Source organism: Terribacillus aidingensis, from assembly GCF_900215625.1.
In the GTDB taxonomy this organism is placed as follows: Bacteria; Bacillota; Bacilli; order Bacillales; family Amphibacillaceae; genus Terribacillus; species Terribacillus aidingensis.
This window is the reverse complement of the sequence record NZ_OBEK01000004.1, coordinates 1-57671: the sequence shown is the minus strand read 5'-3', so window position 1 is coordinate 57671 and position 57671 is coordinate 1. Positions and strand designations below refer to the sequence as shown.

The 57671-nt window shown below is 41.8% G+C and carries 59 protein-coding genes, 10 tRNA genes, 1 rRNA gene and 2 riboswitches (1 of these 72 running past the window's edge); of the genes, 13 read left to right on the top strand and 57 right to left on the bottom strand.

Annotated features, from left to right (window positions below):
• The 4 genes from CRO17_RS12840 to groES all read right to left on the bottom strand — a co-directional run.
• Nucleotides 1-931 carry the 5' end (the start) of an MMPL family transporter gene (locus CRO17_RS12840; RefSeq protein ID WP_097042832.1) on the bottom strand. The gene continues 1217 nt to the left of window position 1, outside the view, so the window shows 931 of its 2148 coding nt (coding positions 1-931); it begins with the start codon at nt 929-931; the stop codon falls past the left edge of the window.
• 133 nt (nt 932-1064) lie between these two features.
• The gene (locus tag CRO17_RS12835; protein WP_143596025.1) at nt 1065-1547 is read right to left on the bottom strand and encodes an RNA polymerase sigma factor; all 483 of its coding nucleotides are present in this window, start codon (nt 1545-1547) and stop codon (nt 1065-1067) included.
• A 591-nt stretch (nt 1548-2138) separates the two neighbouring features.
• Entirely contained in the window at nt 2139-3773 is a 1635-nt protein-coding gene (gene groL / locus CRO17_RS12830) for a chaperonin GroEL (RefSeq protein WP_097042828.1), read from the bottom strand.
• A gap of 52 nt (nt 3774-3825) precedes the next feature.
• The gene (gene groES / locus CRO17_RS12825; RefSeq protein ID WP_097042826.1) at nt 3826-4110 is read right to left on the bottom strand and encodes a co-chaperone GroES; all 285 of its coding nucleotides are present in this window, start codon (nt 4108-4110) and stop codon (nt 3826-3828) included.
• A 267-nt stretch (nt 4111-4377) separates the two neighbouring features.
• On the opposite strand from groES, the gene CRO17_RS12820 reads away from it, so the two are divergent.
• Complete coding sequence (locus tag CRO17_RS12820) at nt 4378-5103, top strand: CPBP family intramembrane glutamic endopeptidase (RefSeq protein ID WP_097042824.1); 726 nt, start codon at nt 4378-4380, stop codon at nt 5101-5103.
• Complete coding sequence (locus CRO17_RS12815) at nt 5100-5306, top strand: DUF4305 domain-containing protein (protein WP_097042822.1); 207 nt, start codon at nt 5100-5102, stop codon at nt 5304-5306. The genes CRO17_RS12820 and CRO17_RS12815 overlap by 4 nt, the downstream gene beginning before the upstream one ends.
• 65 nt (nt 5307-5371) lie before the next feature.
• Here CRO17_RS12815 and CRO17_RS12810 read toward each other — a convergent pair whose 3' ends face one another.
• A complete protein-coding gene (locus CRO17_RS12810) occupies nt 5372-6028 on the bottom strand; it encodes a FusB/FusC family EF-G-binding protein (RefSeq protein WP_097042819.1) in 657 nt (218 codons plus the stop codon).
• A 527-nt stretch (nt 6029-6555) separates the two neighbouring features.
• On the opposite strand from CRO17_RS12810, the gene CRO17_RS12805 reads away from it, so the two are divergent.
• Nucleotides 6556-7593 (top strand): tetratricopeptide repeat protein, encoded by a 1038-nt coding sequence (locus CRO17_RS12805; RefSeq protein WP_179637047.1) that lies wholly within the window; start codon nt 6556-6558, stop codon nt 7591-7593.
• 13 nt (nt 7594-7606) lie between these two features.
• The gene (locus CRO17_RS17600) at nt 7607-7747 is read left to right on the top strand and encodes a hypothetical protein (RefSeq protein WP_179637045.1); all 141 of its coding nucleotides are present in this window, start codon (nt 7607-7609) and stop codon (nt 7745-7747) included.
• A gap of 253 nt (nt 7748-8000) precedes the next feature.
• Here the strand turns inward: CRO17_RS17600 and CRO17_RS12800 are convergent, their stop codons facing one another.
• From CRO17_RS12800 to CRO17_RS12770, 7 genes are all read right to left on the bottom strand, one after another.
• A complete protein-coding gene (locus tag CRO17_RS12800) occupies nt 8001-8288 on the bottom strand; it encodes a hypothetical protein (RefSeq protein WP_097042816.1) in 288 nt (95 codons plus the stop codon).
• 358 nt (nt 8289-8646) lie between these two features.
• Entirely contained in the window at nt 8647-8865 is a 219-nt protein-coding gene (locus CRO17_RS12795) for a hypothetical protein (protein WP_097042814.1), read from the bottom strand.
• A gap of 24 nt (nt 8866-8889) precedes the next feature.
• Nucleotides 8890-9396 (bottom strand): hypothetical protein, encoded by a 507-nt coding sequence (locus tag CRO17_RS12790; protein ID WP_097042812.1) that lies wholly within the window; start codon nt 9394-9396, stop codon nt 8890-8892.
• A gap of 337 nt (nt 9397-9733) precedes the next feature.
• The gene (locus CRO17_RS12785; RefSeq protein ID WP_097042810.1) at nt 9734-10249 is read right to left on the bottom strand and encodes a DoxX family protein; all 516 of its coding nucleotides are present in this window, start codon (nt 10247-10249) and stop codon (nt 9734-9736) included.
• A 265-nt stretch (nt 10250-10514) separates the two neighbouring features.
• Nucleotides 10515-11927, bottom strand: a complete 1413-nt coding sequence (locus tag CRO17_RS12780; protein WP_097043164.1) for an alanine/glycine:cation symporter family protein — start codon at nt 11925-11927, stop codon at nt 10515-10517.
• 298 nt (nt 11928-12225) lie between these two features.
• Complete coding sequence (locus CRO17_RS12775) at nt 12226-12783, bottom strand: isochorismatase family protein (protein ID WP_097042808.1); 558 nt, start codon at nt 12781-12783, stop codon at nt 12226-12228.
• A 142-nt stretch (nt 12784-12925) separates the two neighbouring features.
• Nucleotides 12926-13891, bottom strand: a complete 966-nt coding sequence (locus tag CRO17_RS12770; protein WP_179637043.1) for a hypothetical protein — start codon at nt 13889-13891, stop codon at nt 12926-12928.
• A gap of 82 nt (nt 13892-13973) precedes the next feature.
• Nucleotides 13974-14079: riboswitch (SAM riboswitch) on the bottom strand.
• Nucleotides 14080-14259: 180 nt separating this feature from the next.
• On the opposite strand from CRO17_RS12770, the gene CRO17_RS12765 reads away from it, so the two are divergent.
• Together CRO17_RS12765 and CRO17_RS12760 are read left to right on the top strand one after the other, a co-directional pair.
• Nucleotides 14260-14670: an Lrp/AsnC family transcriptional regulator gene (locus CRO17_RS12765; protein WP_097042805.1), complete on the top strand. Its 411-nt coding sequence runs from the start codon at nt 14260-14262 to the stop codon at nt 14668-14670.
• A gap of 125 nt (nt 14671-14795) precedes the next feature.
• A complete protein-coding gene (locus CRO17_RS12760; protein ID WP_097042802.1) occupies nt 14796-15557 on the top strand; it encodes an MBL fold metallo-hydrolase in 762 nt (253 codons plus the stop codon).
• A 60-nt stretch (nt 15558-15617) separates the two neighbouring features.
• Here CRO17_RS12760 and CRO17_RS12755 read toward each other — a convergent pair whose 3' ends face one another.
• From CRO17_RS12755 to hpaB, 10 genes are all read right to left on the bottom strand, one after another.
• Nucleotides 15618-16472, bottom strand: a complete 855-nt coding sequence (locus CRO17_RS12755; RefSeq protein WP_097042800.1) for a DegV family protein — start codon at nt 16470-16472, stop codon at nt 15618-15620.
• 115 nt (nt 16473-16587) lie between these two features.
• Nucleotides 16588-18081: an amino acid permease gene (locus tag CRO17_RS12750; RefSeq protein WP_097042798.1), complete on the bottom strand. Its 1494-nt coding sequence runs from the start codon at nt 18079-18081 to the stop codon at nt 16588-16590.
• An 83-nt stretch (nt 18082-18164) separates the two neighbouring features.
• A riboswitch (Lysine riboswitch) is annotated at nt 18165-18350 on the bottom strand.
• Nucleotides 18351-18588: 238 nt separating this feature from the next.
• Nucleotides 18589-19641 (bottom strand): tetratricopeptide repeat protein, encoded by a 1053-nt coding sequence (locus CRO17_RS12745; RefSeq protein ID WP_097042796.1) that lies wholly within the window; start codon nt 19639-19641, stop codon nt 18589-18591.
• A gap of 140 nt (nt 19642-19781) precedes the next feature.
• Entirely contained in the window at nt 19782-20360 is a 579-nt protein-coding gene (locus tag CRO17_RS12740) for a 5' nucleotidase, NT5C type (RefSeq protein WP_097042794.1), read from the bottom strand.
• Nucleotides 20357-21466, bottom strand: coding sequence for a bifunctional diaminohydroxyphosphoribosylaminopyrimidine deaminase/5-amino-6-(5-phosphoribosylamino)uracil reductase RibD (gene ribD / locus CRO17_RS12735; protein WP_097042793.1), 1110 nt, complete (start codon nt 21464-21466; stop codon nt 20357-20359). Before ribD ends, CRO17_RS12740 begins: the two co-directional genes overlap by 4 nt.
• Complete coding sequence (locus CRO17_RS12730; RefSeq protein ID WP_097042791.1) at nt 21459-22214, bottom strand: GTP cyclohydrolase II; 756 nt, start codon at nt 22212-22214, stop codon at nt 21459-21461. The genes ribD and CRO17_RS12730 overlap by 8 nt, the downstream gene beginning before the upstream one ends.
• 220 nt (nt 22215-22434) lie before the next feature.
• The gene (ybaK, locus tag CRO17_RS12725) at nt 22435-22908 is read right to left on the bottom strand and encodes a Cys-tRNA(Pro) deacylase (RefSeq protein ID WP_097042788.1); all 474 of its coding nucleotides are present in this window, start codon (nt 22906-22908) and stop codon (nt 22435-22437) included.
• 56 nt (nt 22909-22964) lie between these two features.
• Nucleotides 22965-23480 carry a DNA topology modulation protein gene (locus tag CRO17_RS12720; RefSeq protein ID WP_097042786.1) on the bottom strand — a complete coding sequence of 172 codons (516 nt, stop codon included), beginning with the start codon at nt 23478-23480 and terminating at the stop codon, nt 22965-22967.
• The gene (locus CRO17_RS12715) at nt 23477-23965 is read right to left on the bottom strand and encodes a 2-thiouracil desulfurase family protein (protein WP_097042784.1); all 489 of its coding nucleotides are present in this window, start codon (nt 23963-23965) and stop codon (nt 23477-23479) included. The genes CRO17_RS12720 and CRO17_RS12715 overlap by 4 nt, the downstream gene beginning before the upstream one ends.
• 168 nt (nt 23966-24133) lie before the next feature.
• Nucleotides 24134-25564 carry a 4-hydroxyphenylacetate 3-monooxygenase, oxygenase component gene (gene hpaB, locus CRO17_RS12710; protein ID WP_097042782.1) on the bottom strand — a complete coding sequence of 477 codons (1431 nt, stop codon included), beginning with the start codon at nt 25562-25564 and terminating at the stop codon, nt 24134-24136.
• Between the two features lie 297 nt (nt 25565-25861).
• Between hpaB and CRO17_RS12705 the strand changes: the two genes are divergently transcribed.
• Complete coding sequence (locus tag CRO17_RS12705; RefSeq protein ID WP_097042780.1) at nt 25862-26815, top strand: L-lactate dehydrogenase; 954 nt, start codon at nt 25862-25864, stop codon at nt 26813-26815.
• Nucleotides 26816-26846: 31 nt separating this feature from the next.
• The gene (locus CRO17_RS12700; protein ID WP_097042778.1) at nt 26847-28469 is read left to right on the top strand and encodes an L-lactate permease; all 1623 of its coding nucleotides are present in this window, start codon (nt 26847-26849) and stop codon (nt 28467-28469) included.
• Nucleotides 28470-28499: 30 nt separating this feature from the next.
• Here CRO17_RS12700 and CRO17_RS12695 read toward each other — a convergent pair whose 3' ends face one another.
• From CRO17_RS12695 to abnA, 9 genes are all read right to left on the bottom strand, one after another.
• Nucleotides 28500-29279: a hypothetical protein gene (locus tag CRO17_RS12695; protein ID WP_097042776.1), complete on the bottom strand. Its 780-nt coding sequence runs from the start codon at nt 29277-29279 to the stop codon at nt 28500-28502.
• Between the two features lie 134 nt (nt 29280-29413).
• The gene (locus CRO17_RS17900; RefSeq protein WP_281253827.1) at nt 29414-29548 is read right to left on the bottom strand and encodes a hypothetical protein; all 135 of its coding nucleotides are present in this window, start codon (nt 29546-29548) and stop codon (nt 29414-29416) included.
• 508 nt (nt 29549-30056) lie between these two features.
• Entirely contained in the window at nt 30057-30863 is an 807-nt protein-coding gene (locus tag CRO17_RS12690) for a hypothetical protein (RefSeq protein ID WP_143596023.1), read from the bottom strand.
• A gap of 22 nt (nt 30864-30885) precedes the next feature.
• Nucleotides 30886-31122 (bottom strand): hypothetical protein, encoded by a 237-nt coding sequence (locus CRO17_RS12685; RefSeq protein WP_097042772.1) that lies wholly within the window; start codon nt 31120-31122, stop codon nt 30886-30888.
• A 531-nt stretch (nt 31123-31653) separates the two neighbouring features.
• Entirely contained in the window at nt 31654-31824 is a 171-nt protein-coding gene (locus CRO17_RS17595; RefSeq protein WP_179637041.1) for a hypothetical protein, read from the bottom strand.
• 54 nt (nt 31825-31878) lie between these two features.
• Complete coding sequence (locus CRO17_RS17895; RefSeq protein WP_281253826.1) at nt 31879-32001, bottom strand: hypothetical protein; 123 nt, start codon at nt 31999-32001, stop codon at nt 31879-31881.
• Between the two features lie 828 nt (nt 32002-32829).
• The gene (locus CRO17_RS12680) at nt 32830-33507 is read right to left on the bottom strand and encodes a DUF554 domain-containing protein (RefSeq protein WP_097042771.1); all 678 of its coding nucleotides are present in this window, start codon (nt 33505-33507) and stop codon (nt 32830-32832) included.
• A gap of 225 nt (nt 33508-33732) precedes the next feature.
• Complete coding sequence (locus CRO17_RS12675) at nt 33733-34503, bottom strand: TSUP family transporter (protein ID WP_097042769.1); 771 nt, start codon at nt 34501-34503, stop codon at nt 33733-33735.
• A gap of 104 nt (nt 34504-34607) precedes the next feature.
• Complete coding sequence (abnA, locus tag CRO17_RS12670) at nt 34608-35576, bottom strand: arabinan endo-1,5-alpha-L-arabinosidase AbnA (RefSeq protein WP_097042767.1); 969 nt, start codon at nt 35574-35576, stop codon at nt 34608-34610.
• 265 nt (nt 35577-35841) lie between these two features.
• Between abnA and CRO17_RS12665 the strand changes: the two genes are divergently transcribed.
• Nucleotides 35842-36756, top strand: coding sequence for an ABC transporter substrate-binding protein (locus tag CRO17_RS12665; RefSeq protein WP_097042766.1), 915 nt, complete (start codon nt 35842-35844; stop codon nt 36754-36756).
• A gap of 102 nt (nt 36757-36858) precedes the next feature.
• On the opposite strand, the gene CRO17_RS12660 is transcribed toward CRO17_RS12665, so the two are convergent.
• The 3 genes from CRO17_RS12660 to CRO17_RS12650 are packed head-to-tail and all read right to left on the bottom strand — an operon-like array spanning nt 36859 to nt 39406.
• Nucleotides 36859-37521: a haloacid dehalogenase type II gene (locus CRO17_RS12660; RefSeq protein WP_097042764.1), complete on the bottom strand. Its 663-nt coding sequence runs from the start codon at nt 37519-37521 to the stop codon at nt 36859-36861.
• Complete coding sequence (locus CRO17_RS12655) at nt 37493-38941, bottom strand: MDR family MFS transporter (protein WP_425444450.1); 1449 nt, start codon at nt 38939-38941, stop codon at nt 37493-37495. The genes CRO17_RS12660 and CRO17_RS12655 overlap by 29 nt, the downstream gene beginning before the upstream one ends.
• A gap of 42 nt (nt 38942-38983) precedes the next feature.
• Nucleotides 38984-39406, bottom strand: a complete 423-nt coding sequence (locus CRO17_RS12650) for a universal stress protein (protein ID WP_097042760.1) — start codon at nt 39404-39406, stop codon at nt 38984-38986.
• 171 nt (nt 39407-39577) lie between these two features.
• Between CRO17_RS12650 and CRO17_RS12645 the strand changes: the two genes are divergently transcribed.
• Complete coding sequence (locus CRO17_RS12645) at nt 39578-39958, top strand: hypothetical protein (protein ID WP_143596022.1); 381 nt, start codon at nt 39578-39580, stop codon at nt 39956-39958.
• Between the two features lie 70 nt (nt 39959-40028).
• Here the strand turns inward: CRO17_RS12645 and CRO17_RS12640 are convergent, their stop codons facing one another.
• The 3 genes from CRO17_RS12640 to CRO17_RS12630 all read right to left on the bottom strand — a co-directional run bounded on the left by CRO17_RS12640 (nt 40029) and on the right by CRO17_RS12630 (nt 42223).
• Nucleotides 40029-40775, bottom strand: a complete 747-nt coding sequence (locus tag CRO17_RS12640; protein WP_097042757.1) for an ABC transporter permease — start codon at nt 40773-40775, stop codon at nt 40029-40031.
• Complete coding sequence (locus tag CRO17_RS12635) at nt 40772-41500, bottom strand: ABC transporter ATP-binding protein (protein WP_097042755.1); 729 nt, start codon at nt 41498-41500, stop codon at nt 40772-40774. The genes CRO17_RS12640 and CRO17_RS12635 overlap by 4 nt, the downstream gene beginning before the upstream one ends.
• Nucleotides 41501-41596: 96 nt before the next feature.
• Nucleotides 41597-42223, bottom strand: coding sequence for a redox-sensing transcriptional repressor Rex (locus CRO17_RS12630; protein WP_097042753.1), 627 nt, complete (start codon nt 42221-42223; stop codon nt 41597-41599).
• 452 nt (nt 42224-42675) lie between these two features.
• Between CRO17_RS12630 and CRO17_RS12625 the strand changes: the two genes are divergently transcribed.
• Nucleotides 42676-44628, top strand: coding sequence for an ABC-F family ATP-binding cassette domain-containing protein (locus CRO17_RS12625; RefSeq protein WP_097042752.1), 1953 nt, complete (start codon nt 42676-42678; stop codon nt 44626-44628).
• A 196-nt stretch (nt 44629-44824) separates the two neighbouring features.
• On the opposite strand, the gene tsaD is transcribed toward CRO17_RS12625, so the two are convergent.
• Genes tsaD through tsaE form a run of 4 tightly spaced genes read right to left on the bottom strand, consistent with a single transcriptional unit; the run spans nt 44825 to nt 47422 of the window.
• On the bottom strand, nt 44825-45832 hold the full coding sequence (gene tsaD, locus CRO17_RS12620) for a tRNA (adenosine(37)-N6)-threonylcarbamoyltransferase complex transferase subunit TsaD (protein ID WP_179637039.1): 1008 nt from the start codon (nt 45830-45832) through the stop codon (nt 44825-44827).
• The gene (gene rimI / locus CRO17_RS12615) at nt 45829-46278 is read right to left on the bottom strand and encodes a ribosomal protein S18-alanine N-acetyltransferase (protein ID WP_425444449.1); all 450 of its coding nucleotides are present in this window, start codon (nt 46276-46278) and stop codon (nt 45829-45831) included. Before rimI ends, tsaD begins: the two co-directional genes overlap by 4 nt.
• Nucleotides 46275-46973 carry a tRNA (adenosine(37)-N6)-threonylcarbamoyltransferase complex dimerization subunit type 1 TsaB gene (gene tsaB / locus CRO17_RS12610; protein WP_097042748.1) on the bottom strand — a complete coding sequence of 233 codons (699 nt, stop codon included), beginning with the start codon at nt 46971-46973 and terminating at the stop codon, nt 46275-46277. The genes rimI and tsaB overlap by 4 nt, the downstream gene beginning before the upstream one ends.
• Nucleotides 46970-47422: a tRNA (adenosine(37)-N6)-threonylcarbamoyltransferase complex ATPase subunit type 1 TsaE gene (gene tsaE, locus CRO17_RS12605; protein WP_097042746.1), complete on the bottom strand. Its 453-nt coding sequence runs from the start codon at nt 47420-47422 to the stop codon at nt 46970-46972. Before tsaE ends, tsaB begins: the two co-directional genes overlap by 4 nt.
• 144 nt (nt 47423-47566) lie before the next feature.
• On the opposite strand from tsaE, the gene CRO17_RS12600 reads away from it, so the two are divergent.
• Nucleotides 47567-48349: a PP2C family serine/threonine-protein phosphatase gene (locus CRO17_RS12600; protein WP_097042744.1), complete on the top strand. Its 783-nt coding sequence runs from the start codon at nt 47567-47569 to the stop codon at nt 48347-48349.
• 45 nt (nt 48350-48394) lie between these two features.
• Here the strand turns inward: CRO17_RS12600 and CRO17_RS12595 are convergent.
• The 8 genes from CRO17_RS12595 to CRO17_RS12560 form a co-directional block, all read right to left on the bottom strand.
• Nucleotides 48395-48471 (bottom strand) — tRNA-Asp (locus CRO17_RS12595).
• Between the two features lie 92 nt (nt 48472-48563).
• Nucleotides 48564-48638 (bottom strand) — tRNA-Met (locus tag CRO17_RS12590).
• A 26-nt stretch (nt 48639-48664) separates the two neighbouring features.
• A 5S ribosomal RNA gene (gene rrf / locus CRO17_RS12585) occupies nt 48665-48777 on the bottom strand.
• Nucleotides 48778-49214: 437 nt separating this feature from the next.
• The gene (locus CRO17_RS12580; RefSeq protein WP_097042743.1) at nt 49215-51104 is read right to left on the bottom strand and encodes an ABC transporter permease; all 1890 of its coding nucleotides are present in this window, start codon (nt 51102-51104) and stop codon (nt 49215-49217) included.
• The gene (locus CRO17_RS12575) at nt 51079-51843 is read right to left on the bottom strand and encodes an ABC transporter ATP-binding protein (RefSeq protein WP_097042741.1); all 765 of its coding nucleotides are present in this window, start codon (nt 51841-51843) and stop codon (nt 51079-51081) included. The genes CRO17_RS12580 and CRO17_RS12575 overlap by 26 nt, the downstream gene beginning before the upstream one ends.
• 79 nt (nt 51844-51922) lie before the next feature.
• Nucleotides 51923-52924, bottom strand: coding sequence for a sensor histidine kinase (locus tag CRO17_RS12570; RefSeq protein ID WP_097042739.1), 1002 nt, complete (start codon nt 52922-52924; stop codon nt 51923-51925).
• Nucleotides 52921-53625 carry a response regulator transcription factor gene (locus CRO17_RS12565; RefSeq protein WP_097042737.1) on the bottom strand — a complete coding sequence of 235 codons (705 nt, stop codon included), beginning with the start codon at nt 53623-53625 and terminating at the stop codon, nt 52921-52923. The genes CRO17_RS12570 and CRO17_RS12565 overlap by 4 nt, the downstream gene beginning before the upstream one ends.
• Nucleotides 53626-53978: 353 nt before the next feature.
• Entirely contained in the window at nt 53979-54914 is a 936-nt protein-coding gene (locus CRO17_RS12560) for an NADP-dependent oxidoreductase (protein WP_097042736.1), read from the bottom strand.
• Nucleotides 54915-55276: 362 nt separating this feature from the next.
• Between CRO17_RS12560 and CRO17_RS12555 the strand changes: the two genes are divergently transcribed.
• Nucleotides 55277-56737, top strand: coding sequence for a carbon starvation CstA family protein (locus tag CRO17_RS12555; protein WP_097042734.1), 1461 nt, complete (start codon nt 55277-55279; stop codon nt 56735-56737).
• A gap of 168 nt (nt 56738-56905) precedes the next feature.
• On the opposite strand, the gene CRO17_RS12550 is transcribed toward CRO17_RS12555, so the two are convergent.
• The 8 genes from CRO17_RS12550 to CRO17_RS12515 all read right to left on the bottom strand — a co-directional run bounded on the left by CRO17_RS12550 (nt 56906) and on the right by CRO17_RS12515 (nt 57665).
• A tRNA-Leu gene (locus CRO17_RS12550) sits at nt 56906-56987 on the bottom strand.
• Between the two features lie 15 nt (nt 56988-57002).
• Nucleotides 57003-57076, bottom strand: a tRNA-Cys gene (locus CRO17_RS12545).
• Nucleotides 57077-57080: 4 nt separating this feature from the next.
• Nucleotides 57081-57155 (bottom strand) — tRNA-Gly (locus tag CRO17_RS12540).
• A 73-nt stretch (nt 57156-57228) separates the two neighbouring features.
• Nucleotides 57229-57301: transfer RNA gene (locus CRO17_RS12535), tRNA-His, on the bottom strand.
• 18 nt (nt 57302-57319) lie between these two features.
• Nucleotides 57320-57393: transfer RNA gene (locus tag CRO17_RS12530), tRNA-Trp, on the bottom strand.
• A 1-nt stretch (nt 57394) separates the two neighbouring features.
• Nucleotides 57395-57480: transfer RNA gene (locus tag CRO17_RS12525), tRNA-Tyr, on the bottom strand.
• An 8-nt stretch (nt 57481-57488) separates the two neighbouring features.
• Nucleotides 57489-57561 (bottom strand) — tRNA-Phe (locus CRO17_RS12520).
• A gap of 27 nt (nt 57562-57588) precedes the next feature.
• Nucleotides 57589-57665 (bottom strand) — tRNA-Asp (locus CRO17_RS12515).
• Nucleotides 57666-57671: the final 6 nt, after the last annotated feature.

Here is a 57671-nt window from a genome sequence, read left to right as displayed (position 1 = left end):
ACAAAACGCTGATTGCTGCTGTGATTCCCATTACAGACAAGAACGGTATACCTACTACCATTAAACCACATAGAGCAACAATTACAGTAAGTCCTGCAAATACTACAGCACTTCCGGCAGTTCCATTTGCTCTGCCTATGGCCTCATATTTCTCCATACCTGATCTTAAGAATTCTCTGTATTTCATAAAAATGAACAATGCGTAATCAATTCCAACTGCCAATCCTATCATACCGGCCATGGATAGACTTGTAGACGCAAGATCGAAGAATTGTGTTCCTATCAATGTTACAGAAGTACTCACACCAAGACCGATAATCGCAGTGAGAATAGGTAACCCCGCAATGATTAACGAACCAAATGTTACAGCGAGAATTACAAAAGCAATAATGACACCGATAACTTCGGAGGTACCACCAATTTCTAGTGATGATAGTGTAATATCGCCACTAAGCTCTGTTTGCACTCCATCCTTATCAGCCGCCTTTAGACTATCCTTCAAATGATTGATGGAGGATTCCGATACATCGTCAGCTCCCTGCTTGTACGTGACATCAGCATATGCTACTAATCCATCCTCAGAAACTGTTCCTCTCTCAAATGGTTCTGCAATACTTTCTACGTTTTTGTCCTGCTTAATCTCATTCAGCGTATCCGAAACAATCTTTTGACCTGTTTCAGAAGTTAACGTATCTTCATCTCCAAATATCACGCGAATCTTTGCCCTGTCAGGACCAGAAGAAAATTCCTCCCCGATCACATCCATGGCTTTCTCAGAAGGTGTATTTGGTATAGTCATATCTTGTGTAAAAGTTGGTTTTAGAATAACTCCGAGTGCTCCTAACGCAACTAGAAGCAGAACCCATATACTGACTACTTTTTTCTTATTTAAAGCTGACCATTTACCAAGTGAATATAAAAACTTTGACATAATAATCTCCCTTCTTTTCATGTTACTATATCTATAATAAAGGGTTTAGAAAAAAATAAACGTACATTTGGACATGTACGTTTGGGCAATTTCAAATAATTTTATTATATAATTCTATTTTGAAATCGATTTATTAATATAACTCGACATAGTATTCATCTTCTATTAATTGCTTTTGCAGAAAACGCAAAGCTCTGTATAATGTGACTTTTACTTTAGTTTCCGACCAATTTAATAACTCTCCCGTTTCTTTGATGGAATACCCCTGTATTTTACGCAGCAGAATCACTTGTTTATAAGAACTTTCTAATTTATTTAAAGATCCATACAGTCCGTTTTTGTTCTCACTTATTCTAATATCCCATAATCCCTCAAACCAAGTATGATTCTTTATATATTTATCTTTCCATTCAACAAATGATTTTTGCTTCCTAAAGAGATCCATCGTTGCATTATGGGCAATACTGTATAACCACGTTCTCACACTAGATCTGCCATTATACGTGTCCGCTTTTAAATAAGCCTTCACAAAAGTATCCTGCATTAAATCCTCAGCCATACTGCGTTCCGATACAAGCGAATATATATATTTGCAAACATCATCTCGATATTTCATATACCAACTCTCAACACTCGATTGCTCTAATAGCAAAGTTACAAACACCCCTTCTTAAAACTAGTCCTGATCGAAATTTTCTACGTTTTTTCTTTTCACAGACTTTTTTCATTACGTTTTTTTATTCTATATCTTCTCTCCACAAAAAATAAAATTACACTGGCTAAAAAAGAACCTATATACACAATTCCGCAAATTGCTTTGTTTTTCATTGTCATTATCCTCCTTATAAATCTATACTTCCTGTTATAAAAGAGCATTAAATAGGAACAGAAAGTACATAGCGCTCAGTTCTTTAAAACTAAAATTTATGCTGTATCTTTTTTTCACTTGTCTCTTGGATATAACTTGTTTTTTTCTATGTACTAAAAATTATAAGACTTTCAAAAATAAAAAAGCGTACAAAGGGGTATGCACTTTAGGGCAGAATTCAAATTTCATGTTGATGAAGCTGGTTTGATATCTAATATAAGATGCATATCGAGCTTATACTTCTCTTTCTCCATTTTCTTTTAAGTGAAAGTACTATTATTCCATACAAAAAAAACGCCAAACCCTAAGGTTTGGCGCTTTTTCTATAAAGAGACGGTCTTACATCATACCGCCCATACCACCCATGCCACCCATGTCAGGCATGCCTGCGCCGCCAGCGTTTTCTTCTGGCTTGTCAGCTACTACTGCTTCAGTAGTTAGGAACATTGCTGCTACGGATGCTGCGTTTTGGAGTGCGGAGCGTGTTACTTTTGTTGGGTCAACGATACCTGTGTCTAACATGTTTACCCATTCGCCTGTTGCTGCGTTGAAGCCGATGCCGACTTCTTCTTTTTTCAGGCGTTCAATGATGACAGAACCTTCAAGGCCTGCGTTGTGTGCGATTTGGCGAACTGGTTCTTCGATTGCACGAAGGACGATTTTCGCTCCAGTTGCTTCGTCGCCAGTAAGGTCAAGATCTGCAACGTTGTTGTAGATGCTTACTAGTGCTGTACCACCACCGGCTACGATACCTTCTTCTACTGCTGCGCGTGTAGAGTTAAGGGCGTCTTCGATGCGTAGTTTGCGTTCTTTCAATTCTGTTTCAGTAGCAGCACCGACTTTGATTACTGCAACACCGCCAGCTAGTTTTGCTAGGCGCTCTTGTAGTTTTTCTTTGTCGAATTCAGAAGTAGTTTCTTCTGCTTGTGCACGGATTTGTGCGACACGGGAAGAAATGTTTTCTGGGTTGCCGTTACCTTCAACGATTGTTGTGTTTTCTTTTGTAACAACCACTTTAGAAGCGCGGCCAAGCTGTGTGATTTGTGTGTTCTTCAGATCAAGACCTAGATCTTCTGTAATCACTTCACCACCAGTTAGTGTTGCGATATCTTCTAGCATTGCTTTACGGCGGTCACCGAAGCCTGGTGCTTTAACAGCAACAGCGTTGAATGTACCGCGCAGTTTGTTCACAACAAGTGTTGCAAGTGCTTCGCCTTCTACGTCTTCGGCGATCATCAATAGCGGCTTGCCTTGCTGTACAACTTGCTCAAGTACAGGAAGTACTTCCTGGATGCTTGTGATTTTCTTATCTGTGATTAGAATGTATGGATCTTCAAGTACTGCTTCCATTTTATCCTGGTCGGATACCATGTATGGAGAAGCATAACCGCGATCGAATTGCATACCTTCTACAACTTCAAGCTCTGTGTTGAAGCCGCGGGATTCTTCGATTGTAATAACGCCGTCATTACCAACGCGCTCCATTGCTTCTGCGATTAGTTTACCAACTTCTTCGTCAGCCGCAGAAATTGCCGCTACTTGTGCGATAGACTCTTTGCCTTCAATTGGTTTAGAGATTTCTTTAAGCTGAGAAACAGCTACTTCAACCGCTTTTTCGATACCGCGGCGTACGCCTACTGGGTTCGCACCAGAAGCAACGTTTTTCAGACCTTCACGGATCATTGCTTGCGCAAGAACAGTCGCTGTAGTTGTACCGTCACCAGCGATTTCGTTTGTTTTAGAAGCAACTTCAGATACAAGCTGTGCACCCATGTTTTCGAATGCGTCTTCTAGTTCGATTTCTTTTGCGATTGTCACACCATCATTCGTGATTAGCGGAGAACCGAATTTTTTATCCAATACAACGTTACGACCTTTTGGTCCAAGCGTTACTTTCACTGCATCAGCAAGTGTGTCGACACCGCGAAGCATCGCGCGGCGAGCGTCTTCAGAGAACTTAATATCTTTAGCCATGAATAATAACCTCCTATAATATCTTCTATGTTATATAAGTCTGTTCTTCGGATTATCCTACTACTGCAAGAATGTCGTTTTCGCGAAGAATTAAGTAATCTTTTCCTTCGTATTTCACTTCAGTACCAGAGTATTTGGAGAAGATGATAAGATCGCCTTCTGCAACTTCTAGTGCAACTCTTTCATTATTATCGGTTACACGACCGCTACCGACGGCAACAACTTTACCTTCTTGCGGTTTTTCCTTTGCAGATTCAGGGAGTACAATACCGCTTGCTGTTTTCTCCTCCTGCTCTACAAGTTCAATTACGACACGATCGCCTAGTGGCTTCAACATGTGAGAAACCCTCCTTAAATAATCGATAATTTGATTTTTAGCACTCGAATAAGTTGAGTGCTAATACAGTTATTATAATAATCAAAACGTAAACGGATTGCAAGTATGACACTCTGATAGTTGTTCGACGATTTATGGCTTTCTCCTGCCAGCTTCATACGAATTAACAGAGCAAATACAATACACGCCGCTACATACTTCCCCCTTACTTATGTTAAAATACGTTAGATGCCAACTACATAAGGTAAGGTGGAAGGAGTCGTTACATTGCTATTACGCTATAGCTTTATCATTTTGACATATATTTTGATGCAGCTTTCTTCACTCTTGCTATTACCATTTGTTCCATGGATGCGAGATAAGGGTTGGGAATTGACGACCGTATCCTATTGGTGGAGTGTGGTCAGCTTTCTACTAGCTGTCATTATTACGCTTATCCTGCTGCGTAAAGAAAAAAGCGGACTAGCAGATCGAAGTGCAACTGGTTTTGGTATGACAGTTCTATGGATTATAATTGGATTTTTCGGTGCATATTTTGGACAAATTATAGCTGGTATGATTGAGATTTATGTATTGAATATCAGGCAAGGATCACAGAATACAGCAAATATATTGGATGCTATTCAATCAGTTCCAGCATTTGTGGTGATAGTAGTTGTATTCGCACCTATTTTAGAGGAAATTATTTTCCGTAAGATTATTTTCGGAGAAATCTACAAGCGGACGAATTTCTTTGTGGCAGTACTCATTTCAGCGCTTCTATTTGGCATTGTACATGGCGACTTGCTGCACCTTTTACAGTACTTCGTGATGGGTATAATCTTTGCAACACTTTATGTACAGACTAAACGGATTATTGTACCGATTATCACACACGGCTTAATGAATTTGATGGTCGTCATTATTCAGCTTAACTTGACGCCTGAAAAAATCGAACAGATGCAAAAACAACTAGAAAACATGCAAACAATCATCTTTGGAGGAATTTTATGATACGTACGCCACTACCCGCAGCGATATTGAATCTGGTTTTAGGGGTTCTTTTCGTGTATTGGGCTTATAGCCATGTTCAGGCAGATAACGGCTGGGGATTCTTTTCTATTCTTTTATCAGCACTAGCTGCTTACGATTTATATATGTCGTTCCGCTATTTCAGCCTGCATTTCAAGATCAAAAAAATGAATAAGAAGAAATAAGAAAAAACCAGCCGATTTAATTTGGCTGGTTTTTTCCTTTTGTATGCTGCTGCCTCTATACTTCCTTATGAAAACAAATGATCTAAGAAAACTTCCACTCTCCCTAGATTTGTAAGCTTCTCATTACAAGTCTGACTGTCTTTACAAATATAGTTTCCGCGGTTCACGTACATCTCTTTTCCGCTTCTGACTCTAGTCACAAACAAGCCAACTTCTTCAAGCCTGTTACATAATGTACAAATGCCCTGCGTACCGCTGTTATCGAAAACGCCGGAAATGCCCTTCAGCTTGCCTTGGTACTCTACGATTAAGTGCTGTTTTTGGGCGCGCGTATCAAACCAGCCGATATAGGAAATCTTTTGAAAATCCAATTTATCCAGGTCTGGCAGCTGCAGTTTTTTTGCTTTCGGAAATAGTTTCTCTACTGTCTTCTTCGATACACGCCGAAATGGGATAACATACTCCCTCAGTTTGACAAGAAACGCTTCTGCTTCCTTTTCATCTTCTAGTTCAAGAATGTCTTCAAGCAGACGAAGCTGCGTTTCGGTCAAATCTGGCAGTATCTCTTCCACTTTCGAAAACGCATGAAGCTTTACTCCATCCAAGGTATCTTTATGATTCACCGTTGCGTGGGCATTGATGATATGAGACACCTGCCGTGCAATGAAGTTATATTGGTCGTTTCGAATAAATGCTTGTTCTGTCGTTTTCCGTTTATCCATATTCTGTTCGCTCCCTTATCATGATAAATTGCATTGATAAGTGCAAAGCCTAGACAGAAACGGATACATTGGCGATTAGATAACTGACTCCTCACACAAAGTATCGCCTTTCCTTATAGGCTTTGCGTGAGCTGCTGCCAATTCTGACGCATGAGCATTTCCCTCAATTGCCATCAGGTATCACCTCCAACTAAAGCATACCCAAAAGCGAAATCTTCCGCAACATACAGCCATAAGAATAACCTACGAAAGTAAAAACTTTTTCTCCTTGAACACTGGCTTTGCGAACCATACCATCCTGAAGGCAAAAAACATTGGAGGAAAAAGATGAGCGTTATGATGTCAAGTCGAACAGTCGAGATAGAGCGAAAATTGCGGTCTTTTGTATTTTCTTCACCAGACAAGAAACCATGTGATGAAAAGAGACATTTTAACCAGCATTTCACTACAAATATTCCCAATATTTCTATTGTTGAAATAAGGTAGAGTAGTCTTATAGATAATTATTGATGGGAGAGCTTTGTACTATGGAAAGTCTTGATATGATAGGTCATCTGGATAATTGGTCTGTGAGTATTCAGCTTGATAAAAAAGAAGCTGCTCGCAGCATCCATGAAGAGTTGAATAAGCACACTGACCATTTTGATACACAAACACTTATCTCATATTTCTTATTGGAAAGTCGGTATTATACGATTACTGGAGAACTCCAAGAAAGTAAGCGCTCGTTAGCAAGAGCTAGGCAATATGAAGATAACTTCACAGAAGTACATAGATATCAACATTCTTTTGCTGAAGGGATTATCTACTATTACGAAGAACAATTCGAGGAAGCGTTAATGAGCTTTGAGAAAGCTGAGCAACGTATAAACTCAGTAGTTGATCCAGCAGGGTTAGGAGAGTTTCATCTCATCAAAGCCATGACCTACTACTTTCTGGATATCTTAACTTTATCTGCTCTTCATGCAGCGAAGGCTGTCGAGAACCTTAATTCTGTAGAAGCGCTAAATTTCCTACTGGCACGTTCAGAGCTAGTCCAAGGAATGAACTACATGGAACTTTCTGATTATGAAACCGCTGAAAAGTATCTTCACAGAGCTCTAGCCACTTGTAAGAAAATCGAAAATGAAAGTCTGTTAGCATCCACGAATCTGAACCTGGGCCTCCTATACGTAACACGCGAATTGCCGGCAGTCGCAATTCGTTATTTGGAAGAGGCATTAGAGAAAAAACAGGAACGTATCGAATTAAAAACGCTGTATTTATTAGCAGACTCCTATTGGAAGACCAACCAAACTGCGAAGGCCATGAAAGCCTACACAGCAGGATTCCAAAAGAGTATAGACAGCAACAATACAAAAATGAAGTGGGAATTTGCTATGCTTCATAAGAAATATGAAGACAAGGTTAACTTTGAGAGCGTTTGGCAAGAAGGAATCGAATATTTTCAAAAAATTAACGATTTGTTCAACATTAGGCACTATTCGAAAGAGTTAGCTCAGTATTATACTGAAAACAAGCAGTATGAGCTTGCAACCAGATATTATCTACTAGCTATAATCTAAGGAGGAATAAATAATGAAGAAAGTGATTTTTTCCATAATACTAGTGGGGACGATTATCGTCAGTGGTTTGCTTGGAGTAGCAAATGAAGATGGCTTTGCAAGTAAGAAGGGCGACTTTGGAAGCGCAATTCATTCCCTTAATATCCTTGATTAATAAAGGAGCAGTCTCTATAATGAGGCTGCTTCTTTTTGATGTTTTTAATAAATAGGTCATCCCAGCGTTAAGAATATCTAGGAACAACAACGTTTACAGCTCTTGTTTGTCCGAAATGCGGGCCTACTTATCATGAGTTTACTCGTGTAGGGAAATTTGATTGTGCTTCCTGCTATGAAACTGTTGAGCCATCTTATTGCCTGGCTCATATAAGGAATCAGCTCTGTTCAATTTGAAATAGTTCTTGTTTGCGTTATGCATCTGACACAATAATCTTCTTTTGCAAAGCTTTCGCGACAATATGCTGATAACTTTCTTTATGAGGATTTTTAGCAAGACGTTTATTGTTCAATTTTCCGATTCGCAGCCGGACATCTTTATCTGAGATTAATAACTGTCTGTACGGCTCACATCTTACATACTGCTGAAACCAGTCGTTTTTTCGCAACTGCTCCATGTTCGCTTGAATATCATCTTCTGAAACGTTATACGCATAGGCATATGAGAGAATTAAGTTATATGCATCTATAAGAAGTACCAAAATAAATTACCTCCTATATTATTTTGTGCGGTGGATGAGCAACAAATTAAACACTAATCCTACATACGGAAGTCCACAAAAAGGTTTCATCACTTACTCCTATTTTTAATAATCTCCTAATTGAGTAGTCTTCCTTGCTTAGGATACGCCTAGGAAAATAGAGTAGGAGGGGGCAACTAAACCCCGTCCTCTCACACCACCATACGTACCGTTCGGTATACGGCGGTTCAATTAAGTATTACGAATAAATACATACCTTAGATATAGACTGCAGCTGCTTTTCCTCTCTATTTACACATAATAAAAAAAGCTCATGATTTTGCGTGTATCACGAGCTTCAGAACAAGCCATATCAGTATTAGTTATCTTTACTAAACTTGTGCAAAACCTTTTTAGTAAGTGCAAATCCTAACTTGTAAGCAACGAAAAGTACAGTAAAGAAAATCAATACTTCGATTACAACATACACCCATGATCCATTGCTGGACGGTTGCTTAATTCGTGTTGCTGCCATTCCTGCCGCAATAAATATTGCAAAAGGCGTGCTTCCGAGTATATCCAAGATTCTTTGTCCCATACTCACTTATCTCATCCTTTATTATTAGACGTGACCATTAGTCTGACAATAATCATCGAAAAGCGACCAATTTCCTTGTAGGTTTTGACATGCCTTCTTTATTCCGTAATTGGCAACTTCATCTAGCAGCTTACTTGCTGCTGCACCTCCGATAAAGCTCGCAATCGCTATTATTACCGGGGGAATTGCTATGCTATATTCACCTTCCCCTTGGTATGCCGATGGATCAAATCCAATCAACTCATTGAATTGACTTACTTCTTCTTGAGAAAGGCTTTCCAGAAATTCTTTTACATTTTTGGCTTGTGCTTCAGGAGCTCCGTTATTGATAGCTACTTCCAAGTCATATACATACAACCCAGTTGCTGGATTATAGTAAGCACCACTAGCTAGCGCTTCCCTATGTTCATCACTTAGCGATTGATCTTCAGCTGCAACAGGAGCTGTACTCGTAAATACTGTACCCACGGTAAATACAACTACAAACATCAAAATCGAAAGTCGCCAACTCACTACATTAGAACTCTGCATGCGTCTGTAACCTCCTGATTTTTAATTTGTGGTACAGTACTTCCTTACCCGACATGCAACCAACAAAACTACAAATTTACCTGAAAATGTAATTTTAGAGTTAGATTTATTTTGATTTGGTAAAAGTGAAAATCGCTAGATCACATATATGCTGCCTCGAAGCGTAATATTTAGATGCCAAGTAACATTTAAAAGAAACTTACATGTATGCATGAAAAAGCAGGCAGCTGCTTTTGTGAAGGAAGCCGTCGATTTGCTCGTAAAGAGCCGATAAGAAGTGCAACACGCAGAACAGGCAGCCAGTATGGCTGCCTGTATTGTCTATTTTATATTCTTGTTAAGATGTGACCGGCTTTGCTGGGCGGTTTTGTGTATGCTTTGGCAAATGATCTCTAAGATAAGGCATCACCCAGCGGTCCAATCCGTAACGTCCGGCATTGGCGCCAGCGATAAGAAGGAAGACAGTTAGCAGAACCATTTGGGCGTTTGTGCTGACAGTGCCGCTGAATAAGAAAGCGAAGTTCATCGTGATGCCCATTAGAGCAGCAAAGTTAGTGAAGACACCGATTAGGAGTGCAATCCCGACTAATATCTCACCCCACATGACCAAATAGCTGAAGAGTCCTGCATTTGGTAAAGCGACCTGTTCCAAAAATACTGCCCACCAGCTTTGCAATGCTGGGTGATCTCCGCCAGCTTGTGCAACTGCACCTTGCAGAAAGCCGCTCGCATCGAACCCGCCGCCTGTCAGTTTACTGAGTCCTCCAGATAGCCAAGCATACCCTAAATAAAGACGAATCACGGTCCACAATCCAGACGCCACTTTGCTATTTCGAATCCATTGTACAATCATTATTCCCACACTCCATTCATGAAATTAGTTTGTTAAACCTTTCACATAATAGATCAAGAGGGATTAGCGCTTTTCCTTCTACACTTGTAGTATAAGCGAAATAACAATGCTATGCTTTTACTTGTGAGCGGTTTCACAAATTTGCAATAGTTCTTTTACAGTTGTGTGAACATAGTCAAAATATAGTTTATCGGTGAATAAATCGACTACAGATAAAATCAAAAACCAAGGATGCATAGAATCCTTGGTTACAAATGGTTCCTGCTTATACAGTTTTCCGCTGCATTTCTTCTTCCAATTCCCGCTCTTCCCAATAATCGGCGTTCTTAATATCTACCTGTGACGGTCGGAAAACAGGATCCAACCCTTCTCTCTTTTGGGTCTGGTAATCTTTGAATGCTAAGATAGTCGGTTTGTACAGCAGGATGACGGCAATTAAGTTAACCCACACCATGAGACCGAGCCCAATATCCGCTAATGTCCATGCAAAGCTTGCCGAACGTACCGTTCCAAAGAAGACAGCTGCGAGAAACAACGGCTTCATAATATTGGAGAAAATCTTCCGTTTCTCTCCTCTGACGATATAAAACAGATTTGTTTCGGCGATATAGAAATAGGCAACGAGTGTCGTAAAAGCAAAGAAGAACAAGGAAATGGCTACAAATGCGGAACCAAATCCGCCAAGTACACCGTCGACTGCTGCTTGAGTATATCCTGCACCTGCTTCCATACCATTTGCATAATCGACAAGGAACCCGCCATCTGGATTTTCCACACTGTAATTGCCTGTCATCAAAATCATCAGCGCTGTTGCTGTACAGATGAGCAGCGTATCAATATAGACAGAGAAAGATTGAACTAAGCCCTGTTTTACTGGGTGCGAAACTTCGGCAGCGGCAGCCGCTTGAGCTCCTGTTCCCTGCCCTGCTTCGTTGGAATACAGTCCGCGTTTCACGCCCCAGCTAATCGCAGCACCAATAATACCCCCAAAAGCCGAATCAACACCAAATGCGCTAGAAAAAATAAGAGCAAATGTACTTGGAACTTGTTCGATATTCGCAAAGATGACGATAGCTGCTACAAGCAGATAAAATAATGCCATGATCGGGACTACATAAGAGGCTAAAAAGGCTATTCTGCGTATCCCGCCAAAAATAACGTAACCAACAATTGCGACCAAAGCGATTCCGGTTATCAATGGTGTGATGCCAAATGCGTTATTCATACTTTCTGCAATCGCGTTTGCTTGTATGCCAGGTGTTAACAAACAAGTCGAGACAGCTGCCACGACGGCAAAGATATAGCCATACCATTTCCACCCGAGACCTTTTTCTGCATAATAAGCAGGTCCGCCGCGATATTCTCCATCCACTCGCTTTTTATAAATCTGTGCAAGTGTCGATTCAGCAAAAGCTGCTGCGGATCCGAAAAAGGCAATGAACCACATCCAGAAAACAGCTCCCGGCCCTCCTGCTGCTATCGCTGTTGCCACTCCGGCTATATTACCCGTTCCAACCCTGCCTGACAATCCAATAACTAAGGCCTGAAAAGGTGATACGCCGGAAGCAGAGCTTTTACCGGTGAATGTTTGGGTAATCATGTCTTTAAAGAATCTTACTTGCAAGAAACCTGTAGCAATCGTATAAACACCTGCCACCACAGCGATGAACACCAGCATTGGCACACTCCATAAATATTCGCTAACCTTCCCCAAAATAGCTTCAAAGCCCAATAGAATTCCTCCTGGAAAGATGTATTTGAGATGAAATATGGTTTTATTATGTCGGAAGCAGCAGGAGTTTGCATGCGTTTTGTAAGTAATCCTAACGATAATAATTTAACTTTCAGAAATTATAGAGATGTTATCCTGACATTCTCGCGTTAGCAGTCTATACCTTCTCTGCATAAAAAGCCCATCAGTGTAAGCCGCTATTTCGCGCGCTTACGCTGATGAGCAATGGAACAGCTTCAATTATTTATCGATACGTATCATGTATTGGATGGAACAAATCCTCCGCTGCTTGGCGGACAATTGAAAAATGATCCACATTATAATGTCCGTGCAGGATTTGATTATGATGCTGAATGATTTGCTCTGCACTAAGCACATCAGATCCCGCCGTAGAGTGCCCATCGGCTGCAAGTGTGACATCCATTCCTTGGACAGTCGCATAACGCACAGCTGTATCAATGCAATGCTGTGTTTCACAGCCCATTATAACAAGATGGGCGATTTCTGCCTGCTTTACATACGCCAGCAGACCTGTCCCGTGAAAGGCATTTGTTGCTTGTTTGTTAAAGATAGGCGCTCCTTCTGGTATTTGGATTTGTGGGTGAATGTCAAATCCAGCTCCTTGGCCTTCTGCTACATCCGTATCACGTACAAACAGAATGTCAGCGCCTGCCGCTTGTGCTTTGCTGATGACTAAATTAATTTGCTGTATTAAATTCTCTTTCTGATAGACAGGTCTCTCACCTGCTCCACCTTCTATCAATGCATACTGTGCATCAATGATTAGTAATGCTTGCTTCAAAGACAGCTCCCCTTTACCTGATTGCTAGAACCTTCCTGCGTTGCGACTTGGTTAGGTTTCTCTTTTTCATACGTAACCGCCTCCTTTTTTACTACTAATTCCAGTATATAGGACAACTATCTGAGACGCATAATTAATTTTCTTAAAATTGCAATTCTTTACTGCGTAAAAGGTATGTCTGAATCAGCTGATTTGTATTTTCCAAATCCTTGATTGAAACAACTTGTGTTGTCTGATCCAGATGCTCTATTGGTATGTTGAGCACACTTATTGGCGTTTTGGTAGACAGTTTTTTATATCGGTGCTGAAATAAGAACTCTAGCTGAAACGCAATGTCGTGTGCGATTGCTAAATCAACTAAGAGGTTCTTCAGCGTCTGGTTAATGGGGATCGTTTTGTCTGCCACTTTTATGACGACACCACTGCCCAGCTTAATGGTTTCCTTGCTCTTTTGGGCAGTGCTTTGACGCGGTACAGAGCCGATATAGAAGGCTGCTTCTCCTTCTAGCTGGCTGAGCTGCTGTTTCCTGTTTTGGGATGAAAAAAAGATGACCGCAATTTCCCCCTCGGCGGGATCCCATTGCTGCAGCAGTTTAATAGCAATAGCTGGTGCAATTTTATTGTCCAATCCTTTGCCGACAACTCTGCCGCTCACTTCGTCCCCAAGATATAGCTGGTCATCATAGCATGTCACATGGTTGCCAGTTTCCACTCCCATTTGACGCGCCTCTTGTTTTGTATTCGCACCGATATCAATAACAGCTGCGTGCTCTTCCGCTTTACTGGCCACGACCACGCCTTGCAGCAGCCCCTTCTTGGTCACCACTTGGACGGACTGGCCTAGAGGGAAGGTTAAGGAAAAGTAGTTCGCATCTGCTGCAAGTGCGCCGTAATCTGTCACGGATGTAACCACGTGCACTTCCTCCTTCACCTCTGCCAGCAGCGTAATTTTCGGCGCATACCTCTCTCCAAACTTGCGGACAATAAGGTTCCCTCGTTTGTCAAAGTGCAGCTCATCAGCAAACGGCGTTATCTTCTCCACTATTTGTGACACAAATGACTGGCTGCACCCTTTGTACTTGGACAGATCACGTATTAATTCAAACATATTGCGTTCCCCTCTCTGTAAACGACAGCGGGACAAATACAAAAGCCTCTCGGACAGATGCGTCGAGAGGCTTCCTCTATTCATCTTATCTGCCGGTAATCAAACCGATGGATGTAGCACAGTGTCTGTTGCCAGACCTGCTGCTGAGGTTTCAAAGGGCCATATCCCTCCACCTCTCTGGATAAGAAACATATATAGTTTTAAGGAAGTTTAGCAAACGTTTACTGGATTGTCAAGATACCTTACCGGAATTGTCGGAAATAGCCACTTGTTATCTTTCGCACCATTCACTTCAGCTTCACTTTTCGTCTCTGGTATAATGCGGTTAACAAGTACGCATATAAACAGGTCGTAAAGGATGTTATAAGATGCTGGATGCCACCGATCAACAAATAATAGAAGAATTAGCAAAAAACAGCCGGATTACGATGAAAGAACTTGGAGAGAAAGTTCATCTTTCTGCTCCCGCCGCTGCAGCAAGGATTGCCAAACTGGAGGACAATCACATTATCGAGGGGTATTCCATCCGAATCAACCAAGATAACTTAGGATATCCCCTTCATACTTTTTTGACGATCTTTACCAAGAATACGAGCCACCAGCCTTATTTGGCTTTTATTCAAACAAAGCAGCAGTTTGTCGTGAATAACTATAAAATTAGCGGCCAAGGCTGTTACTTGCTGGAATGCCGTTTTCCATCACAAGCCGATTTGAATCAATTTTTGAATGCGTTAAATGACTATGTAAATTACAATCTTTCTATTGTTATTGATAAATAAAGCGGCACATGACAACCAACACTTTCGAATCTAAAGCAAAAGCTTTAAAACACGTTAGAAAAGCCATGTATGAAATAATCCTCCTATTCTACACTATACTTACTTTGAAAAAGGGAGAGAATAGCATGCATGTAAAACTAATTCGAAATGCAACACTTGTCGTTGATTATGCAGATAAGAAATTTATAATCGATCCAATGCTAGCTGCAAAAGGGACATATCCGCCGTTTCCTAACTCCGTTCGACAAGACCAACGCAATCCTCTCGTTGATTTGCCGGAACAAGCGGAAAGTATTCTTGAAGGGATAGACGCTGTTATCTTGACTCATTTACATCTGGATCATTTTGATGAGAGCGCAAAAGAAATGCTGCCAAAGGATATGAAGATATATGTTCAAAATGAAGAGGATGCAAACGAGGTTAAAGAGAGCGGCTTTACGGATGTAGAGATTCTTTCAGAGAACACAGTCTTCGCTGACATACAGTTAGTGAAGTCAAAAGGAGAACACGGGCGCGGAGAAATTCTGAAACGGACTGGCAATGTTTGCGGCGTCATCTTGAAGCATGCAAATGAAAAAACACTTTATATTGCCGGAGACACCGTCTGGTATGAAGCAATCCAAGATACAATTGAAACACAGCAGCCTGAAGTAATTGTCGTAAATGGCGGCGATAATCAATTTTTAGAAGGCGGCTCCCTTGTAATGGACAAAAAAGATATTTTAGAAGTGGCCAAGGCTGCTCCACATGCAACAATCATCTCTGTCCATATGGAGGCTGTCAATCATTGGGGACTATCAAGAGAAGAACTTCGTCACTTTCTTACGGAAAAAGAGATAGCTGATAAAGTAATTGTACCTAACGATGGCGATTCCTTGAACTTTTAATCCTGATATACGAAAAAAGAGATAAGCTGCTGCTCATCTCTTTTTTTCGTATATCGTATATTAATCGGCCGGCATCCAGCTTGCGCCAATTCCGCCGCGGCCAAAATGAATGGCCATCACAGTGCTTATTTCGTTGCCGATAAAAACTTCTACTTTATCTCCGTAAACTTCCATCGCATGCTTCAACTCATGTGCAAGGTCTATGGAATTGACATGCGTAATCCGGACAACCTGCTTGCCTGTTTCGGCAATATTATGCCCTAATTTTTCGATCATCCACTTCATTACTCGCTTCTTCGTCCGAACTTTTCCGACAACCTCCAGCTTGCCATCCATTAAACCGATAATCGGTTTTATATGGAGCAGGTTGCCGATTCGGGAAGCGGTTTTGGACATTCGGCCCGAACGCACAAGTGTCGTTAAATCGTTGATTGTCAGGTACAAGTGTCCTTGTCTGCAATAAAGCGAGATTGCTTTTAAAATTTCAGTTAGGGGTTTTTCTTGCTCGATAAGTTGACACACTTTTATGACAATATTTTCGACACCGATAGACGCTGTGTTGGTATCAACTACATGAATACGGTCTTCCGCTCCGTCAATCATTGTACGTGCAATACGAGCAGATTGCACCGTGCCGCTTACATGCTCCGTACAATGCAAGCTGATAATCGCATCATATTTACCCAGCAGCTTCTCATACAGTGCTTGAAATGCATCTGGAGAAGGCAGGGAAGAGGAGTAGGAAGCTCCCTCATCTATTAATTTAAACAATTCTTCATTGGTTATATCTTTTAAATCAGTAAAAGACTTATCGTTCACAATAACATTCAGATGCGCATAATGGATGAAGGGATAACGCTGTAAATCCTCTTCTCTCATATTCGTAATGCTGTCTGTTACAATTGCAATTTTCATTTATTCACCTCTTCTTAATTATAACTGTTTAGCTAATAAAGATACACTATTATCTACTTTAAGCAAGTGCTGAAGATAAAGCAAAAGCTGCCGGATGACCGGCAGCTTTCTCTTCTTATTCTGGTGCTGTTTCGTGCTCTGGAGTCGTTAAATCAACTTCTTCCAGTTTGTGCACTTTCGTTTTTCTTTTCGCTTTAAAAATGATCCAGCAGAGAAGGAAAACTGGGATACCGATATAGGAAGCGATAAAGCTGCCCCAATCGACGCCATCCTCTGTGAACGAAGAGAAGCTCTGACCAATGATGACAATCACACATAGCAGAAATGCAAGTATTGGTGCTGCTGGGTAGAATTTTGCTGTATATGGTAAGTCTTTGATATCGTTGCCTTGGGCCACATACGCTTTACGGAAACGGTAATGACTGACTGCAATCCCTACCCACACAATAAAGCCGGCCATACCGGAAACGTTTAAGAGCCATGTGTACACAATTCCATTGCCGAAGAAGGAAGTTAGGAATGCAACACAGCCTACCGCTGCTGTTGCAAGCAACGCGTTTACTGGTACACCGTTTTTGTTCAGCTTGCCAAGAAATGCTGGAGCTTTGCCTTCTTTCGCCAAGTTCCAAAGCATCCGTGTGCTCGCATACATACCAGAGTTACCGGCAGACAGCACTGCTGTCAGGATAACCGCGTTCATAACCGAGGCTGCAAACGCGATACCAGCCTTTTCGAATACAAGTGTGAACGGACTTAATCGCACATCATCACTCGCAAGGCTCTCCGTTGTATAAGGAATAATCATGCCAATGACGAAGATTGCTAAAATATAGAACAATAGAATACGCCAGAATACAGAACGGATCGCTTTTGGAATAGAGTTTTTCGGATCATCTGCTTCTCCAGCAGCAGCACCAAGTAATTCCGTGCCTTGGAAGGAGAAACCTGCCGCCATGAACACACCAAGCAAAGCAAGGAATCCTCCTTTAAACGGTGCTTCCCCAACAGTAAAGTTAGAAAATCCTCGTGTTTCCCCTCCAAGGATGCCAATAATCATTAAAATCCCAACAATAATGAAAATAATAACTGTAACTACTTTAATTAAGGAAAACCAATACTCTGATTCACCAAACCCTTTTACCGAAATATAATTCAATAAGAACATAATAAGCAGACTGACTGCACTCCAGATCCATGATGGAACATCCGGGAACCAGAAATCCATAATTAACGTGACGGCTACGAGTTCAGCTGCGATCGTGATCGCCCAGTTGAACCAATAGTTCCAGCCTAGGGCGAACCCAAAGGACTCATCAACAAAGCGTGTTGCATATGTGCTGAAGCTGCCGGATACTGGCATAAACGCTGCCATTTCCGCCAAGCTCGTCATTAAGAAAAATACCATACAGCCGATTAGTGCATAAGCAAGCAATGCACCTCCTGGACCTGCACTGCTGATGGCGCCTCCGCTGGCCAGGAATAGACCTGTACCAATCGTACCGCCAAGGGAGATCATCCCTAAATGCCGGGCTTTCAATTCTCTGCGTAAGCCGGTTTGTTTCGTGTTGTTTTGATTGCCCACTTTCTTTACCCCTCTCTGTTTTTGCACTGTTGCGCTAAAGATACGAAAAAAGACCGTCCCGGATAGCTTGCTCTATCCGAACGGCCTTTACTTATAAACAGCATCATTCTCACAAAGATAGCGCAACACGCCAGCTTTGCGACTGACGTGACAGTTCTGCCCCTATTCGAGTACAGACCCAGCCAGAGGAATGGAGAGTCCATCCGGCTTCGGCAGCTACTCCTTTCCAAACTGTTCCATGATCTCTCCAGATCTCCCAGTCTGTACTATTAACAGCCGCATCCTCTACCTCATCAAATGATGAGGATTTGTATGCAATTGAAAACTCAATTAACTTTACTACACACATCTACATATTTCAACAAGAAATTTTTACTACAAGAAGAAACAGACAAAATATGCGTTTCTCTTATACTTTGCAACAGCTGCAGAATGCGAACACCAACAAAAGTACAATTGCGAGAATAATACCGCTGCTAAGACAAAGGATGACTTTTCATGATTCTTAGTAATCTCACTAAGATAGTGAAACAGTTATTGCATTGCGAGACGATAATAATAATTTGCGGGTTCCGCTTTTCCTTTTACTGAATAATACTTGGCCATACGCAAGCTATAGTAATGGACACTATACTTATCACCAATGGATTTAAAATAAGCTATCCCCTGTTCCCAGACGCCTTCAAAGCAGTTACGGTCAACAAACTGTTTGTGAAGCATGGCAAAGGCCCATTGATAATCAAGGTCTTGTTCCTCCTTGCTCTTTTCGAATCCGATTTGATGATAATGCATCGCTTCCTGTTGGCGATCGGCATGGAAAAGTGATTCTGTCAGATAGTAAATAGTCTTTAAATAATGGCTTCTTGACGCTGTTTGAACAGCTTTTTCAAAATAGAGGACTGCTTCTTCAAACTTTAGCTGAACGAAGTAAAGGAGGCCTAAATTATGATGAATCATGGACACTAATTCTGTTGATGTGTTGTCAGATGAAGTCTGAGAGGATAATGACTCTAGGAGATAAAATTCTGCTTGATTAAAATTCCGAACTTCCAGGTAATTAAGTCCGAGCAACAATTTGCTTTTTATCAGATGCAGCTGCTGCTTGTATGCTGTAGCGTAATGCAAAGCCTTTGCTGTATTAAATGCTGATAATGCCGGAATATAAGCATGATAATAAGCACTTGCCAGCTTATAATAGAAATCAGACTTTTCCTCCTCCTCCGCTAAATAAAGCTCAGCATGCTCATAATATCGGATTGCCTCTTTCCATCTTTTTTCCTGGAAAAGAATTTGTCCTTTAAAGTAATGGTAATAGTAGGCATTTACTTGTGATAATGCATGGCCTAGGGCTTCAAATTTTTCCATCCATTTCTCCGCAGTGTGAATATCCTCTTGCATAATCTTGTACCGAATAGCTAGTAAATCGGCTGAGACTAGCATTTCCTCCACAACTACTTCCTTCTTCATAGCATCCATTACCTCAGCAAGAATGGCAGCTGCTTCTTTTTTGTCTTGTTTTATCATGCCATAGAAGTCTAGAAGTAACGCACTGAATTTTTTATCCGTTTCTGATAAAACGAGATTCATCTTTACTCCCCCTCCGCCGGTTAAATACCTAATATTACATTATTAGTAAAAATCTTATATTATACTCTTTAATTCTCTAATAACTAGGAAATTCCTCCTTTTGTAAAGTGTAAAAAGAAGGATTGACGGTAAAATTTCCGTTAATCCTTCTTTACGTTAGTTATTAACTCTCTTATCTCCGATAATTCGCTAATTCTCGGCAATTGCACATTCTGGTTGTAGGATTGATGCTTAACGAAGACCTTCGTATCGGACTCATTCAGTAGGGTATTCAGCACTTCAGGCTTATCATCAAAATAGTAATCCAGCTGAAGCTCTTTCATAATATTATTTTTCTCTTCATCCTTCATTCCATAGAAAAACTGCTCATTTTTCACAGGAAAGCCGAGTGCTTGCATCCATGCTTTTGTTCGTTCGCCGTGTTCCTTTGGTCTGGAGGTAATGTAATAAATCTCATGACCGTCTCGCTCGAACTCCTGCAAGAGCTCGACTGCATTTGGAAACGGCGGACAAGTAGTATAGTAGATTTCCTCCAAGCTGGCATTCCACATGTCACGCCCTTGTTCCTCTGTCAGTCCGAATGGCTCATGAATTTCGACTCGCTCGAGCTTATGAAACACAGCAAGCGGAATTTGTTGATTCATCTTTTTATTATATAAATGAAAAGCGTGCTCCCGCAGATTGATGAGCGTATCATCAATATCGAATCCGATTTTCAAAATATCTCTCCTCCTTTGCGGTACTGCGGATAGCCGATGAACTTAAAGTCCTGTCCAATTTTAATGATGTCTGTATGATCCAAATCAACCGCGTCCGCCATTTTCGCAAAGCCCGTTCCTTCCAGGAAAGTAGGTGCAGCTTTACCGCCGATTAGTTTAGGTGCGAAATACAGCACGACTTTGTCGATGAGATGCTGCTCCAAGAAAGAAGCGTGTACGCTGCCTCCTCCTTCAATTAACACCGAAGAAATAAGCTGTTCTCCTAATATATTTACCACTTCCATCACATCGACACGACTGCTGCCGCTTGTACGGAATACCTTTATCCCTTTATTAATGAGCGTCTGTTCCTTTTCACTGGCTGCCTGCTGAGTTGTAAAAATCCAAGTATCCGCCAATTTGTCTGTGACTACTTTGCTGTCCAGCGAAATTCTAAGTGTGGAATCGAGTACGATGCGCAGCGGATGACGTCCGTTTGGTATTCTGGCTGTCAGCTCGGGGTCGTCTTCAATCACGGTGTTCACACCAACAAGGATAGCCATGTTTTCATGACGCAGCTGGTGAACATCTCGTCTGGAAGCAGCGGAAGTAATCCATTTGCTGTCCAATGTATGCGTCGCAATTTTACCGTCCAATGTTGTCCCCGCCTTTAGCGTAATAAACGGCTTTTTTTCGACGATAAATTTATTAAACACTTCGTTCATCTGGCGAGCTTCTTCCTCCCGCACGCCGATAATCACTTCTATGCCGGCTTCCTCCAGAATTTTTACCCCGTTCCCAGCCACAAGCGGATTCGGATCAAGCGTTGCGATGACCACTTTTTTAATCCCTGCTTCCTTAATCGCTACGGCACATGGACCAGTTCTGCCATAGTGGGAGCAAGGCTCAAGCGTGACATAAATTGTCCCGCCTTTTGCCTGTTCTCCTGCCATTCGGATAGCATGAATCTCCGCATGAGGTTCTCCAGCTTTTAAATGCGTACCAATTCCGACGATGCGATTATCATTCACAATCACAGATCCAACTAATGGGTTTGGATCTGTCTGCCCTTTCATCGCTCGTGCGTTTTGCAAGGCCAAGTCCATATAAAACGTATGCTCAGTCATTGCTGCAAATCTCCTCATCGCCAAGGTGACCTGAACGAACGATTTTTGTTTTAAGATAGTTCTCGTTATATTCGGATACATCTCCCCAAAGCGCCGCACGGCCGGATAACTGCATGCCTGCCTGTTCCATCGCTGCCAGCTTTCGCGGATTGTTCGTCATCAATGTTACTGGCTTTGTTCGCAATGCCTTCAGCACTTGAATTGCATCTGTATAATCTCGGGAATCATCTACAAAGCCGAGAGCTTGGTTTGCTTCCACTGTGTCGTAGTCATTTTCCTGCAGAATGTAGGCCATTGCCTTGCTGAACAAGCCAATACCGCGTCCTTCGTGGTTAGCCAGGTAGAACAAAGCACCCGCGCCGTGCTCAACGATCTTCTGCATAGACTGCTTCAGCTGAAAACCGCAGTCACAGCGTTTACTGCCGAAAATATCACCTGTATGGCAGATGGAATGCATTCGGATCAGCGCATCTTCCGCTTCAGCAAAATCACCATAAACAAGCACACTAGATTGCTGCATTTCAGCTAAATTCATATCCGATAGCTTATGAATAATTTCTTCATAGTCTTTGGCTACTTCCCTGCAATTCAGCCAGCAATACCACTGGAATGTTACTGTCTCTCCATACAGACTCACAGGCAGTTTAATGGGCCCAACAAGATAAATGGCTCCCTCTGCTGTAGGAATAAGTTCTATTTTATCTTTTAATATCGAAATAGCCTTCGATTCTAATCTCATATCCGTCATCAATCTTTCTCCTTTTTTATCAGTGTACGTAGAATTAATTGGATTTATGTAGGCACAAGTCCACCTGTCTGTATTCTTCTTCTATCATAGTATGACAGATGCATTCTTTGAAGCAGATGGGCTTAGATTGTCTTACTTTTAAAGATGATGTGCTAACTATACACCGAAAAGCCAAAAGGAGAAATAAAAAGACTTCTGCTCTTTTTAGAAAGCAGAAACCTTATTCCATACTTATTGCAGCTAATTTATGCGGAACAACTTTTGCAAGATCAGCCAGCGCAAGCTCCACCTGATACCCGACTTTACCCGCACTAAAAATGATGCTTTCAAAGGCTTGTGCAGATACATCCAGGACAGTGAGGAAATTTTTCTTCATTCCGATAGGCGAACACCCTCCATGAACGTAACCTGTCAGCGGAAGCAATTCCTTAGCTGGCAGCATCCGCACCGATTTCTCTCCAACACTTGCTGCTGCCCGCTTTAAGTCCAACTCTTTCTGCACTGAAATAACAAATACATAATGCTGTCCTGTTTTGCTGACCGTAACGAGCGTCTTAAACACACGGGCGGGATTCTGACCTAATACCTCAGCAACGTCTATACCGCTAATCGCATCGGTATCAGCATAGCAGTAATCGTCATAGGATATTTTCTTTTGATCTAGAAGGCGCATGACGTTTGTTTTGCAGTCCACTTAAACAGACTCCTTTCACTAAGGCAGAACTTTATATAACAACTGTAGAGGTACGTTTACACTGGGCTTTTCATTTCATCTACATATTTTTCGACTTCTCTAGAACTATTCAATATGATTACTTGCTTATTTTGAGCTAGTATTTCAAGCTTTTCCAACATACCTGGACGTTTGGATATCGGATATTGCCAAACCCATTGAAGAAACGCCATATCTATTTTTTCCTTGCACCCTTCCTGCATATCTGGCCGGGAGCGATTATGGTACATCAGGCGCCGCTTTAACACTCTGTACACACAAAGCATCCGGGGCATATCCAAGAAAATAATCGTATCCGCTGCCTTGAGCCGAATATCCAGCGTACTATTATAGTCACCATCAATTATCCAACTGTCTTTGCTTACTAGCTGCTGTTGAATCTGTTTTTGTTCGTCTCTGGGCGTTAAAACCCAATCCGGCTTCCACAGGATTGCGTCTAAATGCCAGACTTCCATCTGCAGAATTTCCCCAAGTCTCCTAGCTAAGACAGATTTTCCTGATCCACTTGAACCAACGATGGCAATTCGTTTCATTGTATGTTTCCTAATCCTAGTTTCATTATTTCCTGTTTCTCCCCCAGCTCTGCTTCGGAAATCACACGGATTCCAGCACGCCTGAACATCGCTGTTGTCACGCCGGCAGCAGCCTGCTTCTGGCCTTGGAAAGTGCCATCATAAATAAAGGAACTTCCGCAGGAGGGGCTGTTCTCTTTTAACACAACCAGGTCAACCTTATTTTCGTTCGCAATAGCTAGTGCACGCGCTGCTCCTTCTATGTACCTGTCCGTCACGTCTGTACCTGAATACTCCACTACTTTAGCTGTCCCATCTAACACATCGTATCCGCTTCCTCCAACAATTTCCGCAGGTTCTCTCGGTGTGAGAAAGCCGCCAAGTAATTCCGGACATACGCTGATTGCTTTTCTCTCCGCAATAAGTTGTTCTATGATTGTATCGTTGGCAGCTGTTCCATTATAACGAACGGGTTTGCCAGCGAGACACGCACTTACCATGATCATATGCTTCCCTCTCTCTGTTTTAAGTCTGCTTGCTTTCCAAAATAGCAACACTTGGAAAATGTATCCTTATTTTAAATCATACTGTTGTTTCAAACACGATACAATACATGCTTTTCCAGCTATCAGCTTTTCATTGCAAACGAAAAGACCCCGACATAGAGGGCCTTTTCACTTTAACAAATCATCTATTTTCTTCGTATATGGCTGCAAATCAAATGACCCGTAAAACTGACTTGTCAGCCGGACTGGATCTCCAAAGAAGAAATACTCGTACAGCGCCTCTCGTGTCCCAAAAGAAGACATAGCAAAGTCCCAAGCCAGCCGGAATAGTTTTACGCGATCTTTCCCTTTCCTCGATGAGCCTTGAAGATAATGATTCAGATCGGCTTTTTGTTCTGAAGAAAATGCTTGCAATGGCGGAATGCTCATCAATCCGCTTGCACCTAGCTGCTGGATAATCGGTGCGATTGTAGGGGATTGACGTGCAAATAGATTAGATGCAACTTGCAGCAGTTTTAGATCCGGACAGCAAGTGCCCCAATAGTCTGGCGCTGCATTATCTTCTGCTTGCTGCAGAAGCGCTTGCAGCACCTCTAGTAAAATGAGAAGGTTTGCTGCTTTTTCTTGTACGTGCTGGTATTCAGCTATATTTATTTCCTCTATAAGTGACTGCACAATACCAATGACAAATTCCAACTTAGCGATTCGGCGTATTAATACTTGATGTAAGGATAATGCGGCAAAGCTGCTTTCTTGTTTAAAGCTATTTGCTGCCATGACATTATCATAATAAAAAACACGCTCCCAAGGTACGAGCACCTTATCAAATATGACAATCGTGTCTGTTTCTTCATATCTGGCACTAAGCGGATATTCAGCTCTGCTTTTTCCTGCAGCAAATGTTTCTCTCGCTACAAATGTCAGTCCGTCCGTGTTGCTCGGAATAGCAAAAGCGAATGCTCTGTCACGTTTGAAACCAGCAGCCGACATGACAACCAGTTCATCCGTAATTCCGCCTTGTGTTGCCAGCAACTTAGCCCCTTGAACGATAATGCCTTCTTCATTGCGGTCTATCACTGTTGCCCCAATAGGTTCATCTTCTTGTTCACAATAAAAGTCGCCTCTGTTTACTTGAGGATCAATGAATGTATGGGTCATTGCCAAATCATGATGTTTTACATACGCATAATAATGGCGTAAATGATCCGGAAAACATTTTTCTTTTCCTTCTAATAAACCAGCAGACGCGGCAAATGCCGCTAGGACGGTATTCATATAATCAGGACTTCTTCCGAGCATACCGTGTGTTTGATCAGCCCAGCATTTTATCATCTTGCCTCGGCGTTTGTTATCTTCTTTTGTTTTCGGCTGCAGATAGGAAAGACCAAAACGCTCGCCAGTATCGGCATCTTTACATGTCAGTATATCTATGTGTGATTTTTTGTGCTGCAAATCGTACAATTCTGCTTGCGAGCGCATAACACCCCGAAAAGCAGCATGTTTAGAGAAAGGCTTATCTATTAAAGATTTACCATATAACACATTGGTTTGCATTGCATTAATACTGCTAAGGTACATATCGCCAGTTCTGACTGACACGAACCTTCACCTCCATCGCATAACGCGTTCTGTTTGTGCCAATACTAAAATTTTCTATTCATCATTTCTTCTCTCTATGACGGTACGAATGGCTGCGAAGAAGAAAATTAAGATGAAGATACCGAATGCAAACAGCATCGTAAACATCGAAAAACCCCCTCTAAGAAACCTATTCCATTTGTTCACAATTTATTCAATACATAGGGCTTGCTAAAGTTTGTGAAGTATTGCACAATACAAATATAAAGAATGTGAAATTATTCACATAATAAATTCTAACAAAGGTGATGATCTGATATGGAAAGAATCAATAAAGTAGCTTTAATCGGTGCGGGATTCGTTGGAAGCAGTTATGCGTTCGCATTAATGAACCAGAATATCGTAGATGAACTGGTAATTATTGATTTAAATGAAAATAAAGCGATGGGCGATGCGATGGATCTAAACCACGGTCAGGCATTTGCCCCTCGCCCAACAAAAATCAGCTACGGCACATATGCTGACTGCCAAGATGCAGATATCGTTTGTATAACAGCTGGTGCAAATCAAAAACCAGGCGAAACGAGATTGGATTTAGTAAGCAAGAACATCAAGATTTTCAAAGGTATCGTGGATGACGTGATGGGCAGCGGTTTTGATGGGATCTTCTTAATTGCAACAAACCCGGTCGATATATTGACGCATGCTGTTTGGAAATTCAGCGGTCTGCCAAAAGAACGTGTAATCGGCAGCGGTACCACATTAGATTCGAGCCGTCTTCGCTACATGCTTGGTGATTATTTTGGTGTTGCGCCGCATGATGTGCAAGCACACATGATTGGCGAGCACGGTGATACTGAACTTCCAGTATGGAGCCAAGCAACAATCGGCGGTGTTCCGCTAGCAGCGATGATGAACACAGACAGCAAATACAAAATAGAAGACTTAGATGAGATTTACGTAAATGTGCGTGATGCAGCTTATCATGTAATCGAGAAAAAAGGCGCTACTTATTATGGTATCGCGATGAGCCTTGTCCGTGTAACGCAGGCAATTCTTGGAGATGAAAAAGCAATATTGCCAGTGACAGCACATCTGAATGGAGAATATGGAGAGAAAGATGTTTACATTGGCGTTCCGACTATTGTTGGACGCGGAGGTGCACAGCAAGTATTGGAACTTCCGCTGAATGAAAAGGAAAAAGAACAATTCCAGCACAGTGCCGGTGTCCTTCGCAGCATTGTGGAAACTGCCTTCCAACCTGTAAACTAATTTAATCCATCAGAAAAGAGATGAGCATGTTATGTGGATGCAAGCTTACAACCCATTTGGAAATGAGTATGTTAGTGCGTTAGTTGCATTTTTACCGATTCTGTTTTTCTTAGTTGGTTTGACTGCTTTTAAGATGAAAGGAATACTTGCTGCGGGATTGACACTTGTTATCAGCTTCGCAGTAGCAGTATTTGTTTTCCAAATGCCTGCACTAAAAGCATTATCTGCTATCGTGCTTGGTTTCGGCAACGGCTTATGGCCGATTGGCTACATCGTCCTTATGGCAGTTTGGCTGTATAAGCTCGCTGTTAAATCTGGTAAATTCGATGTCATTCGAGGCAGTATTGCTAGTATTTCGCAAGACCATCGCTTACAGCTCTTATTAATTGGTTTTAGCTTTAATGCATTTCTGGAAGGAGCAGCAGGCTTCGGTGTACCAATTGCCATCAGCGCTGCCCTCCTCACTCAGATCGGCTTCAAACCGCTGAAAGCAGCGGGGCTTTGCTTAATCGCCAACGCTGCATCCGGTGCTTTCGGCGCTATCGGGATTCCGGTTATTACGGGGGCCCAGCTTGGCGGAATCAGCAGTTTGGAGCTTTCTCGAACACTGGCATTTCTGTTACCGCCAGTCAGCTTTGTTATTCCGTTTCTGCTCGTCTTTATTCTGAACGGATTTAAAGGCATCAAAGAAACATTACCAGCACTGCTTGTTCTAAGTGGTACGTATACAATCATCCAAACCGCAACCATGATTTTTATTGGTCCGGAACTTGCCAATATAGGTGCTGCACTTATCAGCATGGGCGTACTTGCTCTCTTCCTGCGCAAATGGCAGCCAAAACATATTTACCGGGAACAAGGGGCAGAAGTTCAAGAACAAGATCAACGTTATACAATAGGACAAGTGGCGAAAGCTTGGTCTCCGTTCTATATCTTAACGCTTGTGATTGCCCTATGGAGCGCACCATTCTTTAAACAGCTGTTTGCAGCTGATGGACCGTTAACAGGATGGATTGCTTATGTAAAAATGCCATTCCTGCATCAAGAAGTTGTTACAATTGCACCAATTGCTGTCACAAACACACCGATCGATGCCATTCTGAAACTGGACTTTGTGTCTGCAACGGGTACGGCCATTTTAGCAGCTGTCATCCTAACTAGCCTTTTCAGCCGGAATATCAACTGGAATTGTGCAGGTAGAGGATTGCAAGAAGCGGCCAAGGAACTGTGGATTCCCGTCCTGACTATTTGCTTTATTATGGCGTTTGCGAATCTATCAAACTATGCCGGACTAAGCGCCGCAATAGGTTTGGCTTTAGCCAAAACAGGCAGCCTGTTCCCATTGTTCAGTCCGATACTCGGCTGGATTGGTGTCTTCATCACAGGCTCTGTTGTCAGCAATAACGCTCTGTTCGGAACGCTGCAAGTTGTTACCGGCAGCCAGATCGGCACCAGCTCCGCACTGCTGTTATCCGCCAATACAGCCGGAGGTGTCATGGCCAAACTAATCTCACCACAGTCTATCGCCATTGCCACTGCTGCGGTAAAAGAAACTGGAAATGAATCCGCATTGTTTAATATGACGATTAAGTACAGCCTGCTGCTGGCCGGATTTGTTTGTATCCTGACATTTATATTGTCGCTATTTTTATAAAGCACAAATAAAGCTGACGTTTGTTTAACGTCAGCTTTCTTCTGCAGATCTCCATTGATGCTGCCAGCGGTAATTGACCACTCTTTCATCTGTTCTTATGGTAACTGGATTCCACGGCCCTCTGTCTATATGAAATTCTACTGGTTCAATTGCGGAATCCTCTAAACGAAATTGCTTGAATTCCTCTAATGTATCGCCTGATTCCAATGCAAACTGCATCCGAAGTCGTACATCAATATCTTCGTCTTTATTATTTCTAACATACAATAAAGTGTCGTACTTCGTATCCTCACAATCTTCATAACAATCTTTTTCAGAACTGACAAACACAATTGAAATAGCTTCATCAGCAGCAGTGTCTGCAAACTGATCATAAACATATTGTAAGTCATCTCCATACTTCGCTTTTTCGGTTAACGGTAGTCCCAATATAAAGCCAACCAAAAAAGTGATGCCCATAGCAGGAAGCATAAATTGGAATTGTTTCGGTCCAAACGAAGCCTTAAATAGTTGTATTTTATTAGGGCGACCCTTCGTCATTAAAAAGAATGCAATTAAGAAACATAAGAAAATAACACCTGCAAAGGAACCTACAAATATCATTAAAGGTCCACCAAAGTGAACTAATGGCACTTCATACTTAAAGCGGTAATACATGTGCCAGACCATTAAAACAACAGTGTAAATACCTAAAATAATCCAAAAATGCGTCTTGATTTGCTTTACATCTTCATCCAGCATTTCAGATTTTACTCGTATTAAATAATAAAAAAACGGCAGCAAGGCTGCGTATACAAATATGTATACCATTTTTTTAATCCTTTCATGAAAGAGAGAAGGCAGTGGATGCTGCCTTCTCTCTCAAGTATTTCTTCTCAGATAATCATCTTCATATAAACTTATCGTTTTAAGGATTATTTTTTTATCTCTTGCCTAGAAAACACTCACTCGGATTGAGACTCGTCATATTCGTCTATTTCCTTCCTAGCTTCTTCTTCTTGAGCATCTTTGATAGCAGACAGCTCATCGTATGTTTGCGACTTATACTTGGATACAGTATCAAGATATTCATCTTTCATTTCGCCAACTGCAAAAGCTGATTATTATTCATAAGCTGCTCACGGTTTAGATAGATAGCTATCTACTTCTTTATAATTACTGGTAAAAAGAACGTACTTATCGTACCAAACACCGTTATAGTCCCTAATCGTTTTGGCTCTGTCCACGCTTGCCATTCTGTTCTCTTGAATAGCATCCGTCCATTCCTCCGCCACACTGTTAGGATGGGGAAAATCCTCAGCAAATAAGTAAAGTAATGCTTTAAAACAAACCGCAATATCTTCTTCGAGGCTTCTCCTTCCTCAGGGAGCTTTGGAAAATCAATCGTTTCCAGCGTACTTTCAATCTCTTTAGGAATGATTTTCTTATGGTATACTTGAGAATTATCCGACCGGATAACTCAACAACTCTTCAAGAGTAACTGGTACTTCTGGTAAGTCCTCCACTCGGATTGTTTATTCCTCAGTTTACTCATCATTTTCCTGTTCCTGTATCTCTTCTTGTGATTCAGAATTTTAGTGTTGCTTTTTAAGACAAACCTTTTGGATATCTAAGCTGGTTTCTGATTTGGTTGGTGGTAGTTTTTACAACTTGATCGTAGTATTCTTTCATGTGTTGTTTTGTTTCATTAATAGTATTTTCATACACATTAGCACCTTCAGTAATTCTCTCTGTATCTTCTTTACCCGGCTTATTTTTAGATGCTGTTTCGAAGTACTGAAGCTGCTGTTTATTTATTTCAGTTTTATAATTTCTCTTAATATCCTCGGAAACAAACTTAAAATCGTCAGAACGATCTTGAATCCCAATCATTATTTCAACTTGAATCAGGATTAGTTGCGTCTGAAAACTAAATAAAATATCTTGGTCTCCCTTGAGATATTGATTATACTTGTCTCTCTCAGATTTAAAAGATAAGAACTCCTTACCAATTTTCACTATCTCATCTTGACCTTGGATAATATTTAAAAACCCTTCCTTTGCCCGTTTATAGCGAATAGCCTTAGTTACATCCATGTCAGATTGTGTAAGAAGTTGATCTATACAGCTAATATTAGATCTGACATCTTCAAATTTTCTATAATACGTCTCATTTAGCGTGTTGTTTAAGTTATCTAATGACAAATTAAGTCTAACCAGATTCATAAGTGCTTCCTCTATATCCTCAAGTTTTTCGTCCTTGTCACTGATAACTACTGCCCCGCTAGTCTTTACACCTCTCTTATAGACACCAAAATAGTACGTTGTATTATTGACCTCGTAGCCATATTTATAAAGAACAGGTCTTTCAAATAACTTTTTGTATTTCTTTAATTTCATATTTTTATTCATCACGTTTATTACTCCTCAATGAAATTTAACTGAACAAACCTTTAACTTTTCCAGTAAACTTACTAAATCCATCAGAGATCTTTTTACCTGTTTTTTTGGCTAGACTTTTCGTTGTCTTCCAAACGCCGCCTTTCCAGTTATCTGCATATAATTTAGTCAATTTACCTCCTGCCCAAGCAACTCCGCCAATAACCGCTACAGCTCCACCTACAGCTTGAGCACCTGGAATAGGTATGGCCGCGATACCTGCGCCGGCACTCATTAATGTGGAGCCACCATCCGCTACTGTATCCTAACGTTCCATTTCCTGAAGTTCCATTGCCGTTCGTGCATTTTCCTTCTGAGCGCCATCCCATGCTTTTCCTTCCCAGACTTCTACAGCAGAAACAGTTGGTGTGATTAAAGGAAAGATTGTTAATACTATAACAACTGCAGAATAGCTATACGGTTAAACATTTTCATAGTCTGTACCTCCTTAAAGTCTTATTTCATATACATACAAAAGAAAAACGCCAAAAAAGATGGCAGTGTGATCACTTGCTTCAACTGTCTATTCTCTTAAAAGGCGTTTTGTTTTTCTTCCGCTGTATGCGTTTTAGATGGTTAGATCTCACAAATGGCATGATGATGGCTGGCGCGATTGCTGGGATAAGCGAGAAAGTATCTCCGTTTATCGATTCTACGAGGGAGACCGGTGTATAGATGGCATAAATGAAGACTAACACCACCAGTAAAAGCGTCTCCATTTTCTTTCTTTTTTCGTCCTATTATTATTTCTCATATGTATTGCCTCCTATTGAAGAGCGATTACACGTGGATTATCTCCCCAAATCGTCTCTAGGTAATCAATTTTTGGTCCTCCGCCAATTTGAAAGATATTTTCTTTTAATCCTCTGAAGAATGATTTGAAAGCAGTAGCTTCAAATTCATTCGAAGCTCGGACATAGAAGCGATTGTCATCCATTCGTAATTCGGCGTCTTTCAGTTCTCATTCATTCTGAATAATCGCCCGTTTTGTTTATTCAATGATACGCTGGCGAATCGATTCGTTCATTTTGTATTGCAGCAGTTCTTTTAATTCTTTTTTTTCTTTACCGCTTTTCAGTTCTTCCGAAATAATCTGATCTCCGATTGGGACCAATCACGATATCTACTCTGGCTTGGGCTGCATAAGACTGTGTCACATTAGGGAATAGGTTATTATTAATCCAATTATCATCTCCAATAGCCCTCCAACAAATAAAAGCAGCAGGATTTTGAAAAAGTGTTTTTTACCAATTCGTACGCCTTCCCGGTATGCTTTCAGATAGATTTGCTTTCGAAAATGCTAATATAGGCCACAGGAAAAACCAACGCCAGAAGGATCATACCCGGCAGCGCAAACAGCATAAATCCGATAGTGGAAAGAACTCCGACTATACAGGCGAACACAAACACCGTAAATCCATTTACAATGAATTGAAACAATGCATTGCGTAAACTATGGTCATGTCCTTCATATTCATTGTAAACAAATCTAATATATGGAAATTGTGCATACAGAAAGAATATGATAGTAATCAATCCATAATAAATGTCTGCTACACCGAATAACGTTCCCTCTTGAGGTGTTCGTTAATGTTTAAGAACTACATGCTGCTATAGAGTGATATACAACCACATTTCATTTGGACATGACTGGAACTTGGCCACCCAAGACCCTAACTATGTGCACTTTGAAGCGGACAATGGTGCGCCATTTGCTATTATGGAAGATAAGCACTTCGCATCTCATAGCAGGTAAAACCTTAGTGTCTCTGATATAGATGCATTATGGAATCGTGTGAAAATTAGGTACGTGAAGCAGAATTAAACATAATCTATTAATTTTTTCTCATACTTCTCACCTTCAACAGTCGCATTTAAGTCCGGGCCAGTCTTCATAATGTCCACATCTTTTTAGTTCGTCATATAAATGCTTCATTTTTGGCTAAATAAATTTCAAGATAAGAAAGAACACAGGCGGAACAAGCAAGGCCGGCAGAAAGTTCATGGTTTTGAATTTCTTAATGCCGAGAATGCTCAGCCCTGAGGCCATAATCAGCACGCCGCCGACAATGCTCACTTCATTCAGCAGATCGATATTCACTGTGCTTTCCAATGCTTTGGCCATCAGATAAATCGAGCCTTGCCACACAAATACAACGCCTGCGGACAGCGCTATACCAAAGCCGAAGGTAGATGCCAGCACAAGTGATGTGACAAAATCGAGCATCGCATTTGCCAATAAATACGAATAATCTTGGTGCAGCGCTGCTTCTACCGGACCTAGTATGGAGAGCGTTCCAATACAGAAAAGCAGGATAGCTGTGGAGAGGCCTTCTGCCAAGTTGGATTTTGAAAACTTCTTTACTAGGTTATTAAAACGAGCATCTAAGTCCAGCTCCTCCCCTACAATTGCTCCAATAGCAAGGCTAATGATAAACAAAACCGAATAGTTGCTTAGTGGCAGATGTCCTACAATCGCATTAACACCTAATGCTAGCGCCGCCAAACCCATTGCCTGCATTAAAATTGTTTGGTATCTGTCTTTTAATCCTTTTTTAAATACAGTACCAAGTGTACTGCCGATGATAATCATTGCTACGTTGAATAGTGTCCCGAACATCTTTATCCTCCTACAGTCTTTACCTCCGTTACGCTTCCCTCGTTCATATCATTATATATATGAAAAATAGCTGTTACTGCCGCTCCGGGAAATTCACATAATTATAGTATAACGTTTCCATCTATGAAAAAAACACCACCCACAATTATTAGTCCTAGCATTGGATGAGCAACTAGATCACAGCCTGGTTCTGTCACACAATAAAAAAAGGCCCTGCGGCCTTTTTTACAGCATGTCCTTTATGTAATCATACACATTCTTCAAAATCATAACGGTCGTTACGACAATAAATAACATACGTACATACCCGCTGCCATTTTTAATGGCAAAACGGGAACCGACAATGGAGCCAAACACACCTGATATCCCCATAATAAGACCGATAGCAAAGTGAACTTGTCCTAAAATAATAAAAAGAATAAGTGCTGAAACGTTACTTGCTAGATTTAATAGTTTAGCAGTACCAGCTGCTTGCAAGAAATCATAGCCGATAAACAGAAATGCAAAGATGAGGAAAGAGCCGGTCCCTGGTCCAAGGAAACCATCATAAAAACCGATTGCTGTAATGACTGCAGCAAATAGAAGCAATCCTTTTGGTTTCAAGCGCTCAAAAGTAGAGACACTTCCCCACTCCTTCTTTTTAATCGTATAAATAGCAACGGCAACGAGCATAACGAGCATGAGCGGCTTGAATAATGCCGGATCAATGATATGTACGGTCCAGGCTCCGAACAGCGATCCGATAAATGAGAACGGAAAGAACTTCATAACTGACTTCAATTCCAAATTGCCTGAGCGATAAAACATATATGTACTAGTCAGCGACCCCAACGTTCCAGCCACTTTATTGGTCGCCACAGCAGCTGCCGGATTCAAGCCCGCAAACAGTAATGCAGGTATCGTTATCAATCCCCCGCCTCCGACAACGGAATCAATAAATGCGGCAAGAAAACCGAATAAAATAACAAGCAGTATTGTTTCTGCGTCCAAATGCATAAGCCCTTCCTGCCCTTTCTTAAAGAATTTATTAACTCTCCTCTCATTATAATACCACACGCAAAAAAGGCTGCATCCATTCTGCAGCCTTTCGTTCCCTTTACTCAATATCGGGGCCAACCACTTGAATCCCAATACAAATCATTAATTAAGAGACGTGGAACTCCGTTATTTTTTGCATCATAAGCATGTCGTACAATTAGATTGTTGTTGTAAACATCCTGGTGACCCGGACCTACCCATCGTTCATTCCCTGCATCCAGAATCGTACCGCCCCCATCAAGCATTCTTTTTCCGTTCCGGTCTACGTATGGTCCAGTAATATCTTTTGATCTGCCTACAGCTATCTTATAATCACTATCCACCCCACGACAACAGTGATCAAAGGACACGAACAAATAATAATAGCCATCTTTATACGTAATATTCGGCGCTTCAATAGCATGGTCAGAAACATTAGGTCGAGCTGCAATAGAGTATAATTGTCCGGTTGGTTTCATCGTATTTCTATCCAGTTTTGTGAGCTTAATCCCACTCCGAAAAGAGCCGAATGACATCCATGGTTCCCCATTTTTATCAACAACCAAATCACCGTCTATGGCGTTGTAGTTATTAGATGTGGTTGACTTTATTACAAGCCCATCATCTCGCCAATCTCCGGATTGAATACTTTTGGTAGAAGTGAGTCCAATTAAGGAATTATTGGAGCCAAAAGAAGAGACCGAATAGAATACCCAGTACCTTCCGTTGTAATAAGACACATCGGGTGCCCATTGGTTACTCTCATGGCTAGGCACATACTGCTTCCACCAAGCTAGCGGCTGCGGGAAGATTACTGGTGTTGCTCCCCACTGTTTCCCATCCTCTGACCGAAGTACGCGGATACCATTCTTATTTACCTCTCCTGTTCCAAATGCCCACCAAACATTCCCTTCTTTCGTGATAGAAGGATCATGCAGCATTGTATCCCCGGAAATATCCCAGAAACTTGCTGATGCATTTGGAATAAACAACAGAACTAGCATGAGAGATAATACAATAGTCTTTCCAATTGTCTTTCCCCTGCTTATCATTTCATTACCCCCTTACGTTAATTTTCAATAGTACTTACTATATTTATAAGTTAATTTGTAAGCGTTATCAAACAGATATTTAAAAACAGGGATTTAGTCCTTTCTCTTAAGGGTTAACAGCATGACTTATATATTGGGTTTGCTTAAAGTTATATCTAAATACTAACTATTTGTATTGACTTTTCCTATGTTTATTCGTATGCTTTAGTCACATGAAATTGATAATCATTATCAATTAATATCAAGAAGAAAGCGGGTAAGGAACATGAAAAAGGTGGGATTTGCTTTAATCGGTCTTCTTTTACTCATTGTAAGCGCATGTGGCTCTTCAGACGATTCCAGTGCATCTGGAAGTGAGAAAAAGACAAACGAAACAGTTACATATGAATCTGAAAACGGTGCCGTCGAAGTGCCAGCCGATCCAGAACGTGTTGTTGTTCTTGGCTCCTATGCCGGTAACGTAGAAGCATTGGGTGTTGATGTAGTTGGTGTGGACGATTGGGCGAAGAAGAGCCCTGTATTGGCGGAAAAACTAGAAGATGCAGAAACAGTTACAGAAGATGATGTAGAAAAAATCCTAGAGCTTAAGCCGGACCTCATTATCGGTGCCAACACGACGAAAAACCTGGACAAGTTCAAGGAAATTGCACCAACTGTGACATACACATACAATAAACTGGATTACTTGGAACAGCATGTAGAAATCGGAAAATTGCTGAACAAAGAAGAAGAAGCCCAAAAGTGGGTAGATGATTTCAAGACACGCGCCGAAGATGCTGGAGAAGAAATTAAAGCTAAAATTGGTGAAGACACAACTGTAACCGTTATGGAGAATTATGAAAAAGGAATCGGCATACTCGGTGACAGCTGGGGACGCGGAACAGAAGTACTTTATCAAGCTATGGGATTTGGCATGCCAGACAAGGTAAAAGATGTGACGGAACAAGAAGGCTACAAAATGATTTCAGAGGAAGTTCTAGCTGATTATGTCGGCGATTACCTTCTTATCAGCCAGTACAATGACCAAGATAATTCGTATCAGGAGTCAGAGCTGTTTAAAAAAATACCAGCTGTAAAAGAAGGCAATGTATTAAAAGCAGATGCATATGCATTTATGTTCAATGATCCATTAACACTGGATTATCAGCTGAATTTCTTTGAAGAAGAATTTTTAAAATAACGCAAAGATGCCAGGACATACAAAAAGTGACCGAATCTTATAAGATTTGGTCACTTTTTAATTGCCGTTCATTTGCTATGGAAAATAAAGTAAAATAGATTTTCACCAATCTCCCTTAAGACCATTCAAATCATGATAGATCTTATCCAATTCTTGCCCAAGCTTGTCTGCTGGTAAATTGTTTCGATTGATCCACGCCGTGTGAAAACCGAAATTGGCGGCCCCGTTAATATCCCAGCCATTGGAGGATAAGAATAGTACCTCATTCCGCTTTACTCCTAGCTGTTTTAAAACATACGCATACGCTGCGGTGGTAGGCTTGTACTCCTTAATTTCATCCACACTCACGACAGCATCAAAATATTCTGCAAGACCGGCATGCTGCAGCAGCGGCTCCAGCATGGTGTGCGGACCGTTGGAGAACACTGCCAGCTTTCGATTTTGAAAATGATGCAGCACTTGTTTTGTCTCTTCGTAAGGCTGCAGCTGATTGTATGCTTGCATCAAGTCTTGAATAATTTCATCAGAATACCTGCATGCATGTTTTTCTAAGCTATAATGCAGGGCGTCCTTTGTCACTTGTGTGAACGGTTCATACTGTCCCATCAGCTGTCTCAAAAAAGCGTATTCAAGCTGTTTTGACCGCCAAACTGAGGAAATAGACTGTCCTTTTTCAGGGAAATGTTGTTCACATGCATCCTGGACAGTATGCACATCAAACAGCGTGCCATATACATCAAATACCATTGCTTTTATTTTCGTCATTAGAAACTCCTTTTGCTTGTTGTTTTTCTTTTGTGCTATTTCGCATAATCAATGAAATTGGCACCATTAGGATCATTAAAATACTTGATATAACAAAAGCTTCGTTGATTGTCTGTAAGCTGGCCTGCTGTGCCGCTTCTCCAGCTGCCGTTAAATTTGCCCGGCGTACTTCATAATAGATACTGAAAAAGACAATCCCAAATGCGGACGATATTTGGCGCAGCACATTGTTCATTGCCGAGCCTTGGGAGACAAGATGCTCTGGTATGTCATTCATGCCAGCAGTGGTTGCAGGCATGTTGCTGAGACCCAGGCCTGCTCCTCTGACCATATTAATCACTAAGATGAGCCAGAAAGGTGCAGATAAGCTGAGATTCCCGATCAGGAAAGTAGATACAGCTAAAATCAGCAAACCTGGCGGCACAACCCACCTTGGGCCTTTCTTATCTAATAGTCTTCCGCCTAAGGACATCATCGCTCCACTCAGTAAAGCTGCTGGCAGAAATAACAGCCCTGTTTGGATTTCACTCAGTCCGTAAACATTTTGGATCAATAATGGCAGCAGGAAAATACCAGAGAATAGACCGATAGAAGCTGTTGTGGTTACTGCAATCGAAACAGCGTAGTTCGCATTACGAAATACAGATAACTCTAATAATGGCTGTTCTTTTCTGCGTTCATAAAACACGAAAACAACCACAGCTATCACACCAATAGCAATCAATACTAAATTGGCTGGCGACACAAGAATATTCAGTGTCTGTCCGCGGCCAAGCGCATATAAAATTAAACCGATCCCGAGTGTTACAAATACGAAGCCGCCTTTATCAAAGCGACGTTCTGGATTAGCATTCGTCGATTTCAGATATCGACTGGCCAGAAGCAATCCAAGCAGACCGAATGGCAAATTGAAAGCGAATAGAAAAGGCCAAGGCAAATACGTAATCAATATCCCGCCAACCGTTGGACCAATTGCCGGGGCGACCATTGCTGCTACACCGTAAATGCCGACTGCAAGACCTCGTTCCTGCTTTGGAAATGCTTGAAATATAAGTGCCATGGAAATAGGCATCATTAATCCGCCGCCGATGCCTTGAACAAATCGTGCTGCAATCACGAACGGCAGACTGCCTGAAAAAATACCAAAAATGGACCCTGACAGAAAGATCGCAAGGCCCAGCAAGTAAATGCTTTTCTTCCCAAACCTATCTCCAAGATACCCTGTCACCGGCATTGTCATACCCATCGCCACCATAAAAATGGTCAAAATCCACCCAACACTGACTGCATTGGCATTAAACGTTGAAATCAGCGATGGCAAAGCCGGATTCAGCATACTATTATTTAAAATGACAGTGAATGTCCCAAAAAGGACCGCAATAACAACTAACCATTTAGATTGTAATTTACTCACATGCATGCTCCCAGGTGTATTGCTTTTTTCTCCAGTTGGCAGCGCTTACTATTTTACGACCAGTACTGGGCATTTTGCTCTTTTTATAACTTCTGTACTTACACTCCCTACAACCAGTTTTTGAAATCCGTTTAAACCTCGCGTTCCAATTACTACAAGATCGAATAAGCCGTTATTCGCTTTTTCTGCTATCATCTTGCCAGCTTCTCCTCGTTCGATTGTCCGCGTGTAAGGAATATTTGCGTTGCGCAGCTTCTCTTCATTATGCTGAATACGAACTTCTCCGTCCCGATACACATCATCTGCCTTCACCTGCTGCAGCACAATCTCACTGTTGCGCACTTCCTGCAGCGCATTAATGACCTCCAGCTGCACTGGATGCGTGCTGCCTTGGCAGATTTTTATTACTTCCTCCGTTGCTCGAAGCGAGTGCTCTGAGCCATCAACAGCCAATAGGATTTTCTCATACATAAAGACGCCTCCTCCAACTATGATAGTATCTATTTCCCTTTACAAAGCTGAAACAAACAAGCAAGCACTACTATTTCGGAACACGAAATACATAGATTTGAATTAACAATAACATGACATTCCTATTTGTAAAAGTATGCGATAATGGAGAAAATTAGCAGAGGTGATTTTTTGCGGACTCAAATAATAAATGTTGTAATTGTTTTGCTTCTCATTGTTGGTGTCGGCGTATGGATGTTCAATACATTTCAGCAAGAGGCACTTATAGAAGATAAGATTGAACGGATAGAAGTGTACCGGACAGGAGCATCGGCTGCTTTCCAAACGATAACAGATAAAGATAAGGTAGAGAATATTTTGGAATGCATGAATAAAACATGTGCGCGTGAAGAAATGAGCGAAGAAGCTTCCTATGCCGCAGTTGACGGCAATCTAATACTTTTTGGTGCAACTGACAAGTATGAAGTTGGCATCTATCAGGGTAGTGGAACAGTTGGCTTTGTATACAATAACACCATTATTGATAGCGAATTTGAGCCCTTCCTTTTCTAATTTAAAACAGCCGCCTAAAATGGCGACTGTTGCTGTGCAGTATTGTATCTGCTTACATACAAGATCAGCTTTACTCAATCATCTGCATCCGCTCCGTAAACTTCGTCGGATAAGATAAGAAGCCAAGCATGATACTCGTAACAATAGCTGTTGTCAGCAGCAGAAATAAAATCAGCAGCTGAAACATAACTGCTTGAAGCGGGTCTGCTCCTGCAATAATCTGCCCGCTCATCATTCCGGGCAGCTGTACTAACCCAATTGTTTTCTGGCTTTCTATGGTTGGGATGGTACTTGCTTTAATAGAAGCAAGCAGCGATTTCTGGATTGCCTGCTTTGGGGTTCCGCCTAAAGAAAGGATAAGCTCCGTTTCTTCTCTCCGGGACGCCACTTCAGACGTAAATCGGTTCAGGAACAATATACCAAGCACCATGGAATTACCAATCACCATACCGCTGAGCGGGATAATATACTGTGCTGTTGGCGGCGTTATTTGAAGACTTAACAAGATTCCTTGCGTCAGTAATTCAATCACGACAAATGTAAGGATTAGTTTCCATGTAATACCCTTAATGCTCGTCCCTTTTTTTCTCGCATTTTGTGTTGCTGCGCCAATCATTAACGCCACCATCAAGAAAATATAAAGCATATTTTCGGATTCGAAGATAAACTGCAGCACATAGCCGACTGCAAACAGCTGAATAATAGAGCGAACGGTCGCAATGAGTGTATCCTTTTCGAGCCCAAGCCGCAGTGTTTTCGATAAAATAAGCGGAATAAGTACAAATATTAGCGTCAGCAATAAAGCAAGGAAACTCATGCTTCTTCCTCCTTTACAAACTGTTTAACAGCTTCTTTCTCTGGATGATCAAGCAGGTCCGTTGTCCCTGCCTCTGCTACTTCTCCGCTCATCATCACCCACACCTGATCTGCGACTGCTTTTGCTTGCTCCAGGTTATGCGTTATCCAAATGACCGTAGTTCCATATTCTCTGTTAATTTGCAGGATCAGTTTTTCAATATCCTGCTTGGATACCCGATCCAAGGAAGATGTGATTTCATCCAGCAGCAGAATTTGGGGACGATTTAATAATGTCCTAGCGATTGATACCTTTTGTTTCTGCCCGCCTGACAAGCTCTTACTGTCACGGTCTAATATATCTGTATCCAGACCTACTTCCTCCACAATTCGCGCTGCTTCCGATTCTGACAGCTTTTCACCGGCAAGTTGCAGCGGCAACGCCAAGTTGTCCCTCACACTGCCCTCCAGCATCGTTGCCTGCTGCAGGACAATACCAACGTGTCGGCGCAAGCTGATCGGATCAAAAGACAATATATCTCTTCCATCTATCTGTATGTTTCCGTTATCCGGGGACAGCAATCCATTACACAAACGGAACAAAGTTGTCTTTCCAGCACCAGATGGACCAATTATGCTAGTGATCTTTCCTTTAGCAAATGTTCCTGTAATAGCATGCAAAATTTCTTTTCCATCTGCATGATAAGTTACGCTATTTAAGTAAATAGCTGCTTGCTCTTTCTCCATGCTGACCCGTCCTTTCATCCTTTTGTTTCAGCCCGCACGCGTTATCCTAGCTTTCACATGTATGTAAGAAAAAACACCCCTGCAGGAGAGGTGTTATTAATAATGTTTAAGAAAATAAACCAGCGATTGTAATTCAATCGCGAGATCAATGTGATGTACGCGGATATTATCAGGTACGGCAATACGTGCTGGCGTGAAATTCAGAATTCCAGCAATACCGCAATCCACTAAACGATCCGTAATAGGCTGGGCTGCAAGTGCTGGCACTGTCAGTATCGCGGCACTCACATTGCCGATATACTCCTCTAAGTCATCAATATGATAAACAGGAACGCCGCCGATATTATGATCTACTTTTCCTGGATCGGTATCAAAAGCCATTTCTATTTTTGTATTATTATTTTTAATAAAGTTGTAATGCAGAAATGCGGTACCAAGGTTACCAACCCCGATAAGTGCCACCTTCGTAATCTCGTCTTGGTCTAATGTTTTCCGGAAAAAGTTCAGCAAATACTCTACATTGTAGCCATAGCCCTTTTTGCCAAGTGCTCCGAAATAAGAGAAGTCGCGGCGGATTGTAGCTGAGTCGACTTTCACCGATTCGCTTAATTCCTTGGAAGAAACACGTGTTTTGCCTTGCAGGTGCAGGCTGTTGAGAAATCGGTAATAAAGCGGCAGTCGCTTTGCTGTCGCCTTCGGTATTTTATTTTGGTCCATATACATACTTATATATCCTCCTAAAGCTTGCAGCTCCCAGAAGTGAACTTCGTGCAGCCATGCAGTTGGGTCTAAAGGTCTTTCGTTCAAGAACAATGGATGTTCTGTTACCTTTTGTATGTAAGACCTCCCATATCCCGCTCAAATAATTGAATAACGGCTGCAGGCAGGTTCCATTCCGGCATCTGTAAGGAACCAACAGATGCGGCCTGCGGCTTCGTCCTTGAATTGTTACAATGTAATACTTTCACAAATACAACTAATGATAACACCTTATTCTATCAGATATGTTTGGGAAAGTCTTGTACAGATTCACAAAGAAGCATGGGCGGGGTCGCTAGTTTCATTTTAACAAATCGGATTACAATGTTCATCTTCCAGTAGTTAAAAAACGTGGAAATTCCGCGCTTGCTACTGTTTTGACACATAGGATACACTGATAGTATGAGGTGAACGAAATGATTTTATTGCAAGCGAATAATATAACGAAACTATTTGGCGCAGATGTCATTTTATCGAATATAAAACTGGAAGTGCAAACACAGGATCGGTTAGCTATTGTCGGGCGCAACGGTGCCGGCAAATCAACCCTCCTGAAGATTCTAGCAGGTGAATTGACATATGATGAGGGAAACGTCTTCCTCGCCAAGGAAGCCACTCTTGGCTATTTAGAACAGCATACTGGATTAGAATCTGATAAAAGTATATTGGAGGAAATGAAAACAGTATTTGCTGATCTAATCCAACAAGAGCAGGAATTACGCCGTTTGGAGACAAAGATGGGGGATCCTGATTTAATTGCAGACGAAGCAGCTTATCAGCAGCTCCTGACGAACTATGATACAAAGCAGCAAGCGTTTCGCTTAAACGGCGGTTATCAGTACGAAGCTGACATTCGTTCTGTATTGAACGGCCTGCGGTTTGGCGATAAAGACTTGTCCACACCAATCGGTTCATTAAGCGGAGGACAAAAAACACGGCTTGCGTTAGGAAAGCTCCTGCTTCAAAAACCTGATGTATTAATACTGGATGAGCCGACCAACCATTTAGATATCTCAACACTGGACTGGCTCGAGGGTTATTTAAGCAGCTATCAAGGCGCTGTTGTCGTCGTATCTCACGACCGATATTTCCTCGACAAAACCGTAAACACCGTTATCGAGATTGCTCATAACCACTCGGTGCGATATAAAGGCAATTACAGTAATTATCTAGACCAAAAAGCAGCGAATTACGAAAAAGAAATGAAGCAATATGAAAAGCAGCAATCTGAAATAAAGAAAATGGAAGAATTCGTTCAAAAAAACATTGCGCGGGCAACAACTACAAAACGTGCCCAGAGCAGACGAAAACAATTGGAGAAAATGGATCGAATTGAGCGTCCGCTTCATGATGCTTCTTCAGCAAAGCTGACTTTCGATATTGACCGCCGCAGCGGCAATGATGTGCTGAAGGTAAAAGAATTAGCATATCAGTATCCAGAAAGTACATCTCCTGTGTTTAAAGATGTCAGCTTCCATATGAACCGCCAGGACCGAATTGCACTTACTGGGCCAAACGGAACTGGGAAAACAACGCTGCTTAAAACGATTATCGGAAAGCTGCCTGCAAAAACTGGTCATGTAGAGCTAGGCGCAGGTGTTAGCATTGGCTATTACGATCAGGAGCAAACAGAACTGCATTCTTCCAAATCTGTCCTTGCTGAGCTATGGGATGAATACCCGCTAATGGATGAGAAGGATATACGAACTATCCTCGGAAATTTCCTATTCACAGGGGATGATGTCCTAAAGGTGGTCAACACACTGAGCGGCGGAGAGAAAGCCCGCCTGGCGCTAGCGAAGCTGATGATGCAAAAGTCCAACCTTTTAATTATGGATGAACCGACCAACCACTTAGACTTAGACAGCAAAGAAGTGCTAGAAGGCGCATTAGCGGATTATCCTGGAACGATTCTATTCGTCTCTCATGACCGTTACTTTATGAATAAAATTGCCACACAAGTGCTGGAAATGACGGACAAGCAGATTGTAACTTATTTAGGGAATTATGATTACTTTATTGAGAAGAAACAAGAGCAGCAAGAAATTGCCGATTTAGAAGCATTAGCAGCAGAAACTAAGGAGCCTGTTAAACATGAAAATAAATCGAATTATCATCAAGATAAGGCAATAAAACGGGAAATCCGGAAAAGAGAACGACGTATTGCTGAGCTGGAAGAAAGAATCGCAGAGTTGGAGACAGAAATCGAGGGCAACGAAACATTGCTGACCGACCCGGAAGTTTTCCAAGATTATCAAAAAGCGCAGGAAATTACAGAGCGTAATGAACAGCTGCAAGCTGCACTGCTGGAAGTTATGGAAGAGTGGGAAACACTAATCGAAGAAAACGAAAGTTATACACAGGGGTAAATGCGCTTTCATTGTTGATTTTATGGGATATACACAAAGTTATGCACATTACCCACAAAATCCACATCGTTTTGAGGTGATTTTATCCACTTCTGTACCTGGTACTAATAGCGGGTTTTAATAAGTTATGCACAGGCGGATGCCTGTGCTGTGAATAAAAAAAGCATTGTTTCCCAGTCGGAAACAATGCTTTTTTTTATAATGGCATAGATGCCCTAGCGTTCATCGCCAAATCAGCAAATTTGCCTTGGTGATAAGAAATAGAAGCTGCTGCCCCAATCATTGCTGCATTGTCGGTACAAAGTGCAAGCGGCGGAATTAAAAGGTCAGCTTGCTTGTCCGCAAAAGCTTGCTCCAATGCTGCTCTTAGTCCGCTGTTAGCTGCAACGCCTCCAGCTACGATAACTTGCTTTGCACCATATTCTTCGGCCGCTCGTAGTGTCTTCCCGACGAGCACCTCTATAACACTTGCTTGAAAACTTGCCGCAACATCAGCAGGAGGATACGTCTCTCCTTTTTGCTTTGCATTGTGAAGTGTATTAATAACCGCCGACTTAAGTCCAGAGAAGCTAAAATCGTAACTCTCCGACTCCAGCCACGCACGAGGGAAGTCAATGGACTCCTTACCTTCTGCTGCCAGCTTATCGATGCGCGGTCCGCCTGGATAAGGCAGCTGCAACGTTCTGGCTACTTTATCATACGCTTCTCCTGCTGCATCATCACGTGTTTCTCCAATCACTTCAAAGCTGCCATGCTCTTTCATAAGAACCAACTCTGTATGTCCACCTGAAACAACTAACGCCAGCAGCGGAAATGCAAATTCCTGCTCCAGGCGGTTTGCGTAAATATGACCGGCAATATGATGTACCCCAATCAGCGGCTTGCCGATGGAAAAGGCCAAAGCTTTAGCGGCATTTACCCCGACGAGCAGTGCACCAATTAAACCTGGCCCTTGCGTTACCGCTATGGCATCCAAGTCTTTTTTCTCAACACCTGCTTGCTGGAGTGCCTCTTCAATGACGATTGTGATCTGCTCCACATGATGTCTGGAAGCAATCTCCGGCACAACACCGCCAAATCGTTTGTGACTCTCAATTTGGGAGGCTACAACATTGGAACGAATCACCGTGCCTCCCTCAATAACAGCAGCTGCAGTTTCATCACAGCTTGTTTCTATTGCTAAGATAAGTTCTGATGTTTTCATAAGTTCACCCACATTACAATCGCATCTTCTTGATTGTCTGTATAATAGTTTTTCCGTATACCGCCAGGCACTAAACCAAACTTGCGATATAAATGCTGCGCTGGCAGATTAGATACGCGTACTTCCAATGATAAACGATATGCTCCAGCGAGAATCGCCTGTTCCATCACATGAGCAAATAGTTTTTCTCCCAATTTCTTTCCTCGATAACTTGGCAAAATAGCAATATTCGTGATCTGTGCTTCATCAATAACAAGCCACATGCCGCAGTAACCAGCAATAACGCCCTCGTTTTCAATTACAAAATAACTCGCAAACGTATTTTCTGTAATCTCACGTTCAAAAATATCGATTGTCCACGGCGTTGCAAAAGATGCTGTCTCGATTGTGTAGACAGCCGGAATATCTGCTAATTGCATTTGACGAACGATTGGTTGCGCACTCACTTTTGCTGCTCCTGTTGTTTGAGCCAATTGGATTCCGCCTCCGTTAAACGAACATAATCCGGTACAATCTGGTGAAGATTATCCGCTTGTCTAGCTGCCCCTATTTGAGCAAGGACAGACGGACGCGCATAATGCATGCTATTTTCCGGTATTACCGCTTGATCACCAAGTGTTTCAGTAATGATATCTCGGTAAATTTCGATATCAGGACTCAAGAATAAAACCTTCTCACCCTTGTCCCTTAACTGTTCCAGCCACTCTGTAAACAGCGGATTGACTGCTTCTTCTACTTGTTCCATACTATTAGGGCTGCTGGCATATAAAGCTGTATATACTTGCCCTCTGCGCGCATCAAAAAACGGACACACATACCCAGAGAACAACTGTCCTTGGTAAGCAAGTGCCTCTAAACTTGAAACACCAATGACATCAATATCTAGAGCCCATGCCATTGTTTTGGCAGTTGCCATACTGATTCTTACGCCAGTATACGAACCCGGACCCTGTCCGACTACAATTCGATCCAAGTCCTCTGGAGCCGTCTTTGTTTCTTTCATCAGCTGTTCAATCGCAGGCAGCAATCGAACAGAGTGATCGCGGTGACCATGCATGACATGCTCACCTAATGTAATGCCATCCTTAACAATCGCTACGCCTAGCAGCTGATTGGATGTATCCATGGCTAATATAGTCATTTTGTTAACTCCTTACAAAGCTTTTCATAACGCTCGCCAACTGGCTGCAGCGTGATTGTCCTTGCCTCACCGTCATGTTTGAGTGTAAGCTCCAGTCGATCTTTCGGTAAGTAGTCGTCGATGAATTGCGCCCACTCGACAATGGTAACTCCTTCACCCGAAAAATACTCCTCAAAGCCTATATCTTCATCACTATTCTCCAGACGGTAGACATCCATATGATACAAAGGCAAACGGCCCTCGTATTCCTTAATAATGGTAAAGGTAGGACTGTTAATTGTACGTGTAACACCTAACCCGGCACCAATTGCTTTTGTCAGTGTCGTCTTCCCTGCACCAAGATCTCCTTCCATCGTGATAAGATCACCTGGCTGCAGTAATCCGGCTAATCGCTGGCCGAACATATTGGTTTCTTCTATTGTATGCATTGTCTTTTTAAAATGGGTCATTACCATCACCTGACTCGCTTTCATTTCTTGTTCATTTATTCATCATAGCAAAGTATAGCCTAAAAGCAAAAGCACCAGAAACAAAAAGGCTTTTCTGGTTTTATGGAGAATACATATACTAACAGCTAACAAAGGAGCATGCATATGGAAGCATTAGAGCAAATGTACAGTTACAGCTGGAATGGTGAAGTTAAATCCTACCTGGACCAAGTTGATTTAAGCAGTTACCAGCATATGTGGATCGGACGTTTCGGAGGAAGCATTCTGCACGGAGCTCACAAGAACGAAAACGCCTGTCTAATCCTAACAGGACCAGATTGGGAACTTGCTGTTATCATGGGTGCACAGCATACAGTTGAAAGTGCCGCTTTTATTGCTGACTCTCTCATGCTGAGACAGCGCAAAATTATTGAAACGCTTGATGAAGACACATCCAGCGCGATGAAGAAAATCGATAGTTTTCTGATGAGCATGTTTAACAGCGTACGATTCCGTTCCACAGCAGCTAAAGTGAACGGCAACAGCTCCTGCTTGATTAGCGTGCGCAAAGCAGGCTATTTATATTGGTTATCAATAGGAGACAATGCTCTTTTCCTCTTGCCGCCTTCCGAAGCGCACACAAGCTCTGTACAAATGAACCAGCAGCATCGATCTGGCTGGATTGGAGCCGACAATACATTTGACCAGGAAGTTCCGGCTTATAATATGGGAATCATACCTTTGTCTAAAGGACGTAATTCTATCCTGCTAACCACAAGCGGTCTGCAGCGCTTTCCTGTTTCACCATATAAGAATCCATCTCGGGTGCAGCGTGCTTTTACGAAGAGTGAGAGTGTGCCGCGTTTTCTGCATAGACTGCTCACGAATGCCCAGTCTGCAGGAGCAGTAGAAAGTATCACCTTAATCGGGTGGGAAATACACATATAAAAAAAGCTTTAGGATTGCTCCTAAAGCTTTTGAACATTTTATGTATGGCGGTCCGGACGGGACTCGAACCCGCGACCTCCTGCGTGACAGGCAGGCATTCTAACCAACTGAACTACCGGACCAATACTGCTACTATGTATTAGTGCAATGTAACAAAGTAAACCATTAAAAATTAATTGGTTGCACACTTCGTGTACTTCTATTAAAAATGATTTGGTTGCGGGGGCAGGATTTGAACCTGCGACCTTCGGGTTATGAGCCCGACGAGCTACCCCTGCTCCACCCCGCGATAATAATATGAAGGAAAATGTTTCGGCCTGGCAGCGTCCTACTCTCGCAGGGCGAACCCAACTACCATCGGCGCTGAAGAGCTTAACTGCTGTGTTCGGCATGGGAACAGGTGTGACCTCTTCGCTATTACCACCAGACCTCTTATGTATCTCGTCGCTTTTCTTAAGGACAAGTTATATTATATATGTTCTAGTGACTAAATGCAATAGTTTTTTTATTTTTTTTTTTTTTTTGTTATGACGTTCATTTGGCTATGTCCAATGACTTAACAAAGTCTTTATATAACAACCCTAACTATAATATACTGCACATCCAAAATACGCAACACTTTTTTATATAAGCATTAAATCTGGCAACACTCTTCTCCTAAGCATGCTTTTTTCTGCACACTTCTGTACTGACTACCTCTGCTCCTCGCCACATAATAAGTTAGAAGTTCCTGCTCCTTGTCTTTCCCTTTTCTACAAATTTGCTCATTCATGCAATAGCAAAAGCTGCTGGATACAGACAATATGCCAGCAGCTTTCAGGTTTCCCTTACCATGCAATAAACGCTGCACGTTAAGAAGTCTTTCCTAAAGTATCATTTTTTCAACCTGTTTCACGTAGAAGAATCGTACAATCAAGAAATAGATAACCTGGATCAATGCGAAGCATCCTAACACAAGTCCAGCTTCTGCTGTTAGATTGTAGTTAAACAAGCGCGATAATGCGGTTAATGCAACGGCGCCGTGGATAAGCGCGACCACAATTGGCGAGAAGAACAAAATAGCAATCTGTCGGGTAACGACCTTCTTCAGCTCAGGCTCTGTTAGTCCAATTTTGGCAATCGAGCGGAACTTGCGCTTCTCTTCATCTATATCCATAAATAATCGGAAATAAAGAAAGCTTCCAGCTGAGACAAAGAACACAATACCAATAAACAAACCGATAAATAGAATCGGTCCATATGCTTTATTGATTTCATAGAGTGCATAATCAACAGAAAAGACCTTATGCTCTACTTGCTGCTCTAACTTTTTCCCCGCTTCTATAACTTGCTCTTCGTTTGTTCCATTTACTTTCCATACCGCATTTGTCTCTGTTCTAACTGGTGATGTAAGCTGTTCATACACAGCGTCGCTTACGACATAGTAGCCATTCACTTCAGCTAATACAGCAGTTTTAATAACATTGCTTGGCTGAATCTCCTGTCCATTTTCTATTGGGACTCCTGATTTCATCAGCACTTCACTAGCTTTTTGCTGCGTCATCATCGCATCACTCTGCTCAATTATGATTGCCTCGTTATCCTCAGGATGAATCTCCTTTTCGTCAATCAAAGCCGCAAAACGATTGTAAACCGATGCTTTCGCGATTAATACAGTAAAATCACCTGTTGTGTCAAAATAGCTAAGCTCTGCCGTTTCCATTTTGGCATCTACGTTTTCTTCTTCCAAGATAGCATTAACTTGCTTCAAATCATTATCAATTACTTCTTTGCTGTCATCCAAAAACGGACTATACGTATAGGTGTAAGGATTCATCTCCTTTACTCCTTTGGTGAGGTAAGACTGAAATCCATAGAGTGCTCCAATCGCACTAAATGCAACCGTTGATATAATCGCCACCATAAAGAAGGTTCTGGCGTTATCCTTCATTCGGAAGGATAAATCAGAGAAAAATAACATATTTGTTTTGCGCCAGAAGATCGATTTGTTATTTTTTAAAAGACGGATGCAATACACACTCAATTGAGTAAATAAAATATACGTCCCTAGCGTAACGACGATTATGACTGGTATCATGGCTATAACAACTCCGAAGCCTTTCACAGCCAAAGCAGTACCATACCCTGCAATAAGCAGTAAAGCTGCAAGTATGGAAAGAATAATAGACGCTTTTGGTTCTCCCTTAGATTGCTTATCTCCTTTAATCAAATCTACTAATTTATTTGTGCGCAGAATGAATGCAACAAACATGGAGATACAGAAGAACAGAAGGATAAAGCTGACAAATGTCACCATAATCGCAAGCATTGGAAAATAAAAATCTAGCGATTCGTCAATGATAAGTACATTTTCCGCAATTAATAGAATTGCCTTTGCAAAAACCAAACCAGCTAAAATTCCGCCAACTGTAGAAAAGAATCCAATTAAGATATTCTCCAAAAATACCATTAGCCGAATTTGTTTATTAGAAGCACCAAGATTAATTAATAAACCGAATTCTTTCTTTCTCGATTGAATGAACGAGCTCATCGAATAGAGGATAAAGAAGAACGAAAACACATAAATGATTCCGCCAGAAGCCGCCATTCCGATTAGCGCATTCTTATTAATCGAACCGTCCGAAAACACTGGATGGAATGCAAAGATGGCAAAAGTGAAAAATACCATCACCGTAAACATACTGCTGAGGAAATAAGCAATGTACAGTCGTTTGTTGCGCAATACGTTCCTAAACGCGAACTGACGAAAAGTCATTGCCGTCTCCCCCCATCAGTGACAGCATATCAATGATCTTCTGGAAGAATGCCTGCCTGCTCTCTCCGCGGCGAATTTCGGAATGCAGCTTCCCATCCCGGATAAACACCACGCGATCCGAATAACTGGCCGCTTGCGGATCATGCGTTACCAGTAACAAGCTTGTTTTATTGTTTTCATTAATCGACACGAGCATTTTCATAACATCTTTAGACGCTTTTGAATCTAAGTTACCTGTTGGCTCATCGGCTAACAGCAGTTTCGGCTCATGAACCATCGCCCGCGCAATTGCTACGCGCTGCGCCTGTCCTCCGGAAATCTCATAAGTGCGCTTGTTCATGATGGCATCTATACCAAGGCTCTCTGCAATAGCTTGCGCTTTTTGCTGCATATCACTAACACGAGCTCCATCCAATGTGAGCGGCAGCACAATATTTTCTTGAACCGTAAGTGTATGCAATAAGTTAAAGTCCTGAAAAATAAACCCTAATTCGTTACGACGAAATTTAGCCAAAGCATTTTTCTTCAGCTGATGCGGATTTTTCCCTTCCAGTTCTACTTGTCCAGTCGTCGGGGCATCATTTGTGGATATAATATTCAGCAGTGTTGTTTTTCCGCTTCCGGATGGTCCCATAATGGCAACAAATTCGCCTTTTTCTACCTCTAAGTTAATATCCGTCAGGGCACGATACGCTACTTTACCTTCGTAAACCTTACTTACTTTTATAAGATTAAGCATCATTCATTCTCCTCTCTATTACGCTCCTAGCATATCCCGTTTGCTGTATGTCGCACTATCGATTATGCTTTCATGAACCTTACATCGTTGTAAGGTTCTGCGTTTTAGAGAAAATGATGCGAAAAGTTGTACCTTCTCCTACAACTGACTCCATTTCAAGGCGATGTTCCAGTATATCCGCAACCTCTTTAACCAAATACAATCCCATACCTGTTGATTCCCGATATGTACGCCCATTCTCTCCGGTATAAAATTTGTTAAAAATACGTTTTCGATCAACTACAGGAATTCCAATTCCAAAGTCCTTCACTTCCAATACAAGCTCGCCGGCTCTTTCATAAAGCGACAGCAAAATATGATTGGATTTACCAGCTGAGTACTTCACTGCATTATGCACAAGCTGCGACAACATGAAAAACAGCCACTTCTCGTCCGTCTCTGCCATAGCTCCGGCTCTTTCTTCTTTCAGCTGCGGATACACTTCATTTCGGATATAGTACCGCTTGTTTTCCTGGTTCACTTCATGGACCAGCTTAGAAAGAGCAACCGGCTTAATATGAAAATCTTCTGTAATGGTGCGAAGCCTGGCTAAATAAAGCACCGTATTCAAACCATCCCGCATGCGGTCCGTTTCTTCCCGGATACTGGACGATTCTGGCTCATCTAATGTTTGCGCCGACAGTTCAATAACAGAGAGCGGTGTCTTCATTTGATGAACCCAGCGATCCATAAATAACACATGCTCCTCCTGCCTTTCTTCTCCTTTTCGGAGCTCCTCTTGATATAAACGATACTGAGAAGTTAGCAATTGATCCAATGCTTCTGAAATCGGAGCTCGCTCCGTCGTTTCTAAAGAACCATCAAGAGTGGCTAATGAATTTTGCAGCCTTTGATAAAAGCTTCTCCTGCTCACATATCGGTAAACAAGAAATACTGTTACGAGTAAACACGTCAGAAAGAAAGCGTATATGCTTACACCTGTATTCCGATAGCCGTCTAACCAAAATAGTACAGGGACGATAGCACATTGGCAGAGCTGGACCACAATCAGCAGCACATGCTCACGAAGAAATAACTTCATGCTTTCTCCTCTTTCCATGTAATGCGTAACCGATATCCCGCTCCTCTGACAGTCTCCACTGCATCTTCAATGCCGATTTCTTGGAACTTATTACGCACACGCGCGACATTCACATTTAATGTATTTTCATCCACATAAGCTTGGGCATCCCATAATTTTGCCAGCAAATCCTGCCGGCCAGCAACACGAGGATATCGCTCCAGCAGACTTTCAATAATATCGGTTTCTTTCTTTGTTAGCTGCGTTGATTGGCTGCCAAATCGAAGTTCCAATCGTTCCGGATAAAAATGCAATCCATCTTGGAGAAGCACTCTCTCCTCATTCTTTGCTGCATACTCTCCATATGCTCGACGCAATTGACTTCTGATTTTGGCCATCACGATATCCGGGTGAAATGGCTTTGTAATAAAGTCATCTCCTCCATTCTCAATTGCCATCACTTGATCCATCTCACCAGTCCGAGCCGAAATAAAAATAACTGGACAGATGGACGCTTGTCTAATTTGTCTGCACCAATAATACCCGTCATAACGAGGCAGATTAATATCCAGCAATACCAAATCAGGCTGTGCATCTAAAAACGCAGCCAATATATGTTCAAAATCTGGTGCGATTATTACTTTGTATCCGTATTTTCCAATATGAGAACATAAGTGTTCCGCAATTTTCATGTCATCTTCAATGATCATTATTTTTTTCATACTTTATGCCCCCTGCTTAATTCATTCCAATATCATCTTATCATTGAATCCCATTAGATTGTTGCTTCAGCGAAATCGTTTCTGTATGTACGAAAATCTAACACTTTGTTAGAATCCCTTTCAAGAAGATCTGTATAAATTCTTACTTAACTTGTAATCCACTATAAAGCTCTGCCATGATTTGATTAAAAATATCAGGCAGGACTCCAAACATCAAACATCTAAATATTCGCCAAACAAAGTTGGCAACATAAAAAGACTCTAACCTTACGTTAGAGTCTAAAGTTGATAGCTTGATTAGCTGTATAGCGATATCAATTACTGTGCTATCTTAAGTTCAGGCCTTACACCGTTTATTTAACTTTAACTACAATTTTCCCTTTGGCATGATGTGTCTCACTTAGCTCATGTGCTTTTTGTAACTCTTCTGCGGAAAATCCATATACACTGCCTACCTGAGGCTTGAGTATACCTTTTTCAAGTAATTCCCCTAACTCAGCTAATTGTTTACCATTTGGCGTTAACCAATAGGAGCTTGCTGTTACTTGATGCTTTTCTGCTAATCCTTCATCAGGTTGTCCGGCGATTGTTACTAGTCTGCCGCCAGGCTTTAATACTTGGATGCTTTCATTTAAGATGTCGCCGCCCATTGTATCGACTACTGCATCGTAATCACTTAATACTTCTTCAAACTGTTGTGTGCGGTAATTGATGAATTCATCTGCACCCAGCTCTTTTACGTACGCTTCATTTTTTTCACTCGCAGTAGTAGCAACATAAGCACCCAAATGTTTTGCCATTTGAATGGCCAAGCTTCCTACACCGCCAGCACCAGCTTGGATAAGTACTTTATCTCCTTGCTTAACTTTTGTGTTGTCCACTAAACATTGCCAAGCGGTTAACCCTGCTAGCGGAATAGAGGCAGCTTCTTCAAATGTCAGGTTGCTAGGCTTTTTTGCCAGCAATTCCTCATCCACAGTCGTAAATTCCGCATAAGTACCTTCGCGGGTAGTATCCGGCCGCGCAAAGACTTCATCTCCAACCTGATAATTCTTCACTTCACTTCCAACTTCCACAATCTTCCCAGCAACATCCCAGCCAAGGATAATAGGGAATGACCAATCAAGCATTTGCTTCAAGTACCCTGCACGAAGCTTCCAATCAATCGGATTAATAGAAGTAGCATAAACCTCAACAAGTACTTGGTTTGCTTTAATCTCTGGTTTCGGCAGCTCTTGCTCTACCAATACATCTTTACTGCCATATTCATTGATAATAACTGCACGCATGTATTGCACTCCCTTATCTAAATGGTATCTGCAAGATTTAGTATTAGTTGCTTCCTACAAAGTCATTCCTTTTGACAGAGCTTCCTAAACAATTATTATTGCAAGCTTTATAAGAATTTAAAATAAACTAAAGTGCTTTAACTATTTCAATTTGGAATAACGGTTCTGACACCTTTAGGACCCAATTTTCATTTCCGCCTGTTAAGCTGCCACTTTTGTCATTGTGTTCCTAAATTTGCTCTTCTGCAGGAAAAGTCCGTATTCTGATGCATCTGAATTAGTAATAAATAGTTGGATTTTTGAATGTCTTTTGTAATATAATAATGAAAACGTTTACAATTGTAATGATGGAGGGGAATACTATGGTTACTTTTTTTGTTGCGATACTAGCATTGGTTGCAGCGTATTTCACCTATGGCAAATACGTTGAGAAAGTATTTGGACCGAATGAACAACGACAGACACCAGCGTATGCTAATAAAGATGGTGTCGATTATGTACCAATGAACAAGCAGAAAAATGCATTAATTCAATTATTGAATATTGCCGGTACTGGCCCTATCTTTGGTCCAATTATGGGTGCATTGTATGGTCCAGCTGCATTCTTATGGATTGTGTTAGGTTCTATCTTCGCTGGCGCGGTACATGATTACTTAACTGGTATGATCTCCATTCGCAATCGAGGTGCTCATATTCCAGAACTTGCCGGAAAGTTTTTAGGAAAAGTTTCCCGTCATTTAGTGAACGTATTTGCTTTACTTCTTTTATTACTGGTTGGTACCGTATTTGTTACGACACCAGCAACATTACTGCATAACTTAATTGATGGCAAAGTTGCCTTGATAGCTATTATTTTTGTTATCTTTGCTTATTATATTTTGTCTACCATTCTTCCAATCGATAAAATTATAGGTCGCATCTATCCGTTCCTCGGGGCGCTACTACTCCTTGGTACAATTGGCGTAGGTGCAGCATTGTTAATTAAAGGCTATACGATTCCAGAATTATCACTAACCAACATGCACCCGGCTGACTTGCCTATTTTCCCAATATTATTCTTAACGATTACTTGTGGTGCCTTATCAGGATTTCATGCAACACAATCCCCACTTATCTCAAGAACCACTCAAAATGAAAAACAAGGCCGTTACATTTTCTACGGCATGATGATCGCCGAAGGTATTATTGCTATGATATGGGCAGCAGCCGCAATGACTGTATTTGACGGACAAAGTCTTCAAGAATTAATAAATGAAGGCACAGCCTCCCTAGTAGTGAATGAAGTCTCCATGACCTTGCTAGGAGCAGTTGGCGGTACGATAGCCGTTCTTGGTGCCGTAGTGTTACCAATTACCTCTGGAGATACGGCGTTCCGAGCAGCACGTAATATTATTGCCGATTACATCAGCATGAACCAGACCAAAATGGCAAAACGGTTAGCAATCGCGATTCCTATGTTTTTGGTTTCCTACTGGTTAACAACCATTGATTTTAATATTCTATGGCGCTACTTCTCATTTGCCAACCAAGGAACTGCAGCACTCGCTCTTTGGATCGGCACGATGTATCTGTTTGTAAAAAAGAAAAATTACTTCATCGCACTAATACCAGCAGTATTCATTTCCGATATGGTGTTAACTTACATTCTATACGATAGTAATCTTGGATTTGGTTTATCGTATCAAGCAGCACATACAGGCGGAATTATTATGACAGCCGCCATCACCGCTCTGTTCTTCTGGAAAGGAAGCAAAAATAAAAAAGAGAACGTAGCTGTCGACATGGAAGTACCTCCTCTTCGTAAAGCTGAGAAAATAAATTAATCAAAAAGGAGTTAGGTGAGCGAATTCACCTAACTCCTTTTCTTCTAGAAACTATAACCTCCGACGCATACGATTTTGATCATCTTCGTCGTGAACTTAAATGAACGAAAAAAGACCCTAACATTGAGTTAGAGTCTTTTTTGACAGCTTTTGCATGCTGCCTGATGATACCGGTGGCCGGGGTCGAACCGGCACTCCTTACGGAACACGATTTTGAGTCGTGCGCGTCTGCCAATTCCGCCACACCGGCATATTGAAAATTCAATGGAGGCGGCAACCGGATTTGAACCGGTGATCAAGGTGTTGCAGACCTTTGCCTTACCACTTGGCTATGCCGCCAATTTGGAGCGGAAGACGGGATTCGAACCCGCGACCCCCACCTTGGCAAGGTGATGTTCTACCACTGAACTACTTCCGCATAAGATATAGGTATCGGATTCCATTAGGAATCCATACCTGTTTCTTGGCTATAGCCTAAAAGCTATATAGAGGGCGATCGATGGGGATTGAACCCACGAATGCCGGAGCCACAATCCGGTGCGTTAACCACTTCGCCACGACCGCCATGGAATTAAAATAAAATGGCAGGGGTAGTAGGAGTTGAACCCACATCGACGGTTTTGGAGACCGTTGTTCTACCATTGAACTATACCCCTATGGTGGAGGGAGTAGGACTCGAACCTACGAACCCGATGGGAGCGGATTTACAGTCCGCCGCGTTTGGCCAACTTCGCTATCCCTCCGATTAGAGTGGCTCGGGACGGAATCGAACCGCCGACACACGGATTTTCAGTCCGTTGCTCTACCGACTGAGCTACCGAGCCATATGTAAGATATACATGTTGTATAAGTGGCGGTCCGGACGGGACTCGAACCCGCGACCTCCTGCGTGACAGGCAGGCATTCTAACCAACTGAACTACCGGACCACTTAA

Bases quoted from the DNA above. Each gene is read 5' to 3' on its own strand.
- CRO17_RS12655 (WP_425444450.1), bottom strand. From the start codon at position 38,941: ATGCATGTGAGTAAATTACAATCTAAATGGTTAGTTGTTATTGCGGTC.
- CRO17_RS12755 (WP_097042800.1), bottom strand. From the start codon at position 16,472: ATGAAAATTGCAATTGTAACAGACAGCATTACGAATATGAGAGAAGAG.
- CRO17_RS12600 (WP_097042744.1), top strand. From the start codon at position 47,567: ATGGAAGCATTAGAGCAAATGTACAGTTACAGCTGGAATGGTGAAGTT.
- CRO17_RS12555 (WP_097042734.1), top strand. From the start codon at position 55,277: ATGGTTACTTTTTTTGTTGCGATACTAGCATTGGTTGCAGCGTATTTC.
- CRO17_RS12635 (WP_097042755.1), bottom strand. From the start codon at position 41,500: ATGGAGAAAGAGCAAGCAGCTATTTACTTAAATAGCGTAACTTATCAT.
- CRO17_RS12810 (WP_097042819.1), bottom strand. From the start codon at position 6,028: ATGGATAAACGGAAAACGACAGAACAAGCATTTATTCGAAACGACCAA.
- CRO17_RS12625 (WP_097042752.1), top strand. From the start codon at position 42,676: ATGATTTTATTGCAAGCGAATAATATAACGAAACTATTTGGCGCAGAT.
- CRO17_RS12580 (WP_097042743.1), bottom strand. From the start codon at position 51,104: ATGACTTTTCGTCAGTTCGCGTTTAGGAACGTATTGCGCAACAAACGA.
- CRO17_RS12575 (WP_097042741.1), bottom strand. From the start codon at position 51,843: ATGCTTAATCTTATAAAAGTAAGTAAGGTTTACGAAGGTAAAGTAGCG.
- tsaD (WP_179637039.1), bottom strand. From the start codon at position 45,832: ATGAAAACATCAGAACTTATCTTAGCAATAGAAACAAGCTGTGATGAA.
- CRO17_RS12665 (WP_097042766.1), top strand. From the start codon at position 35,842: ATGAAAAAGGTGGGATTTGCTTTAATCGGTCTTCTTTTACTCATTGTA.
- CRO17_RS12805 (WP_179637047.1), top strand. From the start codon at position 6,556: ATGGAAAGTCTTGATATGATAGGTCATCTGGATAATTGGTCTGTGAGT.
- tsaE (WP_097042746.1), bottom strand. From the start codon at position 47,422: ATGACCCATTTTAAAAAGACAATGCATACAATAGAAGAAACCAATATG.
- CRO17_RS12785 (WP_097042810.1), bottom strand. From the start codon at position 10,249: ATGATTGTACAATGGATTCGAAATAGCAAAGTGGCGTCTGGATTGTGG.
- CRO17_RS12835 (WP_143596025.1), bottom strand. From the start codon at position 1,547: ATGAAATATCGAGATGATGTTTGCAAATATATATATTCGCTTGTATCG.
- CRO17_RS12650 (WP_097042760.1), bottom strand. From the start codon at position 39,406: ATGTATGAGAAAATCCTATTGGCTGTTGATGGCTCAGAGCACTCGCTT.
- CRO17_RS12770 (WP_179637043.1), bottom strand. From the start codon at position 13,891: ATGTTTGAATTAATACGTGATCTGTCCAAGTACAAAGGGTGCAGCCAG.
- CRO17_RS12720 (WP_097042786.1), bottom strand. From the start codon at position 23,480: ATGAAACGAATTGCCATCGTTGGTTCAAGTGGATCAGGAAAATCTGTC.
- CRO17_RS12680 (WP_097042771.1), bottom strand. From the start codon at position 33,507: ATGTTCGGGACACTATTCAACGTAGCAATGATTATCATCGGCAGTACA.
- groES (WP_097042826.1), bottom strand. From the start codon at position 4,110: ATGTTGAAGCCACTAGGCGATCGTGTCGTAATTGAACTTGTAGAGCAG.
- CRO17_RS12570 (WP_097042739.1), bottom strand. From the start codon at position 52,924: ATGAAGTTATTTCTTCGTGAGCATGTGCTGCTGATTGTGGTCCAGCTC.
- ribD (WP_097042793.1), bottom strand. From the start codon at position 21,466: ATGACTGAGCATACGTTTTATATGGACTTGGCCTTGCAAAACGCACGA.
- CRO17_RS12640 (WP_097042757.1), bottom strand. From the start codon at position 40,775: ATGAGTTTCCTTGCTTTATTGCTGACGCTAATATTTGTACTTATTCCG.
- groL (WP_097042828.1), bottom strand. From the start codon at position 3,773: ATGGCTAAAGATATTAAGTTCTCTGAAGACGCTCGCCGCGCGATGCTT.
- CRO17_RS12730 (WP_097042791.1), bottom strand. From the start codon at position 22,214: ATGACGGATATGAGATTAGAATCGAAGGCTATTTCGATATTAAAAGAT.
- CRO17_RS12790 (WP_097042812.1), bottom strand. From the start codon at position 9,396: ATGCAGAGTTCTAATGTAGTGAGTTGGCGACTTTCGATTTTGATGTTT.
- abnA (WP_097042767.1), bottom strand. From the start codon at position 35,576: ATGATAAGCAGGGGAAAGACAATTGGAAAGACTATTGTATTATCTCTC.
- CRO17_RS12765 (WP_097042805.1), top strand. From the start codon at position 14,260: ATGCTGGATGCCACCGATCAACAAATAATAGAAGAATTAGCAAAAAAC.
- CRO17_RS12795 (WP_097042814.1), bottom strand. From the start codon at position 8,865: ATGGGACAAAGAATCTTGGATATACTCGGAAGCACGCCTTTTGCAATA.
- CRO17_RS12560 (WP_097042736.1), bottom strand. From the start codon at position 54,914: ATGCGTGCAGTTATTATCAATGAATATGGCAGTAAAGATGTATTGGTA.
- CRO17_RS12565 (WP_097042737.1), bottom strand. From the start codon at position 53,625: ATGAAAAAAATAATGATCATTGAAGATGACATGAAAATTGCGGAACAC.
- CRO17_RS17600 (WP_179637045.1), top strand. From the start codon at position 7,607: ATGAAGAAAGTGATTTTTTCCATAATACTAGTGGGGACGATTATCGTC.
- CRO17_RS12660 (WP_097042764.1), bottom strand. From the start codon at position 37,521: ATGACGAAAATAAAAGCAATGGTATTTGATGTATATGGCACGCTGTTT.
- tsaB (WP_097042748.1), bottom strand. From the start codon at position 46,973: ATGACTATATTAGCCATGGATACATCCAATCAGCTGCTAGGCGTAGCG.
- CRO17_RS12630 (WP_097042753.1), bottom strand. From the start codon at position 42,223: ATGTATATGGACCAAAATAAAATACCGAAGGCGACAGCAAAGCGACTG.
- CRO17_RS12780 (WP_097043164.1), bottom strand. From the start codon at position 11,927: ATGCTGGTGTTCATCGCTGTGGTGGCAGGTGTTTATACGATTGCTACA.
- CRO17_RS12695 (WP_097042776.1), bottom strand. From the start codon at position 29,279: ATGGTATACATATTTGTATACGCAGCCTTGCTGCCGTTTTTTTATTAT.
- CRO17_RS12700 (WP_097042778.1), top strand. From the start codon at position 26,847: ATGTGGATGCAAGCTTACAACCCATTTGGAAATGAGTATGTTAGTGCG.
- CRO17_RS12705 (WP_097042780.1), top strand. From the start codon at position 25,862: ATGGAAAGAATCAATAAAGTAGCTTTAATCGGTGCGGGATTCGTTGGA.
- CRO17_RS12745 (WP_097042796.1), bottom strand. From the start codon at position 19,641: ATGAATCTCGTTTTATCAGAAACGGATAAAAAATTCAGTGCGTTACTT.
- CRO17_RS12815 (WP_097042822.1), top strand. From the start codon at position 5,100: ATGATACGTACGCCACTACCCGCAGCGATATTGAATCTGGTTTTAGGG.
- CRO17_RS12685 (WP_097042772.1), bottom strand. From the start codon at position 31,122: ATGAGTGCCGGCGCAGGTATCGCGGCCATACCTATTCCAGGTGCTCAA.
- CRO17_RS17900 (WP_281253827.1), bottom strand. From the start codon at position 29,548: ATGAAAGATGAATATCTTGATACTGTATCCAAGTATAAGTCGCAAACA.
- CRO17_RS12675 (WP_097042769.1), bottom strand. From the start codon at position 34,503: ATGCATTTGGACGCAGAAACAATACTGCTTGTTATTTTATTCGGTTTT.
- CRO17_RS12760 (WP_097042802.1), top strand. From the start codon at position 14,796: ATGCATGTAAAACTAATTCGAAATGCAACACTTGTCGTTGATTATGCA.
- CRO17_RS12715 (WP_097042784.1), bottom strand. From the start codon at position 23,965: ATGATCATGGTAAGTGCGTGTCTCGCTGGCAAACCCGTTCGTTATAAT.
- CRO17_RS17595 (WP_179637041.1), bottom strand. From the start codon at position 31,824: ATGGATGACAATCGCTTCTATGTCCGAGCTTCGAATGAATTTGAAGCT.